Annotated in this window: 46 protein-coding genes, 2 tRNA genes and 2 rRNA genes (1 of these 50 running past the window's edge); 23 read left to right on the top strand and 27 right to left on the bottom strand. The window is 55.3% G+C overall.

What is annotated here, in order from left to right:
* The 3 genes from pip to H573_RS0103550 form a co-directional block, all read left to right on the top strand.
* Positions 1-143: the end of a prolyl aminopeptidase gene (gene pip, locus H573_RS0103560; protein WP_027873065.1), read on the top strand. 835 nt of this gene lie to the left of the window's left edge; only the last 143 of its 978 coding nucleotides appear in the window; its start codon lies beyond the left edge, outside the window; it ends in the stop codon at positions 141-143.
* A gap of 33 nt (positions 144-176) precedes the next feature.
* Positions 177-614, top strand: coding sequence for a D-aminoacyl-tRNA deacylase (dtd, locus tag H573_RS0103555; RefSeq protein WP_027873064.1), 438 nt, complete (start codon positions 177-179; stop codon positions 612-614).
* A 156-nt stretch (positions 615-770) separates the two neighbouring features.
* Positions 771-1,355 carry an outer membrane beta-barrel protein gene (locus H573_RS0103550; RefSeq protein ID WP_027873063.1) on the top strand — a complete coding sequence of 195 codons (585 nt, stop codon included), beginning with the start codon at positions 771-773 and terminating at the stop codon, positions 1,353-1,355.
* A gap of 51 nt (positions 1,356-1,406) precedes the next feature.
* On the opposite strand, the gene H573_RS0103545 is transcribed toward H573_RS0103550, so the two are convergent.
* The 7 genes from H573_RS0103545 to H573_RS0103515 all read right to left on the bottom strand — a co-directional run bounded on the left by H573_RS0103545 (position 1,407) and on the right by H573_RS0103515 (position 11,536).
* Positions 1,407-4,532, bottom strand: coding sequence for an efflux RND transporter permease subunit (locus H573_RS0103545; RefSeq protein ID WP_027873062.1), 3,126 nt, complete (start codon positions 4,530-4,532; stop codon positions 1,407-1,409).
* Positions 4,529-5,602 carry an efflux RND transporter periplasmic adaptor subunit gene (locus H573_RS0103540; RefSeq protein ID WP_027873061.1) on the bottom strand — a complete coding sequence of 358 codons (1,074 nt, stop codon included), beginning with the start codon at positions 5,600-5,602 and terminating at the stop codon, positions 4,529-4,531. The genes H573_RS0103545 and H573_RS0103540 overlap by 4 nt, the downstream gene beginning before the upstream one ends.
* Before the next feature lie 54 nt (positions 5,603-5,656).
* Positions 5,657-7,414, bottom strand: a complete 1,758-nt coding sequence (gene aceK / locus H573_RS0103535) for a bifunctional isocitrate dehydrogenase kinase/phosphatase (RefSeq protein ID WP_027873060.1) — start codon at positions 7,412-7,414, stop codon at positions 5,657-5,659.
* Between the two features lie 97 nt (positions 7,415-7,511).
* Complete coding sequence (locus H573_RS0103530) at positions 7,512-8,546, bottom strand: LLM class F420-dependent oxidoreductase (protein WP_027873059.1); 1,035 nt, start codon at positions 8,544-8,546, stop codon at positions 7,512-7,514.
* A gap of 49 nt (positions 8,547-8,595) precedes the next feature.
* Positions 8,596-9,078 (bottom strand): ribonuclease E activity regulator RraA, encoded by a 483-nt coding sequence (gene rraA, locus H573_RS0103525; RefSeq protein WP_027873058.1) that lies wholly within the window; start codon positions 9,076-9,078, stop codon positions 8,596-8,598.
* A gap of 68 nt (positions 9,079-9,146) precedes the next feature.
* Positions 9,147-9,710 (bottom strand): hypothetical protein, encoded by a 564-nt coding sequence (locus H573_RS0103520; RefSeq protein WP_027873057.1) that lies wholly within the window; start codon positions 9,708-9,710, stop codon positions 9,147-9,149.
* Positions 9,711-9,940: 230 nt separating this feature from the next.
* A complete protein-coding gene (locus H573_RS0103515) occupies positions 9,941-11,536 on the bottom strand; it encodes an isocitrate lyase (protein ID WP_027873056.1) in 1,596 nt (531 codons plus the stop codon).
* Between the two features lie 362 nt (positions 11,537-11,898).
* Here H573_RS0103515 and H573_RS0103510 point away from each other — a divergent pair, with 362 nt between their 5' ends.
* From H573_RS0103510 to H573_RS0103470, 9 genes are all read left to right on the top strand, one after another.
* Positions 11,899-14,085 (top strand): malate synthase G, encoded by a 2,187-nt coding sequence (locus H573_RS0103510; protein ID WP_027873055.1) that lies wholly within the window; start codon positions 11,899-11,901, stop codon positions 14,083-14,085.
* Positions 14,086-14,239: 154 nt separating this feature from the next.
* Complete coding sequence (locus tag H573_RS0103505; RefSeq protein ID WP_027873054.1) at positions 14,240-15,187, top strand: LysR family transcriptional regulator; 948 nt, start codon at positions 14,240-14,242, stop codon at positions 15,185-15,187.
* 68 nt (positions 15,188-15,255) lie between these two features.
* Positions 15,256-15,627 (top strand): hypothetical protein, encoded by a 372-nt coding sequence (locus H573_RS0103500; protein ID WP_027873053.1) that lies wholly within the window; start codon positions 15,256-15,258, stop codon positions 15,625-15,627.
* 102 nt (positions 15,628-15,729) lie between these two features.
* A complete protein-coding gene (locus H573_RS0103495) occupies positions 15,730-16,194 on the top strand; it encodes an FKBP-type peptidyl-prolyl cis-trans isomerase (RefSeq protein WP_027873052.1) in 465 nt (154 codons plus the stop codon).
* 184 nt (positions 16,195-16,378) lie between these two features.
* A complete protein-coding gene (locus tag H573_RS0103490) occupies positions 16,379-17,266 on the top strand; it encodes a hypothetical protein (protein WP_051170969.1) in 888 nt (295 codons plus the stop codon).
* Positions 17,263-18,090, top strand: coding sequence for an HAD-IIB family hydrolase (locus tag H573_RS0103485; protein WP_027873050.1), 828 nt, complete (start codon positions 17,263-17,265; stop codon positions 18,088-18,090). Before H573_RS0103490 ends, H573_RS0103485 begins: the two co-directional genes overlap by 4 nt.
* 95 nt (positions 18,091-18,185) lie before the next feature.
* Positions 18,186-19,409 carry a glycosyltransferase family protein gene (locus H573_RS0103480; protein WP_027873049.1) on the top strand — a complete coding sequence of 408 codons (1,224 nt, stop codon included), beginning with the start codon at positions 18,186-18,188 and terminating at the stop codon, positions 19,407-19,409.
* A complete protein-coding gene (locus tag H573_RS0103475; protein ID WP_027873048.1) occupies positions 19,406-21,157 on the top strand; it encodes an alpha-amylase family glycosyl hydrolase in 1,752 nt (583 codons plus the stop codon). Before H573_RS0103480 ends, H573_RS0103475 begins: the two co-directional genes overlap by 4 nt.
* 126 nt (positions 21,158-21,283) lie before the next feature.
* The gene (locus H573_RS0103470; RefSeq protein ID WP_027873047.1) at positions 21,284-23,077 is read left to right on the top strand and encodes an acyl-CoA dehydrogenase C-terminal domain-containing protein; all 1,794 of its coding nucleotides are present in this window, start codon (positions 21,284-21,286) and stop codon (positions 23,075-23,077) included.
* A 67-nt stretch (positions 23,078-23,144) separates the two neighbouring features.
* On the opposite strand, the gene acs is transcribed toward H573_RS0103470, so the two are convergent.
* The 13 genes from acs to dksA all read right to left on the bottom strand — a co-directional run bounded on the left by acs (position 23,145) and on the right by dksA (position 39,052).
* Complete coding sequence (gene acs, locus H573_RS0103465) at positions 23,145-25,082, bottom strand: acetate--CoA ligase (RefSeq protein ID WP_027873046.1); 1,938 nt, start codon at positions 25,080-25,082, stop codon at positions 23,145-23,147.
* Between the two features lie 191 nt (positions 25,083-25,273).
* Positions 25,274-27,433 carry an FAD-binding protein gene (locus tag H573_RS0103460; RefSeq protein ID WP_027873045.1) on the bottom strand — a complete coding sequence of 720 codons (2,160 nt, stop codon included), beginning with the start codon at positions 27,431-27,433 and terminating at the stop codon, positions 25,274-25,276.
* 256 nt (positions 27,434-27,689) lie between these two features.
* Positions 27,690-28,070: an aspartate 1-decarboxylase gene (gene panD, locus H573_RS0103455; protein ID WP_027873044.1), complete on the bottom strand. Its 381-nt coding sequence runs from the start codon at positions 28,068-28,070 to the stop codon at positions 27,690-27,692.
* Positions 28,071-28,105: 35 nt separating this feature from the next.
* The gene (panC, locus tag H573_RS0103450) at positions 28,106-28,990 is read right to left on the bottom strand and encodes a pantoate--beta-alanine ligase (RefSeq protein ID WP_027873043.1); all 885 of its coding nucleotides are present in this window, start codon (positions 28,988-28,990) and stop codon (positions 28,106-28,108) included.
* 268 nt (positions 28,991-29,258) lie between these two features.
* Positions 29,259-30,050 carry a 3-methyl-2-oxobutanoate hydroxymethyltransferase gene (panB, locus tag H573_RS0103445; protein WP_027873042.1) on the bottom strand — a complete coding sequence of 264 codons (792 nt, stop codon included), beginning with the start codon at positions 30,048-30,050 and terminating at the stop codon, positions 29,259-29,261.
* An 18-nt stretch (positions 30,051-30,068) separates the two neighbouring features.
* Positions 30,069-30,734, bottom strand: coding sequence for a deoxynucleoside kinase (locus H573_RS0103440; RefSeq protein WP_027873041.1), 666 nt, complete (start codon positions 30,732-30,734; stop codon positions 30,069-30,071).
* Entirely contained in the window at positions 30,724-31,230 is a 507-nt protein-coding gene (gene folK, locus H573_RS16880) for a 2-amino-4-hydroxy-6-hydroxymethyldihydropteridine diphosphokinase (RefSeq protein ID WP_036255716.1), read from the bottom strand. The genes H573_RS0103440 and folK overlap by 11 nt, the downstream gene beginning before the upstream one ends.
* A complete protein-coding gene (gene pcnB, locus H573_RS0103430; protein ID WP_027873040.1) occupies positions 31,227-32,615 on the bottom strand; it encodes a polynucleotide adenylyltransferase PcnB in 1,389 nt (462 codons plus the stop codon). The genes folK and pcnB overlap by 4 nt, the downstream gene beginning before the upstream one ends.
* A 359-nt stretch (positions 32,616-32,974) precedes the next feature.
* Positions 32,975-34,408: a sigma-54-dependent transcriptional regulator gene (locus H573_RS0103425; RefSeq protein ID WP_027873039.1), complete on the bottom strand. Its 1,434-nt coding sequence runs from the start codon at positions 34,406-34,408 to the stop codon at positions 32,975-32,977.
* Between the two features lie 72 nt (positions 34,409-34,480).
* Positions 34,481-37,471, bottom strand: a complete 2,991-nt coding sequence (locus H573_RS16875) for a sodium:solute symporter family transporter (RefSeq protein WP_051170968.1) — start codon at positions 37,469-37,471, stop codon at positions 34,481-34,483.
* Positions 37,464-37,637 carry a hypothetical protein gene (locus tag H573_RS16870; protein ID WP_154653827.1) on the bottom strand — a complete coding sequence of 58 codons (174 nt, stop codon included), beginning with the start codon at positions 37,635-37,637 and terminating at the stop codon, positions 37,464-37,466. Before H573_RS16870 ends, H573_RS16875 begins: the two co-directional genes overlap by 8 nt.
* Positions 37,638-37,705: 68 nt before the next feature.
* Positions 37,706-38,575 carry a tRNA glutamyl-Q(34) synthetase GluQRS gene (gene gluQRS, locus H573_RS0103410; protein ID WP_027873038.1) on the bottom strand — a complete coding sequence of 290 codons (870 nt, stop codon included), beginning with the start codon at positions 38,573-38,575 and terminating at the stop codon, positions 37,706-37,708.
* A 39-nt stretch (positions 38,576-38,614) separates the two neighbouring features.
* The gene (gene dksA, locus H573_RS0103405) at positions 38,615-39,052 is read right to left on the bottom strand and encodes an RNA polymerase-binding protein DksA (protein ID WP_027873037.1); all 438 of its coding nucleotides are present in this window, start codon (positions 39,050-39,052) and stop codon (positions 38,615-38,617) included.
* A 2-nt stretch (positions 39,053-39,054) separates the two neighbouring features.
* Between dksA and H573_RS0103400 the strand changes: the two genes are divergently transcribed.
* On the top strand, positions 39,055-40,407 hold the full coding sequence (locus H573_RS0103400) for a pyridoxal phosphate-dependent aminotransferase (RefSeq protein WP_234701834.1): 1,353 nt from the start codon (positions 39,055-39,057) through the stop codon (positions 40,405-40,407).
* Between the two features lie 42 nt (positions 40,408-40,449).
* Positions 40,450-41,043 carry an NUDIX hydrolase gene (locus H573_RS0103395; RefSeq protein ID WP_234701833.1) on the top strand — a complete coding sequence of 198 codons (594 nt, stop codon included), beginning with the start codon at positions 40,450-40,452 and terminating at the stop codon, positions 41,041-41,043.
* On the opposite strand, the gene H573_RS0103390 is transcribed toward H573_RS0103395, so the two are convergent.
* The 5 genes from H573_RS0103390 to hemJ form a co-directional block, all read right to left on the bottom strand.
* On the bottom strand, positions 41,005-41,631 hold the full coding sequence (locus H573_RS0103390) for a hypothetical protein (RefSeq protein WP_027873034.1): 627 nt from the start codon (positions 41,629-41,631) through the stop codon (positions 41,005-41,007). The genes H573_RS0103395 and H573_RS0103390 overlap by 39 nt on opposite strands.
* A gap of 106 nt (positions 41,632-41,737) precedes the next feature.
* Positions 41,738-42,475, bottom strand: a complete 738-nt coding sequence (locus tag H573_RS0103385) for a TIGR04219 family outer membrane beta-barrel protein (protein WP_036255711.1) — start codon at positions 42,473-42,475, stop codon at positions 41,738-41,740.
* Between the two features lie 85 nt (positions 42,476-42,560).
* Positions 42,561-43,571: a porphobilinogen synthase gene (gene hemB / locus H573_RS0103380; RefSeq protein WP_027873032.1), complete on the bottom strand. Its 1,011-nt coding sequence runs from the start codon at positions 43,569-43,571 to the stop codon at positions 42,561-42,563.
* 24 nt (positions 43,572-43,595) lie between these two features.
* Positions 43,596-44,879: a glutamate-1-semialdehyde 2,1-aminomutase gene (gene hemL / locus H573_RS0103375; protein WP_027873031.1), complete on the bottom strand. Its 1,284-nt coding sequence runs from the start codon at positions 44,877-44,879 to the stop codon at positions 43,596-43,598.
* Positions 44,880-44,996: 117 nt separating this feature from the next.
* Positions 44,997-45,416: a protoporphyrinogen oxidase HemJ gene (gene hemJ / locus H573_RS0103370; protein ID WP_027873030.1), complete on the bottom strand. Its 420-nt coding sequence runs from the start codon at positions 45,414-45,416 to the stop codon at positions 44,997-44,999.
* 132 nt (positions 45,417-45,548) lie between these two features.
* Between hemJ and H573_RS19490 the strand changes: the two genes are divergently transcribed.
* The 4 genes from H573_RS19490 (at position 45,549) to H573_RS0103350 (ending at position 49,289) form a co-directional block, all read left to right on the top strand.
* Positions 45,549-46,949, top strand: coding sequence for a chloride channel protein (locus H573_RS19490; RefSeq protein ID WP_234701832.1), 1,401 nt, complete (start codon positions 45,549-45,551; stop codon positions 46,947-46,949).
* A 15-nt stretch (positions 46,950-46,964) separates the two neighbouring features.
* Positions 46,965-48,005: an N-acetyl-gamma-glutamyl-phosphate reductase gene (gene argC / locus H573_RS19485; protein WP_027873029.1), complete on the top strand. Its 1,041-nt coding sequence runs from the start codon at positions 46,965-46,967 to the stop codon at positions 48,003-48,005.
* Positions 48,006-48,085: 80 nt separating this feature from the next.
* Positions 48,086-48,439 carry an iron-sulfur cluster insertion protein ErpA gene (erpA, locus tag H573_RS0103355; RefSeq protein ID WP_027873028.1) on the top strand — a complete coding sequence of 118 codons (354 nt, stop codon included), beginning with the start codon at positions 48,086-48,088 and terminating at the stop codon, positions 48,437-48,439.
* Between the two features lie 181 nt (positions 48,440-48,620).
* Positions 48,621-49,289 (top strand): OmpW/AlkL family protein, encoded by a 669-nt coding sequence (locus H573_RS0103350; RefSeq protein WP_027873027.1) that lies wholly within the window; start codon positions 48,621-48,623, stop codon positions 49,287-49,289.
* Between the two features lie 8 nt (positions 49,290-49,297).
* Here the strand turns inward: H573_RS0103350 and H573_RS0103345 are convergent, their stop codons facing one another.
* Complete coding sequence (locus H573_RS0103345; protein WP_027873026.1) at positions 49,298-50,419, bottom strand: anhydro-N-acetylmuramic acid kinase; 1,122 nt, start codon at positions 50,417-50,419, stop codon at positions 49,298-49,300.
* Complete coding sequence (locus tag H573_RS16860) at positions 50,416-51,771, bottom strand: OapA family protein (RefSeq protein ID WP_051170964.1); 1,356 nt, start codon at positions 51,769-51,771, stop codon at positions 50,416-50,418. Before H573_RS16860 ends, H573_RS0103345 begins: the two co-directional genes overlap by 4 nt.
* A gap of 248 nt (positions 51,772-52,019) precedes the next feature.
* Between H573_RS16860 and tyrS the strand changes: the two genes are divergently transcribed.
* From tyrS to H573_RS0103315, 5 genes are all read left to right on the top strand, one after another.
* Positions 52,020-53,324 (top strand): tyrosine--tRNA ligase, encoded by a 1,305-nt coding sequence (gene tyrS, locus H573_RS0103335; RefSeq protein WP_027873025.1) that lies wholly within the window; start codon positions 52,020-52,022, stop codon positions 53,322-53,324.
* Between the two features lie 655 nt (positions 53,325-53,979).
* Positions 53,980-55,513, top strand: a 16S ribosomal RNA gene (locus H573_RS0103330).
* Between the two features lie 160 nt (positions 55,514-55,673).
* Positions 55,674-55,750, top strand: a tRNA-Ile gene (locus H573_RS0103325).
* Between the two features lie 53 nt (positions 55,751-55,803).
* Positions 55,804-55,879 (top strand) — tRNA-Ala (locus H573_RS0103320).
* A gap of 252 nt (positions 55,880-56,131) precedes the next feature.
* Positions 56,132-57,671, top strand: a 23S ribosomal RNA gene (locus tag H573_RS0103315); the annotation flags it as partial.

The raw sequence follows: 57,671 nt of genomic DNA, 5'->3' as shown, positions 1-57,671 counted from the left end.
AATACTGGCCAGCCGCCGAGTTGTTCGTGGTTCGCGATGCCGGGCACTCCGCTTTTGAGCCGAGCATGAGTGATGCCCTGGTAAAAGCGACAGATGAGATTGCCGAGGTGCTGGTGCGACAATTTTCGGGCGAGGGCGCGTAATGCCGCGCCACGGATTTACGTATTGAGAATTGAATGAAAGCACTACTTCAAAGGGTTCGCCACGCAAAGGTCGAGGTCGATCAGCACTGTGTTGGTGAAATCAGTCAGGGAATATTGTTGTTTCTCGGGCTGGAAAAACACGATAGTGAAGCTGAGTTGGAAAGGTTATTGGAGAGGGTGCTGAATTACCGCATTTTTTCCGATGAGCAGGGGCGTATGAATTTGTCGCTGCGCGACATTGATGGCGGGTTGCTGGTGGTTTCCCAGTTCACCCTCGCGGCACAAACCAGTAAGGGGCGTCGTCCCGGATTTTCAACGGCCGCCGAACCCGAGCGCGCCCGCCAGCTTTACGATCATGCCCTGGCGTGGCTTTCTCCTCGCCAGGCAAAATTGGCCAGCGGAGAATTCGGCGCGGATATGCAGATATCGCTGCTCAATGACGGGCCGGTGACTTTTCTACTGGAATCGTAACGATATCCCACTCTCGACAGGTTTATGGCGACCTGGTTCCCGCGTTTTTACCGTTTTTCGCGTCTGTGTCAATTCCTTCACAAAGCCGGTTTTTTTTGGTGAACTCAGTGATATGAGCTCGTCTAAAGGGCATCTATTGGCAAAAAAGGATGTCTTATGAAGCGCATTACATCGACCCTAATGGTTCCCGCTGGCTTTCTTGCACTGGCGGTTAGCTCACCACTGATGGCAAAGGAATTTAGCTACAGTTATGCGGAATTAGGGGTGGCTGATATTGAGGTGGATGATCGCGAGGGCGACTACCTTTATGGTGGCGGTTCGCTGGCCTTGGATCGCAATGTATTTATTCGCGCGTCAGTGGGTAACCTGGATTTTGATCCCGGTGAGGCCGATGTGGTGAGCCTCGGCGTCGGTCATCCGATGCGGATTTCTGAACGTAGCGACCTAGTATTGGCGCTGGACTACAGCTATACCGACCCAGACAGAGGTGACAACGATATTGATACCTTGGCGGCGAGTGTGCAATCACGCACCTGGTTGACCAATAATATAGAGGGTAATCTGAGTGCGGGTTATGCCCACGCAGATTACGATAAGGGTGATGACAGCGGCGCTGTGCTCGGCGCGGGTGTGCGACTCTACGTGACGCCACTGGTCTCTGTGGCAGCGGAGCTGAATCGCAGCTTTGTGGGCGACCTTGATACAGACAGCTTTGGCATTAGTGGCCGCGTGCAGTTTTAAATGCAGCGGGAGCTAAAAAACGGCGCAGGGTGCGCCGTTTTTTAGCGCGGTTCAGAGCGTTTTTGGGCTCAGTCGTTTAGCAAAAAACTGGCTGATGTCATGGGCGATAAAAAACAGGATTGGCACTAAAAATAAGGTGACTGCTGTGGCAAATAATATACCGAAGCCAACGGAGGTGGCCATTGGCTTAATGAATTGTGCCTGTATCGATGTTTCCAGCTGAATGGGGAGTAGCCCCAAAAAAGTGGTTAGTGAGGTCAGTATCACCGCGCGAAAGCGCATCTGTCCGGCTTCGACCACGGCTTTGAGTTTTTCTTCCCCCTCGGAAACCTTCTGGTTGATGAAGTCCACCAGAACCAGCGAGTCATTCACCACCACCCCTGCGAGCGCAACCACACCGATAATAGACAGCATGCTCAGATCATTGCCGGTTAGCCAGTGTCCAATAATGGCGCCTGCTACTGAGAAGGGAATTGCCGACATAATATACAGCGGCTGGATATAGGACTTCAGCGGAATGGCCAGTGCGGCAAAAATCAGCAGTAATACCAGCGACCCCATTACCTGTAGTTCGCGGGTATCTTTTTGCTGCTCTTCCACCTGGCCGGTGTAGTAATAGCTAACCGCAGGGAATTGTTTTAGTAGCGTGGGCATCACGTCCCGGTCGAGCTTGGCGACCACCGCATCGGGTTCAATGGTGGCTTTGTCGATGCCCGTTTGGATGTTGACCACGCGCTTTCTGTCGACCCGTTTGATGCTGGAAATGCCAGAGGAATATTGCGCCTCGGCCACTTCACTGAATGGCACTCGCTCACCACTTGGCAGCTTGATCCACAATTGCTCTAGGGTTTCCAGCGTGTTGCGCTCGGCGAGTGGCAATCGCGCGTAGACTCGCACTTCGTGACGGCCGCGTTGGAAGCGCTGAATTTCAGCACCAAAGAAGGCTTGGCGCACTTGGCGGGCAATTTCGGCCTGGCCGAGACCCAGCAATTCGCCGGCGGGTTTAATGCGAATATCCACCTCTGGTGCGCCGGCGCCAAAGGTATCGCGGATATCGAACACGCCGCTTATTTGCTGAAGCTCCGCTTTGAGCCACTGCGCGGCGCGCTGCAGCTCACCGAGGTCGTCAGACTCTAACGCGACGTCGAGGTCGACGCCCTCGCCCGGGCCCGCTTTTGCATCGAAACTCAGCTGTTTAATACCGGGGAGCGGGCCGATCGCTTCTCGCCACCACTGGGCGAGAATAACGGAATCGATTTGCCGTTGTTCCGAGGGGACCAGGGACGCCCAAATTCTCGCCTGGTCGTCTGAGCTGCTCAGGGTTTCAATATTGCTAATGGCATCGACATCCTCACCAGTACGCTCGCGGTAGCGCTCGTTGACGGTCGTGGCCGCCGCCTCGATTTTCAGTGCGTAGTCATGAGTGAGTTGATAGGGCGCGCTGGGCGGCAGCCGCAGGCTAATTACGATCTGGTCTGAGGGAACATCGGGGAAGAACACCATGCGGACGATACCGGCGGGTACCAGGCTGAGAACAACAATAAAGCCGGCCACAAATACGGCGAGGCTCACATAGCGATACGCAAGCAAGGTTTGCAACGCTGGGCGATAAATATTGTGCACAAACGCCTTTAACTGGCGGTCAAAGCCGTTTTGCAGGGCCGCGATGGGGCCGGTAGATTTTTTATCCAGTTTGATATGGCGAAGGTGGGCGGGCAAGATCAGCTTGGTTTCTATCAGAGAAAAGATCAGGCAGAAGATCACGACCACGGCGATATTGGAGCCAAAGCGGCCGATGTGCGAGGTCATTGTCAGCATCGGGGTGAAGGCGATAATGGTCGTGAGCACGCCAAATATTGTCGCCGTCGAGACGCGTTTTACCCCGTGAATAATGCTGTCTAAGCCTTGTTGCTCTCTCTCCAGGTAGCTGTAGGCGCTCTCGCCGGTAACAATGGCATCGTCCACTACAATGCCCAGCACCAGCAAAAAACCGAATAGCGACATCAGGTTTATCGAGTAGTCGAAAAAGCCCAGGTTCATCACCATCATGGCGCCAAGAAAGCTGAATGGCACGCCGATTAACACCCAAAAGGCCATGCTCAGGCGTAAAAATAGCGCCAGTGCCAGTAAAACTAAAATGCCGCCTTGCAGCGCATTTTTAAGTAGTAAGTCGATTCGGCCTTTGAGGATACGCGAGTTATCGAACCAGACATTGAGGCTGACACCATCGGGTAATTCCAGTTGTTTCTGGGCGGCGTAGTCTTTGACTAACTGGCTGACATCGAGGGTACTTTGGCGGCCGACGGTGAAGATTGTGAGCCGCGCGCCGTTGGCGCCATTCAGGCGGCTGAGAATAGGCTGCTCGCTGAAGCCATCGCGCACATTGGCAATATCGCCGAGCAGCAAGCGGGTACCGTCCGGGCGGGTGAGTAGCGGAATGCGGCGATACTCATCGCCACTGTAGGCCTGACCTTGGGAGCGAAGAGTAATGGTGCCGCTGTCAGTGCGAACATTGCCGCCGGGTAAGTTTTCGGATCGACTGCGAATGAGTGTGACAACTTGGTCAAAGCTCAGGCCGTACTGCCGAAGTGTGCTGTCAGAGAGCTCAATGGCCACCTCGTAATCGCGCACGCCGACGAGTTCGATCTGGGTAATCTCGCCGGTCGCCAGCAGGTCGTCGCGGACTTCGTCAGCGAGGGCTTTGAGTTGATGCTCGCTAAGTTTTTCGCCAGCGATACTCAGGTTGATCGTGTGATTCTTGGCCAGTATTTCTTCAATGATAGGTTTTTCGGCATTGGCGGGAAACGAGGCGATGGCGTTAACGCGGGAGGTGACATCGTTGAGTACTGGCGCCATATCGGTCTTGGGCTGCATTTGTACTAACACCGTGGCGACATTCTCATTGGCCTCGGCAATAATGTCGTCGACGTCTTCCATGTCCTGCAGGGCTTCTTCAATTTTGATCAGAATGCCTTCCTCTACCTCGCTGGGGGAGCTGCCGGGGTAGGGAACAGTGATACGGATCATCTCCAGTGGGATAGTAGGGAAGACCTCCTTGCGCAGATCCAACAGGGAAACTAGGCCGGCGAGCATCACCACGGCCATTAACAGATTGGCGGCGACGGGATTGCGGGCCATCCAGCCAATGGCGCCACTGCGGCGATCATAGGGGGTCATAGCGACTCGACTCTAACTTTCATGCCCTCGGTCATAATGTCTAGGCGGCTTAGTACCAGCTGGTCACCGACGATTAGGTCTCCCCTTATCACGGCGTGTTGGGCATTCTTTTGCAATATTGTTACCGCCACGCGCTGTAATTGTTGCTGTGGGTCGAGGCGGTAAACGAAGCGGTTTTCAAAAACAGCGCTCGCGGGAATGCGAAAGGCGTCGTCAAATTCAACGCCGTGAATATCGGCGCGAACAAACTGACCGATGCGCAGCGCCGGCTTGGTCGCGTAGGGGGCGTCCAGCACGGCCACCGCGTATGCGACCCGAGTCGCGTCGTCCAATTGTTGGTTGAGGCGACCCAGGCGCGCTTGCCAGCGACCGGTTTGTTGGTCAATGGCATGAAGTGTAATGCTGACGGCCTCGACCGCCTCCAGCACCTCCAATTCGGCGTGGCTAATCGGCAGGGGAACCTCTACTCGGTCTACCGCTTGGAAACTGGCGAGGACGCTGCCGGGTGCCACATATTGCCCGAGGGCTACTTGTTTGATACTGACTAGCGCTTCCATCGGCAGTGAGATTTCTGTTCGCGAAAGATCGACGTTGGCCTTGCGGATTTGCGCTTTTGCGGCGGCAATCTGGGCCCGCGCCCGTCGAATTTGCGGGTGGCGTGGGTTGCGGGTTTCAAAGCGGCTGCGGGTGTCTGCCAGGGCTAATTCGGCGTCGCGCAGGGCGAGCAGCGCCTGGGCTTCTGCCAGTTTGTATTGGCTGCGGTCCACTCTGGCGATGGGGGTATCGGCAGCGATAATGGCGCCGACCTCCAGCGCAGGGTTCACCCAGGTGATTCTACCGGCGACGTCACTGGTTAATTGCAAGGTGGTTTTTGCTCTCACCGTGCCGTGCGAGCCGAGGGTCATCGCGGCCCCTTGGCGTTCGATGGTATGCACCTGCACAAGCGGTTGCTCGTCCACGCGGGGTTGGGATGCAAGCTCTGGCCGGTTGCTGATAAGCACCTTGGCCAGCAACAATGCGCCGATAACGATTAACGGGGGTAGTACGAACTTGAGGCGTTTTCTTAACACGGTAATCGCGATCCCTGAAATTGCTGCCTATGTAGGTGTTATTCCCGGCCAGAATTAATTTGAGGTGGCCGGGCTGTTGTTGCCGCCGTCGCGCTGTTGGAAGCGCTGTTTCTTTCTATACGGGAATACGTCGGCTACATAGCCGTTGCGAATCTTGTCCTGCAGCTCGCGCCAGTAATCGGGGTCGTAGAGGTCGCTGTGCAACTCGTCAAATACCTTCTTGGCGCGCTGATTCCCCGAGAAGAACAGGCGGAATTCTTCCGGGAAAACATCCTCAGGCTTCACCTCATACCAGGGTTGGGTGGCCATGGCCTGCTCCTCTGTTTTCGGCTCGGGCAGGCGGCGGAAGTTACAGTCGGTTAGCGGACAAATTTCGTCGTAGTCATAGAACACCACACGGCCGTGGCGAGTAACGCCAAAGTTTTTAAGCAGCATATCACCGGGAAAGATATTCCCCGCTGCGAGCTGTTTAATGGCACTGCCGTATTCGTCCATTACGCTGTAAAGCTGCTCTTCGTCGCAGTCTTTCAGGTAGAGGTTGAGGGGAATCATTTTCCGCTCAATATAAACGTGCTTAAGTATCAGCACATTGCCGTGTTCCTCGACCAACGAGGGAGCCTCTTTATAGAGCTCGGCCATGAGTTCGTCGGAGAAACGACGGCGGTCAAAGGCAAGGTTGTTAAACTCTTGGGTGTCGGCCATGCGGCCGCCTCGGTCCCAGCGTTTTACTAGGCTGTAGCATTTTCTGACGTGTTCTCGGCTCATCTCTTTAGGCGGCGTGAACTTGTCTTTGATCACTTTGTACACGTACCCGAAGTCTGGCCGGGTGAATACCAGCATCACCATGCCCTTGATTCCAGGGGCGATCACATAGGGATCTTCGCTGTTTATAGTGTCGTTTACCGCAAAGCGGTAAAACTCGGTTTTGCCGTGCTTTTGCATACCGATTGCGTTGTAGAGTTCAAACACCTCTTTGTGTGGCATGAGACGTCGCAAAAATGCCACGTATTCCGACGGAATCGAGGCGTCGACCATAAAGTAGCTGCGGCTGAAGCTGAAAAGAATCGATAGGTCGTCAGGCTCATGCAGCAGGGTGTCAACGAATAGTGAGCCGTCGTCGGAGTGCAGGATTGGTAGCACAAAGGGCTTGCTGAAATTACCACTGTAGGCGCGCCCTACCAAATACGCCGCTTTGTTACGAAAGAACAGTGATTCTAAGGTTTCCACCCAAATTTCGCCGGCACCTTCGGGAATGCGGGGCACCAGGTCCTGGTTGACGACATTCATAACAAATTGAATATCGCGCTGTTGGTCCTCCCAGGGAATATTGAACTCACAATCGTCGAGCATTTGTTTGACGATGGCGGCGCCATTGTCGCCATTGAATTTGTAGCGTCGCAGGATGGAGTCGCTGTCTATAGGCCCCCTATGTCCCGTTGGGGTGCTGGCAAAGGTATGTCGATCGCGGATTTTCTCGTGCTCGAAAACGTAGCAGTAAATGGAGTTAAAGAAGGATTGTGCAATTTCGTAATTGTCGTGATTCTGAATTAGCTCCGCGTATTCTTGCTTGGCAACTTCCCAGTGCTCGCGGTCCTGCACGCTGCCGCCGGTAATGGTGTGGGCGGCTTCGGCAACAATGACCCGTTTTTGCTTCCAGAGGTTGAGGCGCGCGCGCATCGCCTCTTGAGAACCGTGCCAATCAGCGGCTTCAAAGCGGGCTTGGGCGCCGAGGGTGATATTTTTAAATTCGGCGAAAAACGCATCGAAGCCATTGAGAATGGCCATCGCGAGTCGGCGGGTAACAGCGGTCATTGCTGGTAGTGTCCTGTCACGTAGGAGGGTATAGCTAAGAGTCTGCCCGACTTTCGCAGAAAAGCGAAGCCGGGCTGTAGGGCGTGGCGATATTCGCTTACAGGAAGCAGTCTGCCATCACTTCACGGGCTTCTGCCTGCTGGCAGTTGAGGATCATCGTGCCGACTTCGCCGCGTTGATTCGCCGCTTTCCAGTCTTGGGCGCGCTCGCGAATGCGGGCTTCCGGGCCAACCAGCGCGACCTCGTCGACAAGTTCGTTGGGCACGGCTTCGCGAGCTTCGTCTTTCTTGCCGGCCAGGTAGAGGTCCTGCACTTTTTCTGCGGCGTCGCCGTAGCCCATGCGGGTGGCGTAGTCAGTGTAGAAGTTCTTGCCCTTGGCGCCCATGCCGCCAATATATAGCGACAGGAAGTCTTTAATGAAGTGGCGACAGCCATCGAGGTTGTCGTCCATGATTACCCCGACAAAGGGGGCAACATCGAAGTCGGCTTTAGTGCGGCCGCTCTTCTCCAGCCCCTTGTTGATAGCGGGCTCAAGCACTGAATATTTGTCTGGACTCATCCACACCGGGAATACCCCGTCGGCGACTTCGGCCGAGGCCGCTACTCCGGCGGGAGTGATGGACGCCGTGTAAATGGGGATGCTGGGGTCTCCGTGCAAAATTGACTTAAGTGCCTTGCCCAGGCCGGTGGTGCCTTCACCTTTGTTGGGGATCTGGTACATCTTGCCGTCAAATTCCAGCGGGCCTTTGCGCTCGAAAATCTGCTTCATAATTTTGATGTACTCGCGGGTGCGGGTGACGGGCTTGCCGTAGGGCACGCCGTGCCAGCCTTCCACTACCTGTGGTCCCGATGCACCCAGGCCGACAATGAAGCGGCCATCGGAAAGGGCGTCTAGGCTCATTGCCGTCATCGCCGCCATGGCGGGGCTGCGTGCGGGCATCTGCATAATGGCAGTACCCACTTTAATTTTTTCGGTCTGCGCAAGTATCCAGGCGGCCGGGCTAACAGCATCAGAGCCGTAGGCCTCAGCGGTCCACACTGAGTCGAAGCCCAAGGCCTCGGCGTGTTTAATGTCGTCCATTGGCAGCGTTAACTTCGCGCCTGAGTAGCCCAGTAGTAGTCCCAGTTTCATTGCTGTTCCCCTTATTATTGTAGCGGGGCACCCGCGCCCCTCGAGTAATTTAGCTTACCAGTGCTTTGCTGGAGAAGATAACACCGGTTTCATCGGCATAGGCGTAGTCGCCCGGCGCGATATCGATAGCGCCAAAGTGAAGGGCGACATTGAGCTGCCCCTCGTTACGCTTCTCGGTTTTACGCGGCACGCTGCCCAGCGCCAGGACGCCTAGCTCCATCGGGGCGATCTCTTCCACATCGCGCAGGTAGCCGTAGATGATAATACCGCTCCAACCATTTTTAACCGCGGCGCCAGCGAGGTTGTCGCCAAGCAGTGAGCGTCGCACTGAGCCGCCGCCATCGACCACCAATACGCGGCCTTCGCCAGGCTGTTTTACCTGCTCGGCAACCAGGGAGTTGTCTTCAAAGCATTTGATAGTGACCACCTCGCCACTAAAGTTCCGCACTGCGCCGTAGTGGCGCAGCGGCAGTTCAAGAACGCGTACGTCGTCGCCGAATTCATCGCAGAGATCAGGTGTAGAAATGGGCATGATTTTCCTCCGGGGCTCGGCGCGGCAGTGTTGGCGCTGAGCATAAAATAAAGGGTTTGGTTTGGGGCTTAGTCTGTGACTACGCTGAGACACGATGCACTAATATCTGCATCGTAATACGCCATGCCCAATTTATTTAGGTACTCTAAGCGGTCGGCTTTCATTAGGTCTATTTCAGGCGCGTCGAGTTGGTTAGCTTGGTAAATACCTGCGAGATAAGCCATAAATTGCTCGCCCTCTTCGACTAATAATAAGCTGGCGGCACCTACATCTGGCTTCACTTTGGCGTTCAGTTCTTCAGGAAGCGTTACCGCAAGTACAGCTGGTTGCTCCTCACCCTGAAACCTTACGCGGCGATTTCTCACGGTTTGCTCGGCCCAGTAAAAAGCCAATTCTTTGCTCTGGGTTAAAAAGACGGGCTCAATGGACTCGGAATAGCTATTGCCGATAGTGGCCATGGTTTGTTTTGCCGCTTGCTTCAGTGCCTTGTCGCCGGAGCGCTTTAAACCCTGCTCCATGATGGCGTCAACCAGAGCCGAAGAGGTACCGTGATACCAAGTGTTGCTGGTGGTAAAGCCCTGTTCGCTTAATAAAGCGCTAGCATCTTTAAGAAAATCTGGTGCGTCAGTCATAGTCGAAGTTACACAGTCGGTTTGAGTTGGAAAGCATGTAGAAGTTTAGGGAAGCTTTGCACAGCTTAGCAATATCTCTGCGGGCCCTAAAAGGTCTGCGATGACCTTCTTTAGATAATTCCGCCCACAAAAAAGGCGACGCCTTTTAAAGGTGTCGCCTTTAGGTTCGCAAGTGCGCTGTGCCCCGCGTGTTGCTAGTTGCGGGGCACGTCGCCTAACACTTGTTCAGATTAGCTGAACTGGTTAGAGGTGTTTTTCGCACCGCCTGCTTTCAGCGCCATTTCACCTGCGTAGTACTCTTTGTGGTCGTCGCCCAGATCGGAGCCGGCCATGTTTTGGTGCTTAACACAAGCGATGCCCTGACGGATCTCTTGGCGCTGTACGCCTTCAACGTAACCCAGCATGGCTTTGTCACCAAAGTACTCTTTCGCCAGGTTGTCTACAGACAGTGCTGTAGTGTGGTAAGTCGGCAGAGTGATCAGGTGGTGGAATACGTTCGCTTCACGAGCAGTATCTGCCTGGAAGGTACGTACACGTGCATCAGCTGCAGCAGACAGTTCAGAGTCGTCGTACTCAGCAGACATCAGGTTGTCACGGTCGTAAGCAGAAACGTCTTTACCTTCAGCCACCCATGCATCGTAAGTCTGCTGACGGAAGTTCAGCGTCCAGTTGAACGAAGGCGAGTTGTTGTAAACCAGTTTCGCATCGGGGTGAACCTTGCGAATCTCGTCCATCATGCCTTTGATTTCGTGAACAGTCGGTACTGCAGTTTCGATCCACAGCAGGTCAGCGCCAGCGTTGATCGCTTCGATGCAGTCAAATACGCAACGCTCGTGGCCAGTGCCCTGACGGAACTGGTACAGACCTGAAGGCAGACGCTTAGGACGAACCAGCTTGCCGTTGCGGCTGATCAGTACATCGCCTTCTGCAGTGTCTTCTGGTGCAACTTCTTCGCAATCGAGGAAGGAGTTGTAGATGTCACCTTGGTCACCTGGCTCGCGAACAACAGCGATCTCTTTGGTCAGGCCAGCACCTTCAGAGTCGGTACGTGCAACGATAACACCGTCATCAACGCCCAGCTCAAGGAATGCGTAACGCAGTGCACGCAGTTTTGCGTGGAAGTCAGCGTGAGGTACGGTTACTTTGCCGTCCTGGTGACCACACTGTTTCTCATCGGCAACCTGGTTTTCGATCTGCAGGCAGCACGCGCCGGCTTCGATCATTTGCTTGGCCATCAGGTAAGTCGCTTCTGCGTTACCAAAACCGGCATCGATGTCAGCAACGATGGGTACAACGTGAGTTTCGTGGTTGTCGATTTTGCTTTGGATTTCAGCTTCTTTAGCGCTGTCGCCAGCTTCGCGTGCAGCGTCCAGCTCGCGGAACAAGCCACCCAACTCACGTGCGTCAGCTTGGCGCAGGAAGGTGTACAGCTCTCTTACCAGGTCGGCAACAACTGTTTTCTCGTGCATTGACTGGTCGGGCAGAGGACCGAAGCTAGAACGCAGTGCAGCAACCATCCAGCCAGACAGGTAAAGGTAGCGACGCTCAGTTGAGCCGAAGTGCTTTTTGATGGAGATCAGCTTCTGCTGACCAACAAAACCGTGCCAGCAGCCCAGAGACTGAGTGTACTTGGTTTTGTCTTTGTCGAACTCGGCCATGTCGCGACGCATGATGCCAGCGGTGTACTTGGCAATGTCCAGGCCGGTTTTGAATTTGTTCTGAGCACGCATGCGCGCGGCAGATTCGGGGTTGATAGCATCCCATGGGCTACCGGCTTGCTCTTTAAGTCCGGCGATGGATTGGATGTCTGCTTCTAACGATGACATATGCGGTCCCTTTTCATAGCGGTGGGTGGTTTAACGCAGGCTAGTGTACTCGCGCCCTATAAATTTTTCTAATTTATAGATTCTATATTCGGTATTTTCTCTGGAAATTTGGCTGCGGTGTTGTGCTGGTTCACTTGTGGAAGCAATTTCTATTTTAATAAATTGCTGCTGGGCTCGCTGGTCATCCGCCATTTAATAAATGAATAACAAGCATAATGTGGATATATTTGTGAAATTATTGGCGGGTAGCTAGGATGTCCTCCTAAGCCGTTATCTCTGATTTGCATGTGTTAGCTGTTAACATTCATGCTTCTTATTTAAAGGGCGGTTTACAGACTCACCGACGCTAGAAGGAGTGGCAGATGTCAGCGCAGCAAATCAACCGGGTAGAACACAGTGGTCTTCAGATTGCCGAGGTCTTGTACCGTCTGGTGAATGAGCAAGTTGCCCCGGGTACCGGCATCGAGCCCGATGCGTTCTGGTCTGCACTGGCTGAGATTGTCGCTGATCTGGCGCCAAAGAACAAAGCCCTGTTGGCCAAGCGAGACGAAATTCAGGCCAAGATTGACGATTACCACCGTGCCAACCCGGGCAAGCCCGACATGGCCGCGTATAAAGCGTTCCTTGAAGAGCTGGGTTATCTGTTGCCCGAGCCCGCTGATTTCACCATCACCACCGAAAACGTCGATCAAGAAATCGCCGAGCTGGCTGGCCCGCAGTTGGTAGTGCCAGTGATGAATGCCCGATTTGGCCTGAACGCTGCCAACGCCCGCTGGGGCAGCCTGTACGATGCCCTGTACGGCACCGATGTAATTTCTGAAGAGGGCGGTGCCGAGCGCGCTGGCGCTTACAACCCGGTTCGCGGTGACAAGGTCGTCGCTTATGCCAAGTCCTTCCTCGACAAGCATGTTGCCCTAGCTGAAGGCAGCCATGCCGATGCCACGGCTTACAAAGTAGAAAATGGCAGCCTGGTTGTTAGTCTGGCGAATGGCGCCAGCACCGGCCTGCAAGCGCCGGAAAAATTTGCTGGTTATATCGGCGATGCCGCTGCGCCCAGCAATATCCTGTTGGTTAACAACGGCCTGCACATTGATATTCAGATTGACGGCAGCCACCCGATTGGAAAAACCGATGCCGCTCAGGTAAAAGATGTTTGCCTGGAATCTGCCCTGACCACCATCCAGGATTGTGAAGACTCGGTTGCCGCGGTAGACGCTGAAGACAAGTGCGTGGCCTACAGTAACTGGCTCGGCCTGATGAAGGGCAACCTCAGCGAAACCTTTAGCAAAGGCGGCAAAGAGCAGACTCGCCGCATGGCTGAAGACCGCGTGTTCACCGCGCCCAACGGCGGTGAAAAAGTACTGCACGGCCGCAGCTTGCTGCTGGTGCGCAATGTCGGTCACCTGATGACCAATAACGCGATTATCGATGCACAGGGCAACGAAATCCCTGAAGGCATTATGGATGCCATGGTCACCGTACTGGCGGCCATGCACGACTTGAAGAAAACGGGCAGCCTGAGCAACTCACGCACCGGCAGCGTTTATATCGTTAAGCCGAAAATGCACGGCCCCGAGGAAGTGGCGTTTGCCGCTGAGCTGTTTGGCCGTGTTGAAGACGCTCTGGGTCTGGCTCGCAATACCCTGAAAATAGGTATCATGGATGAGGAGCGCCGCACCACGGTTAACCTCAAGGCCTGTATCGCCGCAGCGAAAGAGCGGGTGATCTTTATCAACACCGGCTTCCTGGATCGCACTGGCGATGAAATCCACACCAGCATGGAAGCCGGCGCCTTTGTCCGCAAGGCAGACATGAAGCAACAGGCTTGGATCAGTGCTTACGAAGACTGGAACGTCGATATCGGTCTGGCCTGTGGCCTCAGCGGCAAGGCGCAAATCGGTAAAGGCATGTGGGCCATGCCCGACGAAATGGCGCAGATGATGGAAGCTAAAATTGGCCATCCTAAAGCCGGCGCCAACTGTGCCTGGGTACCTTCGCCAACGGCGGCCACCTTGCACGTAATGCACTACCATGAAGTGAATGTGCGCAGTCAGCAAGAGCAGCTAGCGGATCGTCAGCGCGCTGCTTTGGAAGATATTCTGACCATCCCAGTCGCCGAAAACACCGACTGGAGCGCCGAAGAGATCCAGAATGAGCTGGATAACAATGCCCAGGGTATTCTCGGCTATGTTGTTCGCTGGATCGACCAGGGCGTAGGCTGCTCTAAAGTGCCAGACATTAATGATGTAGGCCTGATGGAAGACCGCGCGACACTGCGTATTTCTAGTCAGCACATCGCCAACTGGTTGCGCCACGGCATCTGCAGTGAAGAGCAGGTAATGGAAACGATGCAGCGTATGGCAGCGGTTGTTGATCGCCAGAATGCCGGCGATGCAAGCTACCGCAATATGGCGCCGAACTTTGACGATAGTGTGGCATTCCAGGCCGCTTGTGAGCTAGTTTTTGAAGGTGTCAAACAGCCCAGTGGCTACACAGAGCCCGTATTGCACCGCCGCCGTATCGAGTACAAAGCGAAGCACGGCGCTTAAGGACTCCGGTCCACAACGATTTCCTGTCAGTGAGGCTTGGCCCGGTTCTACCGGGCCTTTTTTTTGCCTGCTTTTTATGTGCTTTGCTGGCGAAGTGGCGAAAAACTGCCCATAATCACCCCGTATTATATTGAGTAGCGGAGTCATTAGTCTCATGAATTTATCGCGTATCGACCTGAACCTGCTGGTTTACCTGGACGTGCTTCTGCGCGAGAAAAATGTCACGCGAGCGGCGGAGCAGTTGGGAATTACCCAGCCAGCCTTGAGTAACGGTTTGCGGCGCTTGCGTGACCTGTTTAACGACCCGCTTCTAGTGCGCACCAGTGAGGGGATGACGCCGACAGAGCGTGCGCTGGAGCTGCAGCCGCAGGTACGGAATATTCTGTCCTCAGTGGAGCAGGCAGTGCTGCCTGTATCAGACTTTGAAGTGACTGAGAGTACCCGGGTATTTCGGATTATGGCGAGTGATTACGCCGAATCCACCCTGCTGACGCGCCTGTTGTTCAAGCTGCGCGACGAGGCGCCCAATATTACCCTGGATATCCTCACTCCCTCTGATGTGACCTTCCAGGATTTGGAACAGGGCAAGATCGATATGGCGGTCAACCGCTTCGATCGCTTGCCGCAATCCTTCCACCAGGCTACCGTCTGGCGCGACAGTTTTTCCTGCTTGATGAGCAGTGAGAACAAGGCCCTGGAGAACTTTGATATGGATGCCTTTCTTGCTGCGCCGCATATCTGGGTAAGCAAGACCGGTATGGGGGTTGGGCGCGGCATGAGCCACAGAGATAGTCAGCGCTTGGGTTGGGTTGATGAGGCGCTTGCCGAAGTCGGGCACGAGCGTCAGATTCGCGTGTTCACGCGTCATTATCAAGTGGCTGCCTTGCTGGCAAGGCACCCCGACCTGATTGCTACCCTACCTACCCAGGTCGCCAAGTTGTACGCCGAAGATCCGCGGCTGGCAGTTCGTAAACCGCCATTTATGATTATCCCCATTGAGCTGAAGTTGGCGTGGAGCCCACTTCTGCAGCATGACCCCGGCCATATATGGCTGCGACGCCGCATTGTCGATATGGGTCAGGAAATGATCGAACACGGCTAGCGAGATTTACTTATACAGCTGTGGGGCCGCGCTGCGTACACTGCGGTTTTATTTGCAGGGCGTCAGTGATGCAGCAGTTGAGTTTTGGTCGCGTTCGGCCAGTCGGCAGTATTGTCGAACTCTGTGTTGACGAGGGGCGTGAGTTGACACTGCAGTCCCTTACGGAGCTTCGCGCGTGGATAGGCGCGCATATGCCGCCGCGGTTTGCGGTGTTGGTCACGGGCTCCTTAGATTTCTCGCTGGATTTTGACGCACAGGCTGACATGGGCAATGTTACGGGATTGCAGGCTATCGCCATCGTCCGGCAATTTCAGCGCAGTGATTTGGTTTTTGATGTTATTCGTCGCCTGCCGCGTGATCATGTACTGAAACTGGAGCTATTTTCTTCGCGCGACAGCGCTTGCCAGTGGCTGAGAGAACACTTGGTCGCAGTCAGTTAATCGAACAAATATTCCCCAAAACCTTGGCCTGCAGCGCCGCTTCGCGTGACCTTGTCGGCTAAAGCTGTCATGCTTGCCGCCTCATTTTAACGGGAGGTTCCCATGAATATTGCCAACGATTGCGTGGTGGCATTTCACTACACCCTCACCGACGACAACGGTGTGGAACTCGATTCATCAAAAGGTCAGGATCCCCTGGCATATCTGCATGGCCATGGCGGCATTATCCCCGGCCTTGAGCGCGAGCTGGAAGGCAAAGCCGCGGGTGATGAATTGAAAGTGACTGTTCAGCCAGGCGACGCCTATGGCGAGCTCAACCCCGAGCTGATTCAAGCTGTGCCCCGCGACGCTTTCCAGGGTGTAGAGCAGATTGAAGTGGGTATGCAGTTCCAGGCGCAGGGCGCTGGTGGTCAAGTGCAGATGGTTGTTGTAAAAGCGGTTGATGACGAGAACGTCACCGTTGATGCCAACCATCCGCTGGCAGGCCAAACGCTTCACTTTGAAGTCAGCATTGCCGACGTGCGTCAGGCAAGCGAAGAGGAAATTGCTCACGGTCACGTGCACTGATTGAGCGGTTTGACGGGCCGGTAGTCATCGGCCTGTCCCCCTTGGCCCCCTGCGTTCTCCCTCCTTATCTTTACCTTGTGTTTCACTCTATTGCCGTTGCTGGCAAGAAACCTGCTTGTTTACCTTGAGCGGCTACTTTTATTGGTGGCTATTATGCTTATAAGAACTCAGGGAGAAGCATTGAGTGTCTCAATTAGAACTTGGTATTGCCGGGTTTTTGCAGCGTGAATCGTTGCCGGCCAGGTATTCCCAGCAAATCCATGAGTATTTTCTGCCCTTTATTCAGCGATATCTCGCAGCCCCGGCCGAGGGTGTTCGCGTGCTGGGTATTCACGGCGCGCAAGGCAGTGGTAAATCCACGTTAACGGCCTTTTATCAATGGTATTTGAGCGACTGTTGTGGCCTTCGCGTAGCGGCTATCTCTTTGGATGACTTCTACCTCTCCCCTGAGCAACGCGAACAATTGGCGCAGCAGATTCACCCCTTACTCGCTACCAGAGGCGTACCCGGCACGCATGATGTTGCCTTGGCTCGTCGCACCTTGTCCGCGCTCAGGGCAGGCCAGGTGTGCTCGTTGCCGCGATTTGATAAAGCGCGGGATCGCGCCTTTCCCTCAGTCGAATGGCCTCAGGTGAGCAGTGTCGATGTGGTGATTTTTGAAGGCTGGTGTTTGGGGGTGCCCCCTCAGCAGGATACCGAATTGCGTGACCCAATTAATGCCCTAGAGCATGGCGAGGACACGTCGGGAGAGTGGCGTCGCTGGGTGAATGGGCAGTTGCAAGCCTATCAACCGCTGTTTGCCGAGCTCGATTATTTGCTGATGCTGCAGGCGCCGAGCTTTGACTGTGTGGCACACTGGCGCAGTGAGCAGGAAAAGAAGCTAATGGCTCGGCGAGCGAATGACCCCAGCGCACAGTTTATGAGCACCGCGCAGATACATCGGTTTATCAGCCATTACGAGCGCATAACGCGGCATGCCATTGCCGTGTTGCCGGAGCAGGCCGATGCCTGCATGGTGCTTGACGCTCAACGCCGAGTGCGAGCATTACAGTACCGGGAGGCGGACTCGTGAAGCCCAGCGTTGTGTTTACCGACTTAGATGGCAGTTTACTCGACCACGACAGCTACTCGTTTGCGGCGGCCGCGCAAGCGCTGGCGTTGCTGGCGTTGCGCAACATCCCCTGGATATTGAATAGCAGCAAAACGGCTGCCGAGATGTCAGTGCTCCGCCAGCAGCTGAACAATCGTTATCCCTACATTGTTGAAAATGGCGCGGCGGTGATTTACCCGGATAATGCGCCGGACGGCTTGCGCGAGTGTCGTTGGGGGCGGGTAAAGCAGTTGGCCCGTTCCCGAGAAGATTTCCTTCCTCGCTTGCACCAGTGGCGAGCGGAGGAGGGGTTTCGCTTTCGCGGCTTTGCGGACATGAGTGCACCAGAGTTGTGCGACGAAACTGGGCTGACCCAAAATGAGGCAGTGGCAGCTTTGCAGCGGGAGTACTCTGAGCCGATTGTCTGGCAGGGCGATGATGCGAGCTGGCAGCGCTTTGAGCGACAGTTAACGGCGGAGGGGCTTCGTGCTCAGCGTGGCGGACGATTTATTCATATCAGCGACCACTGCGACAAGGGACAGGCCATGCTCTGGCTGGCGCCTCGTCTGGTCGAGGGCTGCGAGGCACCTCGCACCATTGCCTTGGGTGACGGCGGGAATGATGTGCCCATGCTCGCGCTGGCGGACGAGGCGGTGTTGATTCGCTCCCATGCCAATGCGCCACCGCCGGTTCCTGCGCCGAGGGGGCGCCTACAATTAACGGATGCTGTCGGCCCTGCGGGGTGGAATAGCGCTGTATTGGCGCTGTTGGGCGACAACGCCAAAAACGGCACGGAAAATGCCTAGTGATGTATAGGTAATCGGGCGTCTAGTCGCCGCCTCGACAATACTAGGACACTGAGGCGGCATGCGCAGACGGACAATAACGACAGGGAAACCCCATGGCAGATTTTTATCAAAACGGCATTATCACCACATTGCATAACCTGGTTGATCGTCCCATTGAAGCCCTTGAGACAGAGCTCAGCCAATTCGCGCAACATCGGCCGATGGCGTTGGTGCTGCCATCACTGTTTTCCGAGCTTGAGGGGCCGGCACTGGCGAATATCATTGATGAAATCGCCAAAGTCCCCTACATCAACGAGGTGGTGATTGGCTTAGATCAAGCCGATGAAGCGCAGTACCGCCACGCCCTGGCCTTTTTCAACCGCCTGCCCCAGCGTCACAGGGTGTTATGGAATGATGGGCCGCGCCTGCGCGCTCTGGATGCAAAGCTTCAAGGGCGCGGGCTGGCGCCGCTCGAGGCGGGCAAGGGGCGAAACGTTTGGTATTGCCTCGGTTACATCTTGGCGTCGGGCGACAGTGAGGCGATCGCGCTGCATGACTGCGATATTTTGACCTATGATCGACGCCTGCTTGCACAGCTGTTTTATCCGGTTGCCAACCCCGCTTTCAACTACGAGTTTTGTAAGGGTTTTTATGCAAGGGTTGCCGACGGCAGGATGAATGGCCGGGTCAGCCGCCTGTTGGTGACTCCCTTGATTCGCTCACTCAAGAAGATTTTTGGTGATCTCGATTACTTGGAGTATTTGGACAGCTATCGCTACCCCTTGTCCGGTGAGTTTTCCATGCGTCGAGACGTGCTCAATGATCTGCGTATTCCCAGTGACTGGGGGCTGGAGATCGGCGTACTGTCGGAGATGTACCGCAATTACTCGACGAATCGCCTCTGTCAGGCAGACATCGCCGATGCCTACGACCACAAACACCAATCACTGTCTGCCGATAACGATGCCGGCGGATTGTCGAAAATGTCTATCGATATATCCAAGGCGATCTTTCGCAAGTTGGCGACCACCGGGGTGGTGTTTAACAGCGAGACTTTCCGATCCATCAAAGCAACGTATTTTCGCGTGGCCTTGGACTTTGTTGAGAGCTATCGCAATGACGCCGTGATGAATGGCCTGGACCTGGACCTTCACCGAGAGGAAGAGGCGGTGGAGTTGTTTGCCGGCAATATAGTCAAGGCGGGCAATGATTTTCTCGACAACCCCATGGATACGCCCTTCATTCCGAGCTGGAACCGCGTGTGTAGCGCTGAGCCCCGACTTCCTGGCGAATTGCTGGCGGCGGTGGACGCTGATATGGCCGAGTACAGCCAATGACAGGTGGCGACGCCCAGCAGCACTTGAAAGACAAGCTCTATGCGCATGTCGAGCATATCTACCCCGCTGAAAATGCTGGCGAGCTCGTAGAAAAAATGATCGCGCTAATGGGTCTCAATCAGCGTTGTTTTATGCCAGAGCTACACAAGAACCTGTGGGACGAGGGCGATTGTTTAATGATTGCCTACGGCGATTCACTGCTTAAAGAGGGTGAATGGCCGCTGCATACCTTGCACGATTTCTTGCGCAGCGAATGCCGCGGGGTGATCAGTGGTGTGCATATCTTGCCGTTCTACCCCTGGAGCTCCGATGACGGCTTTTCGGTTATCAACTATGTCGAGGTGAATCCGGCGCTGGGCGAGTGGCAGGACGTGAGCGCCATTGCTCGCGACTTTGATCTAATGGCGGACTTGGTCGTCAATCATTGCTCCAGCCGCAGTCAGTGGTTTGAAAACTACAAGCAGCGCCGCCACCCGGGAAAGGATTACTTCGTGGAGGGCGACCCGCAATGGGACCTGTCTGCGGTGGTCAGGCCGCGAACCAGCGATTTGCTGGCGGAGGTGCAAACGCTCGACGGTAAGCGCCATGTCTGGTGCACCTTCAGCCACGACCAGGTCGACCTCAATTTTCGCAACCCCGATGTACTGCTGGAGTTTGTGCGCATTATTCGGCACTACCTGGATCAGGGGGTAAAGATTTTTCGTCTCGATGCGGTTGCCTTTCTGTGGAAGGAGGTCGGTGGCAGTTGCTTGAATTTGAGCCAAACCCACGAAATTGTCAGGCTGTTTCGCAGCTTGGTTGAGCACGCCGCGCCCGATGCCATCCTGATTACGGAGACGAATATCCCGCTGCGAGAAAATTTGGCCTACTTCGGCAACGCCAATGAAGCTCACCTGGTATACAACTTCTCATTGCCGCCACTGCTGCTCAATGCGCTGGTCAGCGGCGACAGCGCCGCGCTGACTAACTGGATGATGGGAATGCCAGCGGCGCAGGACGGTACCAGTTACTTTAACTTTATTGCCTCTCACGACGGCATTGGTTTGCGCCCGGCCGAAGGCTTATTAAGCGACGCCGAAATTGATGATTTAGTGGCACTGATGCAGCGCAGCGGTGGTCTGGTGTCGTGGCGCGCTTTGGGCAGTGGCGCCAGTCGTCCTTACGAAATTAATATCAGCCTGTTTGATGCGATGCGTCAGCGCCAAGGCGCGGGTGAGGATGGTTTCCAGGAGGCGCGGTTTCTCTGTGCCCACGCTTTGATGTTGGCCCTGCAGGGCATTCCCGCGTTTTATATTCACAGTCTTTTAGCGACACCTAACGATGAGCAGCGCGTTGCGCACAGCAACCACAACCGCGCGATCAATCGTCATCAGTGGCAGGCTGACGAACTCGCCAGCGCGCTGTCGGAAGGGAGCCATCACCGGCGGATATTCGAAACCCTTAAAGCGATGATTCGTCGGCGCGCGCAGCAGCCGGCGTTTCACCCCAATGCCGCCCAGTATCCGCTTCACTTGGGCAGCGCCCTGTTTGGCCTGCGCCGAGAGAGCGTTGTTGAGGGCGCAGAGCAAACCCTGCTGGCAATCTACAATCTCAGTGCGGACACGCAGCGACTGCCCCTTGCCGAGCTGAATCTCGATGCTGGCTTGCGCTGGCGGGAATTGCTCAGCGGCGCGGAGATTGGCGCCGAGCGCGGCGACCTAATGCTGCCGCCCTATGCGTACTGCTGGCTGGCGGCTGAAGCCGAGTGAGGGCGGCTGGCCGCTAGGCGCACGAACTGTTCTTGTATTGACCCCCAATGTTACTCAACCATTTGGGCGTATCTGCTATGCTTCGGCCTCGTTTTGTCCAATAGATTATGCACCACGAGGTTCGTGATGGCCGATTATAAAGCTCCCCTGCGTGATATCGATTTTGTCTTGAATGACTTTCTTAATAGTGAACAACACTATGCTGGTCTGCAGGGCTGTGAGCAGCTTAGCAGTGACCTGATGGATGCGATCATTAGCGAAGGGGCCAAGTTCGCAGAGAACGTCGTCAACCCCATTGCCGCTACTGGTGATGAGCAGGGCTGTAAATTCGTTGATGGTAAGGTCTCTACGCCAGATGGTTTCAAGGAAGCCTTTCGCCAGTGGGGCGAAGGCGGCTGGCAGGCCTTGGGTGTGCCTGCTGAGGACGGTGGTCAGGGTTTGCCCTCGTCGCTTGGCACGGTGATCGGTGAAATGGTCGGCGCCCCGAGCTGGGCATTCAGTATGTACGGCGGCCTCGCATTGGCTCCCGTTACCTGCCTGCTTAACGGCGGCACTGAGGAGCAAAAACAGCGCTACCTCCCCAAGCTGCTGAGCGGCGAATGGGCGGGCACAATGTGCCTGACCGAGGCGCACTGTGGCTCCGACGTCGGCCTGTTGCGCACAAAGGCCACCAAGAATGACGACGGCACCTACACCCTGCAGGGCACCAAGATCTTTATCTCGGGTGGCGAGCAGGATATGACCGACAACATCATTCACGCCATTTTGGCGCGTGTTGACGGGGCGCCGGAGGGCACCAAGGGTGTGTCACTGTTTATCGCGCCGAAATACTGGGTGAATGAAGACGGCTCAATGGGCGACTTCAACAACATCAATTGCGGCTCCATTGAAAAGAAAATGGGTTTGAAAGCCTCGGCGACCTGTGTAATGAACTACGACGGCGCGCGGGCGGTGTTGTTGGGTGAAGAGAATCGCGGCTTGGAAATTATGTTCAAGCTGATGAACTCCGCCCGTTTGGGAACAGCCCTGCAAGGGCTGGCCATGGGCGAGATCGCCTATCAGGGCGCGATGGATTATGCCCGCGAGCGTTTGCAGATGCGTTCCTTAACAGGGCCGAAGAACCCAGATGGCCCCGCCGATCCGATTATCGTCCACCCCGATGTGCGCCGTATGCTGCTTACTCAGAAGGCCTTTGTGGAAGGCCAGCGCGCGTTCATCTACTGGTTGGCTCAACAGGTGGATTTAACCAAGCACGGCGATGAAGAGCAGCAGGCTCACGCGGGCAAGTTGTTGGAGTTACTGACACCCATTGCCAAGGCATTCTGTACGGAAACTGCCCAAGAAGTTACCTACCTTGGCATGCAGGTATTTGGTGGTCACGGCTACATCAGTGAGCACGGTATGGAGCGCATCGCACGTGATAACCGCATCTCAACGGTGTACGAAGGAACCACTGGTATTCAGTCGCTGGACTTGATTGGTCGCAAGGTAATGGGTAGCGGTGGCGAAGTGCTGCGTCACTTTACCAAAATCATTCACAAGTACTGCGAGTCTCACAAAGACAATAGTGCGATGACTGAATTTGTTGAACCGCTGGCGGCGCTAAACAAAGAGTGGGGCGAGCTCACCATGGCCGTGGGTGAAAAAGCGATGAACAATGCTGACGAAGTCGGCGCGGCGTCGGTGGACTACCTGATGTACTCCGGTTATGTCGCATTTGCCTATGTTTGGGCGCAAATGGCAGAGGTGGCCCAGCAGAAATTGGATGCCGGTGAAGACAACGGTCTGTACCGAGGTAAGGTTAAAACGGCGCGCTTCTACTTCCAGCGCCTGCTGCCGCGCACCGCAACGCACAAGGCCGCTATGCTAGCGGGGGCTGACGCGTTAATGGATGTTAGCGAAGACGAGTTTGTCTACTGAGACATGGCTGTCTGCCAGCAATAAAAAACGGAGCCTTATGGCTCCGTTTTTGTTTCAGCTTATGGGGTTAGCGGTTGAGCCGCTGGTCGATCAACTGGTCGACAACGGAGGGGTCGGCCAGTGTTGAGGTGTCGCCGAGATTCTCCAGCTCATTGGCGGCAACCTTGCGCAGGATGCGCCGCATAATTTTGCCGGAGCGGGTCTTGGGTAGCCCCGGTGCCCACTGAACCAGGTCCGGTTTTGCGATGGGGCCGATTTCCTGCACGCACAGCGCAGTGAGTTCTTTAACCAGCTCCTCGCTGCCCTCTACATCATGCATTAGCGTTACGTAGGCATAGATGCCCTGGCCCTTCACATCGTGGGGGTAGCCGACCACTGCCGCTTCGGCGACCTTGTCGTGCAGTACCAGAGCGCTTTCAACCTCGGCGGTACCCATGCGGTGTCCGGAGATATTCAGCACATCATCGACACGGCCGGTAATCCAGTAGTCACCGTCTTCATCGCGACGCGCGCCGTCACCGGTGAAATAGTAGCCGGGATAGGCGCTAAAGTAGGTGTCGATCATCCGTTGGTGGTCGCCGTAGACGCTGCGAATTTGGCTAGGCCAGGAGCGTTTGATTACCAGCAGGCCTTCACCGGGGCCTTCAATTTCGTTGCCTTCGGTGTCCAGCAGGGCGGGCTCAACACCAAAGAAGGGCTTGGTGGCTGCTCCTGGTTTCATGTCGGTGGCGCCGGGCAGGGGGGTGAGCATATGCGCGCCGGTTTCTGTCTGCCACCACGTGTCTACGATGGGGCAGCGCTTGTCGCCAACAACGCGGTAATACCACTCCCAGGCTTCCGGGTTGATCGGCTCACCGACGGTGCCCAGCAGTCGCAGGCTGCTGCGTGAGCTACGCTCCACAAATTCATCGCCTGCCCCCATGAGCGCACGAATTGCTGTGGGTGCTGTGTAGAAAATGCTGACATTGTGCTTGTCGATGACCTGCCAGAAACGCGAGGCATCGGGGTAAGTGGGTACGCCCTCAAAGAGTAGCGTGGTCGCGCCATTAGCCAGTGGGCCGTATACGATATAGCTATGTCCGGTTACCCAGCCGACATCGGCGGTACACCAGTAGACTTCGCCGTCTTTGTAGTCAAAGACGTATTTGTGGCTCATGGCTGACTGCAACAGATAGCCTGCGCTGGTGTGTAGTACGCCTTTGGGTTTGCCGGTTGAGCCGGAGGTGTAAAGGATAAATAGAGGCGCCTCGCTCTCGACGGCCTCAGGGGCGCATTCGGCGCTTGCCGCCTGGGTGGCTTCTTCGTAGCAAACGTCGCGGCCTTCCTGCCAGCTGACATCGGCGCCGGTGCGGCGCACCACAAGACAGCTGTCGACGGTAGGGCAGTCGGCGAGTGCTTTGTCGGCATTCTCCTTCAAGGGAATTGCCTTGCCGCCGCGAACACCCTCATCAGCGGTGATCAGCATTTTGCATTCGGCGTTCTGAATGCGGTCTTTCAGTGCTTCGGGGGAGAACCCGCCAAATACCACCGAGTGCACGGCGCCGATGCGGGCACAGGCCAGCATGGCGTATGCCGCCTCGGGAATCATCGGCATGTAAATGCATACTCGATCGCCCTTCGCCACGCCGCGCGCTTTCAGCACGTTGGCGAGTTTGCACACCGCAGTGTGCAGTTCGCGATAGCTGATGTGAGCGCTGTCGCTGGGGTCGTCGCCCTCCCAGATAATCGCCGTTTGATCGCCGCGGCTTTCCAGGTGCCGGTCGATGCAGTTATAACTCACATTCAGCTTGCCACCGTCAAACCAGCTGGCTTCTCCCTTGGGGAAATCGTACTCGCAGACATTGTTCCAGGGCGTGTCCCAGCTCAGCATTTCACTGGCTTGTTTCGCCCAGAAGGTGTCTGGGTCGTCGATGGATTGCCGGTACATTTCTTCGTAGCGATCGCGATCAATGTGCGCATCACGGGCAAAGGCTTCGGGTACGGAATGGGGGGTAAAAGTCGTCATGGCGCATCCTGTTTATTGCATTTATTGTGGCTGCCGGAATCCATTGGGCAGCGACCGATGCGTTGAGCATACCTGCTGATAACACGCCGTTGAAGCCCAAATAGACTAAAGTCGAAGGGGGTTTATTAGTGATATTCCCGCTGAAATGGGCGGATGTTGGGGCAAAAGGGCCCGAAGGCCCTGTGCGCGAACTACCAGTGTTCGGGGTAGTCGAAGTTGGGGTATTCAAGCCCGATGCGCTTGGCGTATTCATTGGCGAAAACCCCATTGGGGTCCAATTTTGCCAGCACTTTATTAAAGCGGCTGAGGCGTTTGCCGTAGTCGTAAACGCCGAGTTCACGTTGCAGATCGAAGGCCCATTCACGATTCTTCGCCCAGTGGGCTCTGGCGCCGAAGTCTTCAATCAATACCGTGACATACTCCACAAAGGGCGCCATATACGCTTCCAGCTCGGCGTCGCTGAAACCGGCCGGCACGTAGATCGGCATCTCAATGTGGACGACATGGCTGTTGTCTTCAAATGGGCCGCCGGTACCCGTGTAGGCCATGAGAGTGTGGTCCTCACTTTTTGCGTAGCGGGTGAAGACACCGACAAGAGGAAGTCGAACGTCGAGGTTCTTGCGGTTCTGGCCGTGCAGGAAGCGGTTGATATATTCCATGGCGGCGGCAGCATTGGCGCGAGGAACCGCGACTTCCCAGTCCATTTGGAAGAAGCCGTCCTGGCCGTCGACCAATGTGCTGGTAATCATTCGGTGTTGGGGGCCAATAACATCGGCGCTGAATACCGTTTTTCCGTCTTGCTCTTTGTTGAAAGGCGGTTGATTCACAAACTGCAGATAACGGAATCGTTCCATTACCCCGTCGAGATACCCACCAGGGTTACACGCGGCAGTGTGCATGGCCTGTTTGAAGAAGGGGAAAATCTGCGCGGGCACGGAGGGGTTCAGTAGGCGATTCTGGGCGCCGGGCTCGGCCGCGGCGGTTGTTTCTTTGCCGCAGGTTCGCACGACCTTGCCAACACCGGGGTACCAGTTGTACTGGCCGAAATCGCACTGCTTGATGTTCTCCCAGGCTGAATCGGGGCCGTTGTTAAACAGGTAATTGTCATCGTGGTAGGTGACTTTGACGTGAAGGTTTTTAGTGTCTTGCACCTCAATTCTCAGGCGGGTGACAACGCCGAGATAGCCGAGGTTGGCGGTGAGGGCTTTCCATTTGTCTTTATTCGTTGTGCCGCGAGAGAAGTGTCGCAACTGCCCGTCTGCGGTCACGACGTCCATGCTGACCACACTGTGTGAAAGCACGGTGCGGTGTCTGGGAGAGCTGCCGTGTGAGCTGGTTGCGATATGCCCTGCTACGGTGGGAAACGCGTAACCCAGGTGGGTGTAGCCAATGGACTTGCCGCGAGGATGCAGCCATTCCGAGAGGTCCCACATCAGCGTGCCGGCGGGCACGTTGACAACGTCGACGCCCTCAAAAGTCTCCAGCTGTATGCCCATATTGGGGTTGTGCATAGTGAGCTGTGCGGTGCTGATTAACACGCCATCGGTGCACATTACATCGGTCGCGGAATGGGCTTTGCCAGTAACCTTCACGCGTTTTCCGGCCGCGGCAGCTGCACTCACCAGTTGTTGTACTTCTTCTACACTACTCGGCGTGTGCAGTGTTTGGATCTCATTGCACAGGGTTTGGTAATTATAAGAGGCGAGCTGCCAATCGCCGCAGTCGGCGGGGCAGTTGTCAGCGGTCTCGAGTGCGTCGCACATCTGGTTGCCGCAGCTGGCGGCGATCTCTAGGCTAGGGCATGTGGCAAGCCCGCCTATATCGCCAACTAGTAGAGGGAGTTCTGTCAGTAGGCCAGGCAGATCGCTATCACGGAAACGATAGACGACCTTGTCCTCAGCGCTGTCGCCACAGTACTCCCCATTTGCTCCTACCGAGCAAGCCAGCACAGAGAACGCTTGGATGGGTACAGTGGTATCTTCGTCAAATCGATAGTCGAGTGCACGACCCTCTGCTGGCAGCTCGGTAATCAGCGCGGCTGTGCCGAGCAGCGGTAGGCTGAGGATTTTGTTGCCTTGCGTATCTGCCCAGTACAATCGGTAGTGCGTAAGGGCCTCCTCGTTGACGGCGGGGGTCAACTCAATCCCCTCGGCGGTGAGTTTGTCGGGAATAAGTTGCTCACCTGCGGTATACGTAAAGCTAGCTGCTTGGGGGAGTGGCAGTGTTTCGCTGCCGCCGCCGAATAGAGCGCCTAAGTCCAGTGCGTGTGTTGACATGCTGGCAGTAACAATGCCGCAGGCTGCCACGCAGCGGCGCAGAGCAGGTAAGCGGCTGCTAAGAAAGTGCTTCATAGATTTCCTTATTTTTGTAGTGGAGGCGAGGCGCGGCCGCATACAGCGGATGGATCTCTGCGATGGCGCGAGCGCGGTACTGCCGTTGTTATTGTTGTTATGCTGCCGCAGGCGCTCGGCCCCGGCAGGTGCTGGCAAATAGTAACGAGGTAGGGGGGCAAGGCAATGTCTCAGCCTCGCGAAATGTGAGCAAGTCTATAAATTGGCAATAAAAAAGGCCCCATAAGGGGCCTTTTAAAGAAGTCTGTGAGCGAGTTTACGCAACCTGTACAGGGATGGCGTTGCTCGAGTGACTCACGGTATTGTCTTCGTTCATATAAATCAGGCGCGGCTTGAAGTTAAGCAGCTCCGCTTCGGTATAGCTCGCGTACGCGCAGATAATAATCGTGTCACCGACGCCGGCCTTGTGGGCGGCTGCACCGTTAATGGAGATGATGCCACTGTTATCTTCACCGCGAATGGCGTAGGTCGTGAAACGTTCGCCATTGGTGACGTTGTAGATTTGAATCTGTTCAAACTCACGAATGCCAGACATGTCCAGCAGTTTGCCATCTATGGCGCACGAGCCCTCGTAATTTAATACCGCATGGGTCACGCGAGCTTTATGGAGTTTGGCTTTCAGCATAACGGACTGCATAACGCTGTTCCTTTCTCTTCGGTCTCGGCCGGGGCTTAGTTAGCCGCCAGCATGCCCCAGTCGGCACTGGGATTCAGGGTCAGGGTGACGTTGTCGATAAGCCGCGTTGAGCCGAGCTTAGCGGCGGCTAGTATAACAACTTCTTCTGTGTCCGGGCGAACCTGCTCTAGGCTGCGGGCATCACAAATATTTACATAATCGGGTTCAAAGCCGCCGTCCTTGAGCGCCAGTTTGGCGTAGAGCTCAAGGTCGCTGTAGCTATCGTAGCCGCAGGCGATGGCTTCGCGCATTTCTTGCAGCACGCGGTGCAGCAAGGGTGCGGTATTGCGCTGGCTATCGTCTAGGTAGCCATTGCGCGAACTCAGTGCCAGACCGTCTTCAGCTCGGGCAGTTGCCACACCGATAATGTTGATGGGCATGCAGAGATCCTTAACCATCTTGCGGATCACGCTCAACTGCTGAAAGTCTTTTTCACCAAACACCGCAGTGTCTGGCTGAACCATATTGAACAGTTTGTTCACGATAGTCGCCACGCCGGTGAAGTGGCCGGGGCGACTGGCTCCGCAGTGCTGTTCCGACACGGCGGGAACGGAAACCTTGGTGTGTTGCTCCATGCCTTCTGGGTAGATCTCTTCCACCTGAGGTTGGAACAGGAACTGGACGCCCTCAGCGAACAGTTTCTCTTTGTCTGCCGCCAAGGTGCGCGGGTAATTGCCGAGATCCTCGCTAGCGGAAAACTGCAGCGGGTTGACAAAAATACTCACGACAACGACATCGGCCTCGCGAGCCGCGCGTCTCACCAGCGATAAGTGGCCTTCGTGCAGATTACCCATAGTGGGAACGAAGGCAACAGTTTTACCTGCGCGGCGAGCGGCGGAAAGTGCTGCCCTGAGCGCTGCGGTTGTGCTGTATGTTTTCATACCACCTAACTTCCCAATCTCGATCTTTACGCGCTTTGCGTAAAGGCAGTTTGCTGTGAAGTCAGTCCGCTGATTCTGCGGGCTGGCGACCTTTCCACCGCAGTGCGTTTACACTGCTTACATTGGTCACAAACTGACCAGTTCTACGGTGGCGGGCAAGTATGCCCCAAGAGCAATGGCCGTTCAATGCCTTGGTAACAAAAAATTCATGGCATTGTTACCGCTCAAAAGTGTTTCGCTGGGTAACAGTTTCAGGGATTTCAGCCGCTTAGTCAAAACCGTGTTCGGCGGCGGGAAAGCTGCCATCAAGCACCGCGCTGCGATAACGCTGCAGGGCGTGTTCGATGCTGGAGCTGTCCTGGGCAAAGTTGCGGACAAAACGGGCGGTTTTCTCGGTGATACCAAGCAGGTCATGCAGCACCAGTACTTGGGCGTCGGTGTCCGCGCCGGCGCCAATGCCAATAACGGGGATAGTAAGGGCCTGGCTGATTTGTTTGGCCAGCTGGCGGGGCACGCACTCCAGCACCAGCATTGCGGCGCCGGCAGCTTCCAGCGCCTTAGCATCGTTGATGATGCGCTGGGCCTGGTCATCGTCGCGTCCTTGTACGCGGTATCCGCCGAGCACATTCACGGACTGAGGCGTAAGCCCAAGGTGCCCGCAAACCGGAATGCCTGCCCGACTTAACAGGCGGATGTCGTCGCAGAGCCAGTCACCGCCCTCTAATTTGACCATCTGTGCGCCGGCGCGCATCAGTTGCGTTGCATTGTCGAGGCATTGCTGAGTGCTGTGGTAGCTGGCGAACGGCAGGTCGGCGATGATGAGTGGTGCTGAGCAGCCGCGGGCCACGCAGGCGGTATGGTAGGCCATGTCGCCGACGCTGACGGGGATGGTGGAGTCGTGGCCTTGTAGAACCATTCCCAGGGAGTCGCCAACAAGAATGACTTCAATCTCGGCTTTCTCCACCAAGCGGGCAAAACTGGCGTCGTAGCAGGTGACAACGGCAAATTTCTCGCCACGCTGTTTTTTCTGCATCAGGCTGGGGATGCTGGTTTTGCTCATAGTGGGCCTCGCGGAGACTCAGAAAAAGGTGGGGTTAAAGTAATGGCGGCCGTTGGGAATTTCCAGCAAATAGTCGAGCAATTGCTGATAATCGCGGTCGTTGTGGGCGAAGTCTATATCTTCTGCGTTCACGATCAAGAGCGGTGAAGCGCTGTAATGAAGAAAATACTCGCTGTAAGCCTCGTTTACCTGCTCCAGATAATGGCTGTCGATATTGCGCTCAAAGCGAACGCCGCGCTGCTGGATGCGATCCTTGAGTACCTTGCTCGGCGCTTGTAGGTAAATGACAAGGTCTGCCGGTGGCAGGTCGACGGCAAGTTGTTGATATACCTTTTGGTACAACTCAAGTTCGTTGGCGTCTAGGGTGAGTTGCGCAAATAGCGGGTCTTTTTGAAAGAGGAAGTCGGCGACATAGCCCTGCGCAAAGAGGTCGCTCTGTTGCAGGTCGCTGAGCTGCTGGGCGCGCTGAAACAGAAAAAACAGCTGTGTGGCGAGCGCGGCGTGCTGGCGATTGCTATAATAGCGTTCCAGAAAGGGGTTTTCTTCCGCCTTCTCTTCGAGGGTTGCGTAGCCTAAAGATTCAGCAAGGCGGCGCATCAGTGTGCTTTTACCCACACCAATCGGGCCCTCTATAGCGATATGGCGTGGTGGTGCATCGGACTTGAACAGCGGTCTATTCTGCATATTGCGACAGTTCTTCAGTGCCTATAAGCCAGAGTTCTTCGCTTCCTACCCAGTGGTCGGCAGGCGCGTTGAGTTGGCTGTGTTGCCGGGCGAGCTCTTCAGACAGGTCTGCTAGCGGAGCGAGTACAAAGGGGCGCATGGACATGCGCGGATGCGGGATCTGCAGCGTGCTATTGTCTATGTGTTGTTCACCGTACAGCAGAATGTCCAGGTCTAGCGTGCGTGCCCCCCAGCGTACATCGCGTTTGCGACCATGCTGATGCTCAATGCGTTGCAGGGCGGTAAGCAGATCTTCAGGGGAAAGCGCGGTGTCTAGTGCGGCGACGGCATTGATGTAATCGGGCTGTTCGCCAGGGCCGATAGCGCGACTGCCATAGAACCGAGAACTCTCCGCTAGGCGGCTGCCCGGCAGCCGCCGCAGTGCGTTCAGGGCGCCGTAAATTTGTGCAAGCGGAGAGGCCTGGTTGCTGCCCAGGCCGATATAACAGCGAATCATGATGGCTTGCGCGGACCTCTGCGTCGACGTCTGGGGCGGCGATTGCGCTCCCGCTCGGCGGCATCGTTGGTGTGCTTTTGCATATCGCTGCGAGTTGTTGGCTGCGCCTCGTAAAATGCTTGCCACCACTGGCTGAGCTGCTCGCTGACTTCGCCAGATTGTTCGCGCAACAGCAGGAAGTCGTAACCGGCGCGGAAATAGCGATGCTCGACTAATTGCGAGGCGCGTTTGCCTGACTGGCGTTCGAAGCGCAGCTGTAGTTCCCAAATGTCGCGCATGGGCAGCGAGAAGCGCTTGGGAATAGCGATGCGTTGCTGTTGCTTGTGGAGGCAGCGCTCGGCGGCTTGATGAAGGGCCGGAATCGGCGGGACGCCATCCCCCAGCACTTCTTTATGCAGTTTCTTCACGACCGGCCATAACAGCACCGCGTAGAGGAAGGCCGGGGTGACCGGCTTGCCTGCGGCAATGCGCGCGTCGGTATTGGCCAGGCCCTGATGGATAAGCTCTTGCGTTTCCGGACACTCTTCATCAAGCAGGCGTTGAGTGGCAGGGAATAGCGGGGCGAATAGCCCGTAGCGCTGCATCAGGGCATACGTTTGCAGGGCGCGGCCACCCATAAATAGTTTTAGCACCTCGTCAAACATACGGGCCGCGGCGATATCGCTAAGTAGTGGCGCGAGTTCCCGCAATGGCGCCTCGGTTGTAGCCTCAATGTCGAAGTCTAGCTTGGCAGCGAAGCGCACAACGCGCAGCATGCGCACAGGGTCTTCTCGATAGCGTGTTTCGGGGTCACCGATTACGCGTATGAGTCTGCGCTCCAAATCTTCGATGCCGCCGACGAAGTCGTAGATGGCGAAGTCCCGACTGGAGTAGTACAGCGCGTTAATGCTGAGGTCGCGGCGCATGGCATCTTCATCGATGCTGCCATAAACATTATCCCTCAGCAGCATGCCGGCTTCATTGCGTGCAGAATGCTTACCTTTCGGGTTGCTTTGAGAGGTGGGGGCATCGTGGCTGCCGCGAAAGGTGGTCACTTCGATAACTTCGCGCCCAAAGCGGACGTGGACTATACGAAAGCGCCGGCCAATGATGCGACTATTGCGGAATAAGCCCCGTACTTGCTCGGGGGTGGCGTCGGTGGCGACGTCAAAGTCTTTAGGGTCGCCGCCCAACAGAATGTCGCGAACGCCGCCACCCACAAGGTAGGCCTCGTGCCCCGATTGGTTGAGGCGGTGAATGACCTTTAAGGCGCTGTCGCTGATCATGCTGCGAGACACGCCATGGTCGTCGCGGGGGATAATCGTCGGGCTGTGCGAACCTTTGTTGGAACGGCTTAGCTTACCAGCGAGTTTTTTCCAAAGTCCTGAAACGGTGTTTGCGCTCATTGCTCTCAATGTCAGCCTGGACGGGCAAAGCGAGTATTCTAGCACAAGCAGAACTGAAGGCGCTTTTTGGAAAAGGAAAGGTTTTTGAGGGGCCAGAAATGAAGAAGGGGAAAACAATGTCTTCCCCACCCAGGTCTTTTTACTACGTCTATTATTTTTATTTTCCGCGTTCTTATTATTTTTATTGTATTTGTTATTCTTCTTTGCCGATTATAAATGCACTGCCTGTGCCAACTTTTTATTTTCTATATAAATCAATGGCTTGTGTTTTTTTAGTGTTGGCGGAGTCGTGGTTTTTATGGTCGGTTGTTACCTTAGTAAACGGTGTTTGTTACGCGCAGCTGGTTTGGGTAACGGTGTCAGTTGCTGCTGGAGCGCGAACTCTTCTTGCGAGGAATGCCCAAGCGCTGCCTTCTTTCCCACAGGCACTTTCGGCTAACACCGAGTTTCTGTGCGAGCTCTGTTTCGCTCATGCTGTCCTGATGTTCCAGTACAAAGCGCTGGAAGTAGTCTTCGAGTGACAGGTCTTCCGCGGGATCCGAGCTTCGCACTCTGCTGGGGCGACTGTCTTTGCGATCGCTTCCCAGATTATTGCTGCTGCGATTGCGGTCGGGTTTGCGGCCGCGAATTTGGCTGATGTCTACCAGCTCTAGATCGATATCCAATAGCTCGTTGTCGATCTCATCGCCTTCGCAGAGAATCACCGCGCGCTCCACGGCGTTTTCCAGCTCGCGAATATTGCCGGGCCAGACGTAGGTGGTAATTGCTTGGATGGCTTTGGGACTGAATTTTAGTGGCCCGCGCCCCAGAGCCTCGCAGCGTCGGCTAAGCAGTGTTTCCGCGATTTCCAGGATATCCTTGCCGCGCTCGCGAAGGGGAGGGAGCTCCAGCTTCATAACATTGATGCGGTAATATAAGTCCTCGCGGAAACGGCCATTGTGGGCCATGTCTTTGAGGTCGCGGTGTGTTGCACAAATCAGCCGCACATCGACTTTATTTGACTCCACCGAGCCGATGCGGCGGATTTCGTCTTCCTGAATGAAGCGCAGCAGACGCGCTTGCGCTTCCAGTGGCAGCTCGCCTATTTCGTCGAGGAAGAGGGTGCCGCCATCTGCGGCTTCGATAAGGCCGATACGATTGGCATTCGCCCCGGTAAAGGCGCCTTTCTCGTATCCGAAAAGTTCTGACTCAATCAAGGTTTCAGGTATTGCTGCGCAGTTCACGCAAACGATGGGTTTGCTCGCGCGCGTGCTCTGGCTGTGAATGGCTCTGGCCACCAGCTCTTTACCGGTGCCGGTTTCGCCATGTACCAGCACGGTTGTGTCGGTGGGGGCCACGCGGTTGATGTATTCATATAATCGCTGCATCGGTTTGCAGCTGCCGATCATGCCGCTGGTGTCTGCCTGCAGGGCTTTTTGCTGACCAGGCATTGGCGGCGGGTTGCTGGCGTTATCGGCAATGATGCGTGCGACGGTTTCCAGCATTTCGTCGTGGTCAAAGGGTTTGGCGATGTAATCAATTGCCCCCTGCTTCATGGAATCGACCGCAGACTTCAGGCTGGCGTAGCTGGTCATGATAAGGACCGGGCGCTCGGTTTTGCTAATCAGTTCTGTGCCCGGTGCGCCGGGCAGGCGCAGGTCGCTGATCAGTAGCTGGTAGCTATTGAGGTCGAAGCGTTCCAGGGCCTCTTGAACGGAACCAGCCTCATCCACCTGATAGTCGTTGCGTTCAAGGAGACGTCGCAGCGCAAGGCGAATGACATCTTCGTCTTCAACGATCAAAATACGAGGCATATTGAGGACTCCATCGCTACGTGTGCTTGCCTGAGTTCAGCCGAACAACATAACGCGTCCGGCTCGATATTTCTACTTTTGAGAGGGGGTTGGGGGCGCGCAGTCGCCGCTGAGGTGGCAGGCCAGAGGCAGCCGAATATGGAAGCGGGTGCCGCGCTCGGCGCCGTCGTTATAAGGACTTTCTACGCTGATTTCGCCGCCGAGGTCATCGATGATTCGATAGACTAGGGCAAGTCCGAGTCCGGTGCCCTTGCCAGGCTCCTTGGTGGTAAAGAATGGCTCGAATATCTGCTCGATCAACTCTGCATCTATACCGCTGCCCTGGTCGCTGATTCGAATATGTGCCCAGGGACGGTCGCTGTCTGCATTGGCGTCGATAGTCACCTGGCCGCCGCCAGGGCTGGCGTCTCGGGCGTTGGTGAGCAGATTAATAAATACCTGCATTAGCCGTTGCTGGTCGCCGGCGACGTCGAGGTCAGTGGGGCATTGATTCACGAAACGAACCTGCTCGGCGGCGCGATCAAGCTCGAGTAACTGAGTGGCCTCGGCGATGCAGCTGCGTATCGCAACCGCCTCCTTCGCTCGCGTTGGGTGCTCGCGGCCATTGTGTGCGAAGTTGACCAGGCTTTGCACGATGCTGCTAATGCGCTGGGTCTGCTTGACGATTTGTTCAGCGCTTTCCAATAGTAGGGGGTCGTCGGTTTCATAGCGCAGGTTCTGGGCTAGGCTGGCGATACCGGTGACCGGGTTGCCGATTTCGTGAGCAACGCCAGCGGCCAGTCGGCCGATAGAGGCTAGCCGCTCCTGGTGCCCGAGTTCTTTTTCCAGCAGCTGGGTGTCAGTAATATCTTCAACGACGATAATCAGCTCGTCCCGTCCTGGCAGCTCCGAATCCGTTTTGTGGAGGTTTAGCCAGCGGGGTGCGCCGTCGACAACAATGCCTGCCTTGCTCCAGTGTTGGTCTTTGCTCGCGCTGAAATCTCGCAGCAAAGTTTGCCACTCGGTGGGCAGCCCGCTAAGGCTGGACCCGGTGATATCGCCGCTGGCCACGCCAGTGATGGTCACCATACTTTTATTCCATAGCAGGATTTCCTGATCGGCGGCCAAGGCGCAGACGCCTGTGGGTAAATCTTCGAGGGTTTGGCGGTGGTATCTCCGCAGGGCGTCGAGGTCGGCGGCCAGCCCCGTGAGGTGGGCCTGATAATGCTCTAAGCGGTCTTCGATGTAATTGATGTCCTCGCCCTCGCCCATTAAATTGCTGGCATAGGGTAAGCTGCGATCGATGACCCTGCGGGCGATTGTCGGGCCGAGTAGCGCCGACAGGTTGACCTCTATGCGGTCGCGAATACGTCGCAGGGCGTAAGGGCGGGTCTCGTTGTCGTCGAGTTGAAGTTCTTCCAAGGCCCGGTCCAGTTCTTCCTTTGCAACGGCACTGCCGAGCGATTCCGCAAGGCGGTGGCGCATCTCGTGAGCGCTTTTGAGTGTCAGCGCTTGGCGGCCGGGGCGGTTTAAGTCGTCAATGGCGCAGGCTTCCGCGGTGCTTTGTTCTTCTTTCGAGGTTTCGCTTAACAGTGAGACAAGGATCATTACAAAGGCATTTAGCCCAAGTGAGAGTGTGGCGATCTCCATCCACTGTGGGCCTCGGCTGGGGTCGATACCTGGCAGGGCAAGGATTAGTGCCGGTGTCTCCAAGCCAAATGCTGGTATCAGCAGGCCGAGTAGCCAGACAGAGAAGCCGGTAAGCAGCCCGGTGATAAAGCCATTTCTATTTGCTGAGGGCCAGTACATTACCGCTAATAAACCGGGTAAGAACTGCGCGCAACCGGCGATGGATATGACAGCGAGTGAGCTGAGCACTTGCCGCTCGGGTATAAGGACATACAGCAAGTAGCCCAACATGATAGTTGCGAATATCAGTAGCTGTCTCGACCACAACAATTGGCGATAGATATCGCCTGGGCGTCGCCGGGGGCTGTGCAGCGGCAGGACAATGTGGTTGAGGTTCATAGAGGCAGTTGCCAGCGTGGCTACAATAATTGCACCGCTGGCCGCGGAGATCCCGCCAATGAATACGAGCAATGTGAGCAACGGGCTATCAAGCGCGCTCAGCACGTGCAGCGCGGCATAGTCGCCGCTACTTTCCCCGCCGCCAATTGCCGTGCTTGCCCACAAGAGTGGCAGTACGGGCAGGCTGATGAGCAATAAATAGAGGGGGAGGCCCCAGCCCGCTCTGTAGAGTTTTTTGCCGCTGGGGTTTTCCGCGAAGAGCATGTGGAAGACATGTGGCATGCACAGCGATGCCGAGAAGAACAGCACCAACATCATGCGGGCATTATCTCGCTGACTGGCATCTCGTAATTTTTCAATTAATTCGGGCTGGGTTTGCAACCAATTCTGCATGTCGCTGAAGCCGCCGAATATGCCGAATATCGCCGCAGCGCCCAGGCAAATAAAAGCGACAAGTTTAACCAGTGACTCGAATGCCAGTGCGACGACTAATCCCTGGTGGCTATCGCGCGAGGATAAATTGCGAGAACCAAACAGGATGGTAAACAGGCTAATGATCAGGCAGAACATAAATGCAGACAGGTGCCGGAATGTGCTGCTGTCAGTCTCAGATGCTGAGTGCGTAAGTAGCAGTGTGGCATCGGAGACCGTTTGAATTTGCATCGCCAGCAGCGGCCACATGGCGATGCTGCAGAAAACAGTCGTTAGGGAGCCTACCCACTGGCTGCGATAGCGGAAGCTCAATAAGTCGGCCAGCGAATGCAGCTGGTAGTTTTTGCAGATGTGATACAGGGGGGTAATAACAACCGGTAACAAAAACAGTGCAGCTGAAATGCCCAGGTAATAGTTCAAGTAACCCAGGCCATAGGCCTTGGCCATGCCGGTTACGCCGTAAAAAGCGAAAGCGCTGGCGTAGACACCGAGCGACAAAACATAGACCGCCGGGTGATCAATTAACTTGCTCGGCAGCCAGCGATGCTCACTGGCATAAGCGATGGCAAACAAGGTGAGAAGATAGGCGAGCGCGCAGAGCAGCAGAACATTGGCTTCAAACATCGTGCTTGCGCCGATAGTTGGCCAGGAAGACAAAAACAATAACGGCCAACCATAGTAAATGTAGTCGGTACCAGGCCTGCCCACCGCTGTATATCCAGTGATTCAGCGTGGGTGTGAACACCACCATGAAGCAGAGCAGCAGTAGTAGGGGAGCTTGTAAGCGCATGAGTGAGCCGTGTGCAGAGGTAATGGTGCGAATTATTACTGCCGCATCGGCAAACTGCAAAGCCTGTGTTAGCGCACGACGATATCGCTGTGGGGAATTGCACCGGCATGCCAATGCTGAGCCGCCCACGTTAGCACCGCATCAAGGCTCCCTAGTGGTGGTGGCGATGGCTGACCCAGGTAGCGCAACGCCGTGCGAATATTGTCCTCGGCGCAGCTGTTGTCCAGCGCTGGGGCGTGGCTGCGTTTGCTGAGTTTGTCCCCTTTGTCGTCAGTGAGCAGAGGGAGGTGGAGGTACCTTGGGTGTGAGTAGTTCAGGCACTCTTGCAGTAACCATTGCCAGGCCGTGGAGCTGAGCAGGTCGCTGCCGCGAACGACATCGGTAATGCCACTGTAGGCATCGTCGACGACGACGGCAAGTTGGTAGGCGAACAGGCCATCTCGGCGCTTTAGCACGACATCGCCGCCATCCTCGACGCGATGTTGCTGCGGGCCGAGCAGTCGATCGTCAATGGTATAGGTTTGGTGATTTGTGCGCAGCCTGACGGCAGCGTCGTTGCGGTTCAGGGGCGCGATGCAGCTGCCGCGATGAATGCCGTTGCGGCTTGCCAGTTGCGCGCGCGAGCAACTGCAATGGAAAGCGTGTTCGGCTGATAGGAGTTGGTCCAGTGCATCTTGGTAGGCAGTCAGGCGATCGCTTTGCCAAAGCACCTCGCCATCCCAGATCAATCGATGGGCTTTTAATGACTCGATGATAGCCTGGTCAGCACCGACTTGTTCGCGAGGAGGATCTAGGTTCTCGATGCGTAGCAGCCAGTGACCGTTGTGAGCGCGGGCATCTAAATAACTTGCCAGCGCACTACACAGTGAACCGAAATGCAGTGGGCCGGTGGGCGAGGGTGCAAAGCGGCCGACATAGCCAGCTTGGGAGTGGGCCATACACAGAAACTTATGGGGCGGCGGTGGCCGCCCTGTCGTTTAACCGCGCTCCTGGCGCTCTTTAATTTCGTCCAGGGTTTTGCAATCAATGCACAGTGTCGCCGTTGGGCGTGCCTCTAGGCGTTTAATGCCGATTTCAATACCGCAGGTGTCACAGAAGCCGTAATCGTCTTCATCGATAAGGTCGAGCGTGGCATCGATCTTTTTGATCAGTTTACGCTCGCGATCACGGGTGCGAAGTTCAAGGCTGAACTCTTCTTCTTGAGTGGCGCGATCGGCGGGGTCTGGGAAATTCGCCGCCTCGTCTTTCATGTGAGTAACCGTGCGATCAACTTCCTCCATCAGTTCGGCCTTCCAGCTGAACAGGATTTTACGGAAATGATCTTTTTGCGCCTCGTTCATGTATTCCTCGCCCTTTTTCGGAACGTAGGGAACAAATGACTTAAGGCTTTCTTGTGCTGTGTCCTTTGCAGGCATGCTTGGCCCTCTTTATTAACAAGCCGTTAACCGCAGACCGCGGATGTGCGCGCGACGCTGTGCCGCCAAACCGGCAAAACTACCAGATAAGTGTAGTTGGCGCTACAGAAAAACGCGCGGAAAGCGATGTAGCGCTGCCGGTGGGTGAGGGGCGCTGTTACACTAGGGGGCTGAAAAACGGACTGGAGGTCGTTGTGGTAATGCGTTTCGCGGATCGTCTCGCTGATATTGAACCGTTTCGTGTCGTAGAGGTTCTCACTCGCGCCAAGGCCTTGCAGCAGGCCGGTGAGGATATTGTTCACATGGCGGCCGGTGAGCCTGACTTCACAACGGCAGAGCCCATCGTTGTCGCTGCGCAGCAGGCATTGGCGCGGGGCGAGACTCAGTACAGTCCCGCAGCGGGCATTCCTCAGCTGCGCCAGGCACTGTCAGACTATTACCGCAGTGACTACGGGTTGGATATCGATCCGCAGCGCATCATGATCACGCCGGGCGCGAGCGGAGCGCTGATGTTGCTGGCGGGCCTGTTGGTCAACCCCGGTGAGGGAATGTTGATGACCGACCCAGGTTACCCTTGCAATCGGCACTTCCTGCGCTTGGTCGAGGGCGAGGGGCAGCTAGTGCCGGTTGGTCCCGAGCAGCGTTACCAACTCGATGCGAAACTTGCCGAGCAGCACTGGCGTCCTAACACCTGCGGGGTGATGGTGGCCTCGCCCGCCAACCCGAGTGGTGAGATATTGAGCGCCAGCCAATTGCGCGATCTGCATACGCTCTGCAAACAGCGCAACGGCCACCTCGTGGTTGATGAAATTTATCATGGCCTGAGTTTTGGCGAGGCGGCACCGAGTGTCTTGTCGATTACCGACGAAGCCTTTGTGATCAACAGTTTCTCAAAATACTTTGGTATGACTGGTTGGCGACTGGGCTGGCTGGTGGCCCCGGAGTGGGCGGTGCCCCATTTAGAGAAGCTCGCGCAGAATTTATTTATTTCCATGTCGACGATGGGGCAGTACGGCGCTTTGGCGGCGTTTGCCCCTGAAAGCAGAGTGATTCTGGATGCGCGTCGCGACGAGTTTGCCCGTCGCCGCGATTTCTTGTATCCAGCGCTGCGCGACCTCGGTTTTTCGATTCCACATTGCCCGGCTGGGGCATTCTATCTCTACGCGGGCATTGACCGGTTTGCCAAGGATAGTCAGCAATTTTGCCTGGAGTTACTCGAGGAGCACGGCATTGCAATAACGCCGGGGGCAGACTTCGGCCGTTACGGTGCAGAGAAGCATGTCAGGTTTGCCTATACCACCAGTATGGCGCAACTGGAAAAAGCGGTAGATCGCTTGCAACGCCTTTATGGCTAAGTTCTGGGAAACGCGAGGCTGAAAACGGTGAAAGGCAGTAAATTGACTTTGAAGCATCTCATGTCGGCGCTCAGTGCATCGCGCCCGCGCCGCCGCTGGTGGCGTCGCTGGGTTAAGCGCTCGGCGGTGGCGCTTGTGCTTCGCGAGCATGCCGATCAGTTAGAGGTTCTGATGATAAAGCGGGCTGAGAGGGAGGGCGACCCCTGGTCCGGTCACATGGGCTTTCCCGGTGGGCGCATGGATCCAGATGACATAACGGGCATTCGCACTGCAGAGCGCGAAACCTTGGAAGAGCTGGGTGTCGATTTGGAAAAAGCGGGTCATTGCATTGGCCGGTTGTCGGACTTGGTCAGCAGGCCTCATTCCGGGCGCCGGCCCATGGTGGTTTCGCCCTATGTTTACCGCTTGCATACGCCGGTGGGCATTACCCCCAATCACGAAGTGGCCGAAGCGGTATGGGTGCCACTGGTATTTTTGATGGATCACAGTAACCGCGAGCGAATGGAGTGGCGCAGGGGAAAGCTGGCGTTGAATTTACCCTGCTACTTTTATGGTGGCCGGCGGATATGGGGAATGTCCCTGGCGATGCTGGACGAGTTACTCGGTCTCGCGCCGCTCCCGCTCAAGCTGCCATAGGAATATCTTTGTATCGTTAAGCAGTTGGCGAGAGGCTGGCTGCGGGCGAACGGCTTCGCTTAGCGTGGCGTCGCTGACTTCGCCGTTTAGCCACTGGTAAAACAACGGCATGATGACAGGCGTTTTTTTTGGGTCGAGGTACTGCCAGCGGGTTGCCGTTAATATGTTACCGCTGACGCGTCCGCCTTTGACCGGCAGCCAATACACGCCGCAGCTGGACAAAAAGTAATCGCCTCGGCGGCCAAAACTGATATTGGGCTTGAAGGGGTTAAAGCTATCCTCGGGCGGGGTGTCGATGCGCTGCGCCGCGATTACCCACTCGCTGCCCTCGCTGAACTGTTCGATTTCCGGGCGGCAGAGTTCACCAGTGTCTGCCCACAAGCGAATGTTCTCACGGTACTCTTTTCCGGATAGAGTCTCTAATAGTGTGAGGTCGGCGCTATTGCCCTTGGTGGCTTCAACGCGCACATGCGCGAGCAGGTCTGCGTTGTCGTACACCGCTGTAAAGGGGCCCTGCCACAGGCAGTCGCAGGCAAGCACTGATGGGCTTAGCAATGAGAGTAGCAGTGGGCCGAATAATCGGAGCATGTTGTCGTACTCGGGTTATCGCGGGGCTATGTGGACATCAGACAAATAAAAACGCGCAGCGGTTCCCCGGACTGCGCGTTTGTGAACCCTCTACTTACCGCGGGGCTTAGATGTCGATGTTAACGCCGAAGTAAATGCCGTCGACGGTAACGTTGGCTTCTTCGTCGTCATCTTCCAGAGAGACGTCAAAGTTGCGGTAGCCGACTTCCAGAGACACGATCGCGACTTCGTAGCCCAGTCCTACTGCCATGTCGGTCACACTGTTGTCGCCAAAGCTAATTACATTACCCACTGCCTGTGCATACAAGCCAGTTAAGGGTAGGTTGAAACGTGCGTTACCGTAGAGCATCGGTACCGGCGCATCCAGCTCGATCGAACCTTCGCGGCCGGTGGTGGCCAGGCGAACCTCACCGTCGAACATGCGAACCGTCAGGCCGACATCCAGGTTTACCCAGTTGTCCAAAACTTCGTAGTAGAGCGTGGCATCGGTATGCGTGAGATCGGTCGTTGAGTCGACGGTATCAGCCGCGGTGTAGACGTCTCCTTCGAACGTGAAGCTACGCGACAGGTTGTTGCGCTCAGAAATATCCAGGTCGGTGCGCTGCAGGCGGATATTAGGGAGCACCGGAATGGGGTGTTCCAAGGCGACGTAAATGCTGGTGCCGGTTTCGTCGTCGTAGCCCAGGTCGTCGTTCATGTCGATGGCGTCCGTGCCTGATTGAACGTCACCTTCCCAGCTTTGCTTCCACTGGTAGGCACCTGCTGTGGCACCGAGAATGTCGGCCTGTGTGCCGGCCGCAAATGTCGCCAGCATTGCGGCGGTCATCAATTTTTTGTTGATCATGCTCTTCCCCTGTTGTGGTCGTTATTTCTTGTTGTGCGTAACTATTGTTGTAGAACCATAAGTCCTCCCTGTTACAGGGTAAAGACTAGCGGTTCAGTAATATTGCCGCTTCTTTGGCAAAGTAGCTTAAAACACCGTCGGCGCCAGCGCGCTTGAATGACAGTAGCGATTCCAAAACTACTGCTTCGCGATTCAGCCAGCCATTGTCGAATGCTGCGCAGTGCATGGCGTATTCCCCGCTCACTTGGTAGGCGTAGGTGGGGACACGCAGTTCATCTTTCACTCGGCGAACAATGTCCAGGTAGGGCATGCCGGGCTTCACCATGATCATGTCGGCACCCTCGGCAAGGTCGAGAGCGCATTCATGAAGTGCTTCGTTGCTGTTGGCGGGGTCCATTTGATAGCTGTACTTGTTGCCTCTACCCAGGTTGCCCGCTGAGCCGACGGCGTCGCGGAACGGGCCGTAGTAACTCGATGCATATTTGGCGGCGTAGCTGAGTATGCAGGTATTGATGTGCCCCGCGGCTTCGAGGTTCTGGCGAATGGCGCCGATACGGCCGTCCATCATGTCAGAGGGGGCCACGACGTCGGCGCCAGCATCCGCTTGTGCGAGAGCCTGCTTACACAGCACTTCGGTGGTGATGTCGTTGAGTACATAGCCGTGCTTATCAATGATGCCGTCTTGGCCGTGCGTGGTGTAAGGGTCGAGGGCGACATCGGTAATCACGCCCAGTTCGGGCGCGGCATCTTTGACGGCTTTGATCGCCCGCTGCGCCAAACCGTCGGGGTTGTAAGCCTCTTCGGCGTGAAGAGATTTGCCGCCGTCGCCGACAACAGGGAATAGGGCAATCGCTGGTATGCCGAGCTCGACCAGGACTTTCGCTTCTTTGGCAAGCAGATCGATGCTCAACCGCTCGACACCGGGCATGGAGGCCACGGCCTCGCGCCGATTCTCGCCCTCGTGGACGAACATCGGGTATATCAGGTCGTCCGGCGTGAGTGAGCTTTCGCGCGCCAAGCGGCGACTGAAATCAGCTGCGCGCAGGCGACGCATCCGCGTGGCAGGAAAAGCACCGCGTTGCAGGGAGGTCGTCATGATTTGCATCCTTGTAATGTGGGATCAGCGAAGGTTGGCGAACACGCGCTCAGCAACATCCAGCGTTTCCTGAATATCGGCCTCAGTGTGGGCCGCCGACATAAAGCCTGCTTCATAGGACGCTGGGGCGAGGTATACGCCGCCCTCCAGCATGCCGTGGAAGAAGCGGTTAAAGCGGTCGGTGTCACAGGCCATCACCTGCTGGTAGTTGCTGATGCGTTTCTCTTCGGTGAAGAACACACCGAACATGGTGCCAACATGGTTGCTGCTCAGGGGAATGCCAGCCGCTTCAGCGCGTGCATGTAAGCCATTAATAAGCATGTCAGTGCGAGCGAAGGGTATGTTGTAGAAGTCCGGCTGAGAAATGGCGTCAATCATCGCCAGACCGGCGGCCATGGCCGCGGGGTTGCCGGACAGGGTTCCCGCTTGATAGACGGGGCCGCTGGGTGCCAGCTGTTCCATAATGTCGCGTCGACCGCCGAAGGCAGCCACCGGCATGCCGCCGCCGATCACTTTGCCCAGGCAGGTGATGTCTGCTGTTACGCCGTAATAGCCTTGAGCGCCTTGCAGGCCAAGGCGGAAACCGGTCATGACTTCATCGATAATCAGCAGGCTTTGGTGAGCGTCGCAACACTCGCGCAGGCACTCTAAGAAGCCGGACAGCGGGGGAACGCAGTTCATGTTGCCCGCGACGGGCTCAACGATCACACAGGCAACTTGGTCGCCAATCTCAGCAAACGCCTTTTGTACGCCCTCAATATCGTTGTAACTGAGGGTGACGGTATGCTCGGCGAGTGCGGCCGGTACCCCTGGTGAGCTGGGTACGCCAAAGGTCAGTGCTCCAGAGCCGGCTTTGATTAGCAGGGAGTCGGAATGACCGTGGTAGCAGCCTTCGAATTTGATAATTTTATCTCGCCCCGTGGCACCTCGCGCCAGGCGTATCGCGCTCATCGTTGCCTCGGTGCCAGAGTTCACCATGCGCACCATGTCCATGCCGGGAACGATGTCGCAAAGACGGTCTGCCAGTCGTGTTTCTATTTCGGTGGGTGCGCCGAAGCTGAGGCCCTTTTGAATTTGTTCCGTTACCGCAGCAATCACTGAGGGGTTGGCGTGACCGAGCAGCATAGGCCCCCACGAGAGAACGTAGTCGATATAGCGTTTGCCATCGACATCAAAGACATAGGCCCCTTCTGCGCGCTCAATAAAACGCGGGGTGCCGCCAACGGCTTTGAAGGCTCTGACGGGGCTGTTTACACCGCCGGGGATGTGTTGGCGGGCTTGCTGGAATAGCTGCTCTGAACGACTCATGGTGGATGCGAGAACCTCAATATTGGGCAGATAAGCGCCGGGTATTATCCCGACTTGGGGCGATTTTTCCTAGGGAAGCGCGACATCTTGTCGTCGGCTTCACTGGGTATACGGGTTTTAAAAGGGTTTGAGTACAACAAGAAATACAATAGCGAACAGCGCAATAACGGGCGCTTCGTTGAACCAGCGGTAAAACACGTGGCCACGTTGGTTCTCGTTATTCGCAAAGCGTTTTACGAGTTTGCCGCAGTATAGGTGGTACACGATTAAGAAGGCGACAAAGGCCAGCTTAAGCCACAGCCAGCCAGCGTGCAGGTAGTAATTGGGGTTGTACGCCATCATGGCGATGCCAAAGATGACGGTCAACATCGCAAACGGGCTAACGAAGCGGTAGAGCTTTTGCTCCATGGTCGAGAGATGACGCTGGGTGGCGGCGTCTTCAGCCATGGCGTGATAAACAAACAGGCGGGGGAGGTAAAATATGCCGGCAAACCAGCAAACAACGGCAATAATATGCAGGGCTTTAAACCAGAGCATGGGGTGGGGCTCGCTTATGTTACTCAGCAGTTGGGCGGTAGGTGGCTTTAGCATACAATAGTTGCGCGCTTATTGGGCAGTCTGGCTAGGCTGCTATCTCACTTCTCGCAATTACCCGCAGGCTTTATTGGCATGGAATACAGCATCATTGCTCGCGCTCGTCGTCGCTTGCGTTTGTGGTGGATATTGAACCGTCGTCACACTCGGCGTCAGCTCGGTACGCTGGAAGATTGGAAAATGCGTGCGGTGTTTTGGCTTGGCGCCTTAACTGTGGGGTTGGTGATACAGGGGTTCGCCTGGCTCTCTGAGGAGAGTTTTTCTCTTTTTGAGCACGCGCACTCAAAGTATCCATATGCGTTTCTGGTGATAACGCCACTCGGCCTGATGGCGATTGTGTGGTTGATGAACCGTTTGGCCAAGGCGTCGCGAGGCAGTGGGATACCGCAGGTGCTGTTGGTGCACAAGCAGAGCTATCACTGGCTTCGAGGCCCCTTTCTTTCGCTGCCGGTCGCGATATTAAAAGTTCTGCTAACCTGTGCCGCGTTGCTGTTGGGGGCAACAGTGGGGCGTGAGGGTCCCAGCGTACATGTTGGCGCCGCGCTAATGTATCAATTTGGCCATTGGGCAAAGTTGAAGCAAAAACAAATTGAAAGCAGCCTGATTGTGGCCGGGGGTGCCGCTGGAGTGTCTGCTGCATTTAATGCACCGTTGGCCGGTATCGTTTTTGCCATCGAAGAGCTGCAGCAGTCGATGGAGGCGCGCACAACGGGGACGTTGATTATGGCAATCATCCTCTCGGGTGTTGTCGTGCTCATGTTTGCTGGTCACTACAGTTACTTCGGCGTGCCAGATGTCACCGCGATGCCGTTTGAAGACTATCCCTTCATTATTGCTGCCAGTGTCGTCTGCGGATTACTCGGTGGTCTGTTCAGTTTCTTTTTGGTCGAAGGAAGTCGTGCGGTGGCGCCTTTGGTGCGAGCGCGACCAATGCGAGTGGCAATGGTGATTGGCGTGGTGTTAGCGCTGATGGGGTTGGTATCCGGCGGCGCGACCATGGGTAGTGGCTACGTGGAGGCAAAAGCGCTGCTGGCTCAGCAAGCCGAGGGCAGTTGGTGGACAGCGTTTGGCCGGATTCTGGCGACGATGCTTACCTATTTCAGTGGTATTCCCGGCGGGATCTTTTCGCCCAGCTTGGCGGCGGGGGCGGAGTTGGGTGCATCGATGACGAGCCTCTTCCCCAATGTGCAGGCGACAGCATTGATACTCGTCGGCATGGCGAGCTATTTCGCTGGTGTGGTGCAGCGGCCAATCACCGCCTTCGTGATTGTTTTAGAGTTAACGGGGAATAATCACGATATACTACCGGCCTTAATGGTGAGTGCATTAGCGGCAACGGTCGTTTCAAAGCTGGTAATGCCGCAGCCGGTATACCACGTGCTCGCACAGGATTTAGTTCGCAGTTGGGAGCATTTGCTCAAAAGCAAGCAAGATGATGAGGTCGCTAGCAATACTTCATCGACGACAGATAAGTGAATAGGAGATAGGCCCGTGTTAAAGGTTGGGATTGTTGGTGGAACGGGGTATACCGGTGCGGAGCTGCTGCGCCTTATTGCCGCCCACCCCAATGCTGAAGTGGCAATGATTACCTCAAGGGCCGAAGACGGCGTGCCGGTTGATCAGCTCTTTCCAAGTTTGCGCGGCGTCTGTGATCTCGCTTTCTCCGTGCCCGATGTTGGTGCCTTGTCATCCTGCGACGTTGTTTTCTTTGCCACCCCCCACAACGTTGCTATGCAGTTGGTGCCGGAATTGCTTGCTGCGGGCACCCGAGTAATTGATCTCTCAGCGGACTTTCGGATACGTGATGCGGCGCTGTGGTCTGACTGGTACAACGAGGAGCATGCTTGCCCTGAGTTGCTAGCCGAGGCGGTATATGGGTTGCCGGAAAGTAACAGCGCGGCAATTAAAGATGCGCGCTTAATCGCTTGCCCTGGGTGTTACCCAACAGCGGTGGAGTTAGGATTTTTACCGCTGCTTGAACAGCAGCTAATTGACGATCAGCGACTCATTGCCAGTGCGGCGTCTGGCGTGAGTGGTGCAGGCCGGCAGGCGAAGGTGGATACCCTGTTTGCCGAGTTGGATGGTAGCTTTAAAGCCTATGGTGTGGCGGGGCACCGCCATTTGCCTGAGATTGAGCAAGAATTATCGGTGGCATCGGGCAAGCCAGTGCAGTTGACCTTTACACCGCATTTGTTGCCCCAAGTGCGCGGTATTCACGCTACTTTGTATTCAGAGCTGCTAGATCCCGCCGTGGGCCTGGATGAGCTGCAGTTTATGTTTGAAAAGCGCTACGCCGATGCGCCCTTTGTTGACGTGATGCCGTTGGGAAGTCTGCCGCAAACACGGACAGTGCGCGGTGTTAATACCTGCCGGATTGCGCTGCATCGCCCGCAAAACCGCAACACGCTGGTGGTGCTGTCGGTGATCGATAACCTCGTAAAAGGTGCTTCGGGCCAGGCCATTCAAAATATGAACCTGATGTTCGGCTTGGAAGAGTCCGCGGGCCTGGATGGTGTCGCGCTATTGCCCTAGTGCTTGGCATTCTTGACTGTTTTACTCGGATAAGAGGATAATTGCGTCCTGCCCTTTGGGTAAAAGCAGTGAGGTAAGGTATGTCAGTAGTAGAAGAGTATACGCCGTCAGTATTGCAGTTAACGGAGCGTGCTGTGGCGAAGGTTAAACACCTGATGGAGGAAGAGGCGAATGACGACCTCAAGCTTCGGGTGTTTGTTACCGGTGGTGGATGCTCTGGTTTCCAATACGGTTTTACCTTCGACGAGTTGGCTGAGGAAGACGATACGCTGGTTGAGAAAGAGGGTGTCGTCGTATTGGTCGATCCGCTCAGCTATCAGTATATTGAAGGTGCTGAGCTCGACTACACCGAAGGCTTGGAAGGCTCACGTTTTGTTGTTAGCAACCCAAATGCCAGTACCACTTGTGGTTGTGGTTCGTCTTTTTCCATTTAATTCCCATCTGAATAGATCTGCGCTTACGCGCACTTAAGATACTGGCGCAAGCCAGTATTTTTTTGTGCAATCGCTAAACTCCCCTATTTTTAGTAAGGCTTAATCTAGATCAAGAGTCGCCCTTAGGAAGTTCGTTCTAATGGAACCCAGAACGAAGATAACTCCTCATGAGGACGACGATATGAAACAGATGAAAGCATGGCTTCCCCTTCTTCTTGGTAGCCTGGTAGCGCCAATTGCCGCACACAGTTTCGAAACAGGTGATTGGGTTGTGCGTGGCGGTGTTACCACGACTGACCCGCGGGAAAGTAGCGATAATATTGTTGCAAATGGTAGCCCGATGGCCGCGAAGGTGGGCTTGGACAGCGACACCCAGCTGGGTATTACCGCCGAGTATATGCTGGATGCGAACTGGGGGGTCGAGTTGTTAGCGGCAACACCGTTCGAGCATACGGCTACGGGTCGTGGTGCTTTAGCTGGTGTTGATATCGCTACCTTTAAGCACTTGCCGCCCACCTTGAGTATGGTTTATCACTTTGCGTCGGTGAATGGTTTCCAGCCATACGCCGGTGTGGGCTTGAACTATACAGTACTGTTTGACGAGGACCTGACGTCTGAGTTCGAAAGTGCGGTAGACAAGGGCAGTATCGACCTTGAGGACTCATTTGGTATCGCCTTGCAAGTGGGGGCTGACTACCACGTGAACGAGCGTTGGTTGGTGAATGCGTCAGCGCGCTGGCTCGACCTGGAAACTGAGGCCGAAATTCGCACTGACGGTGGTAGTAAGTTCACCGCAGATATTGATGTGGATCCGATGGTTTACACTATTAGCGTGGGCTACAAGTTTTAAGCGCTCACTTAGCCGGGGTAGATAGCCCCTAGTATGCGGGCGCCTTTGGCGCCCGTTACGCTTGGCATATTGCCGGGCTTGCCGTTGAGCGCGGCATAGGCCAGCCAAGCAAATGCGGCGGACTCTACTGCGTTGGCTGGAATGCCGAGAACATCCGTCTTTTCAACGACCATCTCTGATAGTTTCTCTTCAAGCCGCTGCCGCAATGCGCCGTTATATGCCCCTCCGCCACAAAGAAATAGCGATACCTCGCCCTCTAGATTTTCAGCTTTAATCGCATCGCTCAATGTTACCGCTGTTGCTTCAAGTAGCGTTGCCTGAACATCGTTGTCGGGTATTGGCGGGAGTGAAGTTAACAGTGTCTTCAGGGTGGCAAGGTTGTAATGTTCCCGGCCGGTGCTTTTGGGGCCGGTTTGCCGGTAATAGGGGTTGTCGAGCAGCTTCTCAAGTAGGTTGGTGTGCACGGTTCCACTGCGGGCCCAGCTGCCATCGCGGTCGTACTCGCTACTCCTGCGATGTTGAATCCAGCTGTCCATAAGGACATTGCCAGGGCCGGTGTCATAGCCGTTAACGCTGCCGTTTTTGTGCAGCACAGTAATGTTGGCCATGCCGCCGATATTTGCTATTACCCGGTTGCTGCCCGCGCGGGAGAAGACGGCTGCGTGGAAGGCGGGAACGAGTGGTGCGCCCTGGCCGCCGGCGGCAATATCGCGGCGACGGAAGTCGGCAATGGTAGTTATGCCGGTCTCTTCCGCAAGTGTGTTTGGGTCGCCAATCTGCAGTGTATATGCCTGCTCGACGGGTCTTTGCGGGCTTGTGGGGCGGTGGCGTATTGTTTGGCCGTGTGAGCCGATGGCGGCGATCTGTTGAGACTTTAAGTTTTGGGAGCGAAGAAACTGATTAACCGCTTCCGCCAGGGCGAGGGCAAGCTCGCGATCGGCTTGGCCCATTCGCTCGATTTCATTGTTGCCGGCACTGCACAGTGCGAGCAGTGCTTTGCGAAGCGCGCTAGGCAGTGGTGTCTCGGCGGCGGCAAGTAGTTTGCACCCGTTCGCGGTATCAATCAGGGCAATGTCTATTGCATCGAGGCTGGTGCCACACATCAGCCCAATATATAGCGAGCTGCTCACCCTTCGGAGCCGGGGCTGTTGCCGAGGCTGTTGTAGTTGCGCTGTGCGGCATAAGTGCGCAGCTGCAATTGTAGTCCACTAATCTGCTGCAAGAAGTCGGGCATGTCGTTACGCCCTACGCGAGTGGGGGGCGGCAGCTTATCGACGATCGTGGCGGGGTTGCGGTGCACGCCATTCATCAGGAATTCGTAGTGCAAGTGTGGCCCCGTGGCATAGCCCGTTGAGCCCACCCAGCCAATAGTCTCGCGCTGTCGAACTCGCTCTCCGCGAGACACGGCGCGTTTGTGCAGGTGGAGGTATTTGGTCACGTACGCTTCGCCATGTTTGATAAAAACGTAGTTGCCGTTTGCTCTTGAGTAACCAGCCTCCATGACTCTGCCATCGCCTGCCGCATATACCGGCGTGCCGCGGGGGGCTGCGTAGTCAACGCCTCGGTGCGGGCGTACCGTTTTAAAGACCGGGTGAAGGCGTTTGGGGTCGAATCGGGAGCTGATGCGGGTAAAGTCGAGCGGGGCGCGCAGAAACGCCTTGCGCATGCTCTCCCCGCTTTCGGAGAAGTAGTCGATCTCGCCCTGCTTGTTTACATAGCGGTACGCTTGGAAGGAGTCGCCGCGGTTAAAGTACTGTGCTGCCAGGATTTGACCGCTGCCAAGACGTTCGCCGTTAAGATAGAGCTCCTCATAGATCACGATGAAATAATCGTTTTTTCGTACGTCGTAGACGAAGTCCAGAACCCCGCCAAAAATATTGGCAAGCTCCATGATAATGCTTTGGCTGACGCCGGCTTCCTGCGCAGCTTTATATAGGGAGCTGGTAATGGTGGCGCTCGCGACGCGTTGTCGAACCTCTGGGGTCTCGCTGACTTCTGTTGTAGAGAAGCCGGTTACGCCGCGTTCATATATCAGGCTGTTGAGCTTATCAACCTGCAGGCTCATCGCGTCTAGCTTGCCTTGCTCGCTAATTTGAAAGCCCAGCTTCTGGCCGGGACGAATGCGATTCAGTGCCTTGGTTTTCTTCGCGGTGCTTATCAGTTCATGGAGGTCTTGCGGGCTTAGCTCGGCGCGACTGAAAATACTTGAGAGCGAGTCACCCGGCCGAACTTCGATCTCCAGCCACTCGCGCTGCGGTTCAATGGGTGAGAGGGGCTCCGATTCCTGTTCGCTCGGGCTGATCGGCGTGAGTTCCAGATTAAGAGGAATCGCTGTGCGTTTGGCCTCGGCATTTTCTCCGGGCAGCATCAGCAGGGAGATCCCCAAGGCGATCAGCGTTGACGCGGCAATAGCTAAATGCCGCCGTGGGAAGCGAGGGCCTTCCCGGAAGGCTGCGTGTCGTTTTTTTTGGCGGTCAAGCATCGTGGTTCCGGGTAAATGTCATTTGGCGTTTTTTTGACCATTATAACAAAGACTTGTGGTGCTATAAGGCGTATTTACCGAATGTTAACGTAATTTCTAGCTTTTGTGTCGCCTGCGGTCTGGGGGCTGCGTTCCATTTTTACAGGGCTTGTTGTATCGTGCTCGGCCCTAGGCAGTCCCTGCCTTTCGCGTCGACGCAGTACCCTGCGTTTGGTATGACAGAAATAGTGAATTAAGGTTCTTTAAACATGACAAGGCTCGATACTCGGTTACTGGCCGATTTGGAGGCGCGTGGGCTCATCGCGCAAATGACCGGCGAAAACGGTCTTTCGGAGTACCTCTCTGAAGCTCCTCGGACCTTGTATTGTGGCTTTGACCCCACTGCAGACAGTTTGCATATCGGCCATTTGGTGCCGCTGTTGGCGCTAAAACGTTTTCAAGATGCCGGCCATAAGCCTATAGCGTTGGTAGGTGGTGCGACCGGCTTGATTGGTGACCCCAGCTTTAAAGCGCAGGAAAGGCAGCTGAATACGCCTGATGTGGTGGCGGGGTGGGTTGAGCGTTTGCGCTCCCAAATATCGCGCTTCGTGAGTTTTGACTGCGGCGATAATTCCGCAGAGATGGCTAATAACCTGGACTGGTTTGGGCCCATGACGGCGCTTGAGTTCTTGCGTGATGTTGGCAAGCACTTCTCGGTGAATAGCATGATTGCCAAGGAGTCAGTGAAGCAGCGTATCGACCGCGAGGGCTCGGGGATTTCATTTACAGAATTTAGCTACTCGCTGCTCCAGGCTTTGGACTTTGCAGAGTTGCACAAGCGGCATGGTTGCAGCTTGCAGTTGGGTGGCTCAGATCAGTGGGGGAACATCACGGCGGGTATCGACCTGACTCGCCGAATGCATGGCGGGGCTGTGCACGGTTTGACAATGCCGCTGGTCACCAAGGCTGATGGCACGAAGTTCGGTAAAACGGAGTCCGGCACGATTTGGCTGGATCCGGAAAAGACATCGCCTTACGCCTTTTATCAATTCTGGTTGGGGACCGCCGATGCCGATGTATACAAATTCCTGCGTTACTTCACCTTCCTTAGCGTTGATCGGATTGCCGAAATAGAGGCTGAAGACGCGCAGGCGGGAGGTCGCCCCCAGGCGCAGCGCGTATTAGCAGAGCAGATGACGGCGCTGATTCACGGCGAAGAAGGGCTCGCGGCAGCGCAGCGTATTACTGAGGCGTTGTTCTCCGGTGAGCTGGCTGACCTTTCAGTGGCGGATCTGGAGCAGCTGCGGCTGGATGGCTTGCCCTCGGCTGAGTTGTCGCGAGGTGAATTGGTGGAGCGACCGCTCACACAGCTGCTTGCTGATGTCGGTATGGCGGCGGGTAAACAGGTGAAGGATGCTCTGGGGCGAAATGCGGTGTGGGTGAACACTGTTGCTGCGGGTATGGATGACAATATGAAGGCTGCAGAGGTCTTTGCGGCGCAAAAGGCGCTGGGCGATGGCTACTATGTGGTGCGCCTCGGGAAGAAGAAGTACCAGCTGTTGGTGATTCGCTGATCAAACTGCTGTTGTTTTGACCGTTAATTGCTGTTGTTTTGATCGATTGTCATTTTTTTGTAATTAGTTTGTTGCGGCGTGTTGACTCTGAGGTTTGGGTCTCTATAATGCGCCTCCTCGCTTACGGAGACGGGCCTTTCGAGAAGTTTGAAAGGGGTTGTTGTTGAGGTTGGCGAGGGTGGTTTCAAGGTGCTTTTGAAGCGGTTTAAAAACTTTTTCAAAAAGCGGTTGACTCTACCAGGGGCGGCTCTATAATGCGCTCCCTCGCTTGCGGAGACGGGCTTTCAGCTGAGGTTGAAATTGCTGGTTGAAGAGGTAGGTGAGACGGCAAAACGGCTTTTGAAAACGCTTTAAAAACTTTTCAAAAAACGCTTGCCAAACAGGACGAAGTATTTATAATACGCGTCCTCGCTTCGGGGATAACTTGAAGCGGATATCAAAGCCCTGGCGGTTTTGAGTTATTTAAAAAGATGAGATCAAGTAATTCGTGTGGGTACTTGTTGATGGATATTGCGACATAAATATTCAGAGATAAGTAACTCGACAATTCAAGTATTTGAAGAATCGATTAACACATCTCTGAGCCGAGATTTTGGATGGTAAAGCAGGTTTTGCGTAACTGTCCCATCATGTCGAAAGGCTGATGTAAAAGATTAAACTGAAGAGTTTGATCATGGCTCAGATTGAACGCTGGCGGCAGGCCTAACACATGCAAGTCGAACGCGAAAGCACTTCGGTGTGAGTAGAGTGGCGGACGGGTGAGTAACGCGTGGGAATCTACCTAGTAGTGGAGGATAACTCGGGGAAACTCGAGCTAATACTGCATACGCCCTACGGGGGAAAGCGGGGGATCTTCGGACCTCGTGCTATTGGATGAGCCCGCGTTAGATTAGCTTGTTGGTGAGGTAATGGCTCACCAAGGCGACGATCTATAGCTGGTCTGAGAGGATGATCAGCCACATTGGGACTGAGACACGGCCCAAACTCCTACGGGAGGCAGCAGTGGGGAATATTGCGCAATGGGCGAAAGCCTGACGCAGCCATGCCGCGTGTGTGAAGAAGGCCTTCGGGTTGTAAAGCACTTTCAATAGGGAGGAAAGGTTGTAGTTTAATACGCTGCAACTGTGACGTTACCTATAGAAGAAGGACCGGCTAACTCCGTGCCAGCAGCCGCGGTAATACGGAGGGTCCGAGCGTTAATCGGAATTACTGGGCGTAAAGCGCGCGTAGGCGGCTTTGTTAGTCAGATGTGAAAGCCCTGGGCTCAACCTAGGAACTGCATTTGATACTGCGAAGCTAGAGTATGGTAGAGGATAGTGGAATTCCAGGTGTAGCGGTGAAATGCGTAGATATCTGGAGGAACATCAGTGGCGAAGGCGACTGTCTGGACCAATACTGACGCTGAGGTGCGAAAGCGTGGGGAGCAAACAGGATTAGATACCCTGGTAGTCCACGCCGTAAACGATGTCTACTAGCCGTTGGGGAACTTGATTCTTTAGTGGCGCAGCTAACGCACTAAGTAGACCGCCTGGGGAGTACGGCCGCAAGGTTAAAACTCAAATGAATTGACGGGGGCCCGCACAAGCGGTGGAGCATGTGGTTTAATTCGATGCAACGCGAAGAACCTTACCAGGTCTTGACATCCTGCGAATTTTCTAGAGATAGATTAGTGCCTTCGGGAACGCAGTGACAGGTGCTGCATGGCTGTCGTCAGCTCGTGTCGTGAGATGTTGGGTTAAGTCCCGTAACGAGCGCAACCCTTGTCCTTAGTTGCCATCAGGTAATGCTGGGAACTCTAAGGAGACTGCCGGTGACAAACCGGAGGAAGGTGGGGACGACGTCAAGTCATCATGGCCCTTACGACCTGGGCTACACACGTGCTACAATGGGCGGTACAGAGGGCTGCAAACTCGCGAGAGCAAGCCAATCCCTTAAAACCGTTCGTAGTCCGGATTGGAGTCTGCAACTCGACTCCATGAAGTCGGAATCGCTAGTAATCGCGAATCAGAATGTCGCGGTGAATACGTTCCCGGGCCTTGTACACACCGCCCGTCACACCATGGGAGTGGATTGCACCAGAAGTGGATAGTCTAACCTTCGGGGGGACGTTCACCACGGTGTGGTTCATGACTGGGGTGAAGTCGTAACAAGGTAGCCCTAGGGGAACCTGGGGCTGGATCACCTCCTTAACTTGAGCGCAAGAAGTTGGCAAGTGCTCACACGAATTACTTAGATCTCAATTGATTGAAAGCGATAATTTCACGGGCCACTGGGTTACGTGATAAAGCCCTCTGCATGAGAATGCAGAATTGCTTGGTTCAGCTGTTGATTAGCTGGATATGCAAGATTGGGTCTGTAGCTCAGGTGGTTAGAGCGCACCCCTGATAAGGGTGAGGTCGGAGGTTCAAGTCCTCCCAGACCCACCACTATCTCGCGGCATTTACTGAAAAGTAAGCGGGGTAGAGTTGGGCATTGACATGGGGCTATAGCTCAGCTGGGAGAGCGCCTGCCTTGCACGCAGGAGGTCTGCGGTTCGATCCCGCATAGCTCCACCACTTCCCACTTTGGGAAGGGTGACCAGATTATCGCCAAGAAGTCAGAAAGAAAAGCTTTTGCATGGTATGTGAAGAGTTTTTGTTTCTGGTTTTTACAATCAGATGTTCTTTAACAAGGTAAATAAGCTGAAATAAACACTGTTTTCTCAAGTGTTGTAATAATCCGGCGAAAACTGATTACGCAGCAAGTCGCGTGTAATCAGATAGCAGTTTCTTGATTGATATAACGATGGCTAGTCTATTTGCTTATATGGTCAAGCGACTAAGCGCATACGGTGGATGCCTTGGCAATTGGAGGCGATGAAGGACGTTGGAGCCTGCGAAAAGCTCTGGGGAGGTGGCAACCAACCTTTGATCCAGAGATGTCCGAATGGGGAAACCCACCTAACATAAGTTAGGTATCTCTTGACTGAATACATAGGTCTTGAGAGGCGAACCAGGGGAACTGAAACATCTAAGTACCCTGAGGAAAAGAAATCAAACGAGATTCTCTTAGTAGCGGCGAGCGAACGGGGATCAGCCAGCAAGTGATAGCTTTTGTGTTAGTGGAACGGTCTGGAAAGTCCGGCGATACAGGGTGATAGCCCCGTACACGAAAACACAATTGTGGTACTAAGCTTGCGATAAGTAGGTCGGGACACGTGTTATCTTGACTGAAGATAGGGGGACCATCCTCTAAGGCTAAATACTACCAATTGACCGATAGTGAACCAGTACCGTGAGGGAAAGGCGAAAAGAACCCCGGAGAGGGGAGTGAAATAGATCCTGAAACCGTATGCGTACAAGCAGTAGGAGCAGACTTGTTCTGTGACTGCGTACCTTTTGTATAATGGGTCAGCGACTTAATGTCAGTAGCGAGCTTAACCGTATAGGGGAGGCGTAGGGAAACCGAGTCTTAATAGGGCGAATTAGTTGCTGGCATTAGACCCGAAACCCGGTGATCTATCCATGGCCAGGTTGAAGATGCCGTAACAGGCATTGGAGGACCGAACCCACAAATGTTGAAAAATTTGGGGATGAGCTGTGGATCGGAGTGAAAGGCTAATCAAACCGGGAGATAGCTGGTTCTCCTCGAAATCTATTTAGGTAGAGCGTCGTGTCTTACCCTGGGGGGTAGAGCACTGTTTGGGCTAGGGGGTCATCCCGACTTACCAACCCCATGCAAACTCCGAATACCCAGGAGTACAATCACGGCAGACAGACAGCGGGTGCTAACGTCCGTTGTCAAGAGGGAAACAACCCAGACCGCCAGCTAAGGTCCCAAATCTACGTTAAGTGGGAAACGATGTGGGAAGGCTCAGACAGCTAGGAGGTTGGCTTAGAAGCAGCCATCCTTTAAAGAAAGCGTAATAGCTCACTAGTCGAGTCGGCCTGCGCGGAAGATTTAACGGGGCTAAACGTAGAACCGAAGCTGCGGATGCACCTAGTGCATGGTAGAGGAGCGTTCTGTACGCCTGCGAAGGTGAGTCGAGAGGCTTGCTGGAGGTATCAGAAGTGCGAATGCTGACATGAGTAACGACAAAGGGGGTGAAAACCCCCCTCGCCGGAAGACCAAGGTTTCCTGCCCCATGCTAATCAGGGCAGGGTTAGTCGGCCCCTAAGGTGAGGCTGAAAAGCGTAATCGATGGGAAACGGGTTAATATTCCCGTACTTGTTATAACTGCGATGGAGGGACGGAGTAGGCTAGGCGATCGCGGCGTTGGTTGTCCGCGTTTAAGCTAGTAGGCTGAGGACTTAGGCAAATCCGGGTCCTTAAGGCTGAGAGGTGATGACGAGCTCTCTTTTGAGCGAA

The organism is Neomelitea salexigens DSM 19753, from assembly GCF_000422345.1.
Lineage (GTDB): Bacteria > Pseudomonadota > Gammaproteobacteria > Pseudomonadales > Spongiibacteraceae > Spongiibacter > Spongiibacter marinus_A.
Note: the sequence above shows the minus strand (reverse complement) of the source record. Positions and strands in the feature narration are given on the sequence as shown.

Bases quoted from the DNA above. Each gene is read 5' to 3' on its own strand.
- dtd (WP_027873064.1), top strand. From the start codon at position 177: ATGAAAGCACTACTTCAAAGGGTTCGCCACGCAAAGGTCGAGGTCGAT.
- H573_RS0103550 (WP_027873063.1), top strand. From the start codon at position 771: ATGAAGCGCATTACATCGACCCTAATGGTTCCCGCTGGCTTTCTTGCA.
- H573_RS0103545 (WP_027873062.1), bottom strand. From the start codon at position 4,532: ATGACCCCCTATGATCGCCGCAGTGGCGCCATTGGCTGGATGGCCCGC.
- aceK (WP_027873060.1), bottom strand. From the start codon at position 7,414: ATGACCGCTGTTACCCGCCGACTCGCGATGGCCATTCTCAATGGCTTC.
- H573_RS0103530 (WP_027873059.1), bottom strand. From the start codon at position 8,546: ATGAAACTGGGACTACTACTGGGCTACTCAGGCGCGAAGTTAACGCTG.
- rraA (WP_027873058.1), bottom strand. From the start codon at position 9,078: ATGCCCATTTCTACACCTGATCTCTGCGATGAATTCGGCGACGACGTA.
- H573_RS0103520 (WP_027873057.1), bottom strand. From the start codon at position 9,710: ATGACTGACGCACCAGATTTTCTTAAAGATGCTAGCGCTTTATTAAGC.
- H573_RS0103515 (WP_027873056.1), bottom strand. From the start codon at position 11,536: ATGTCATCGTTAGAAGCAGACATCCAATCCATCGCCGGACTTAAAGAG.
- H573_RS0103510 (WP_027873055.1), top strand. From the start codon at position 11,899: ATGTCAGCGCAGCAAATCAACCGGGTAGAACACAGTGGTCTTCAGATT.
- H573_RS0103505 (WP_027873054.1), top strand. From the start codon at position 14,240: ATGAATTTATCGCGTATCGACCTGAACCTGCTGGTTTACCTGGACGTG.
- H573_RS0103500 (WP_027873053.1), top strand. From the start codon at position 15,256: ATGCAGCAGTTGAGTTTTGGTCGCGTTCGGCCAGTCGGCAGTATTGTC.
- H573_RS0103495 (WP_027873052.1), top strand. From the start codon at position 15,730: ATGAATATTGCCAACGATTGCGTGGTGGCATTTCACTACACCCTCACC.
- H573_RS0103480 (WP_027873049.1), top strand. From the start codon at position 18,186: ATGGCAGATTTTTATCAAAACGGCATTATCACCACATTGCATAACCTG.
- H573_RS0103475 (WP_027873048.1), top strand. From the start codon at position 19,406: ATGACAGGTGGCGACGCCCAGCAGCACTTGAAAGACAAGCTCTATGCG.
- H573_RS0103470 (WP_027873047.1), top strand. From the start codon at position 21,284: ATGGCCGATTATAAAGCTCCCCTGCGTGATATCGATTTTGTCTTGAAT.
- acs (WP_027873046.1), bottom strand. From the start codon at position 25,082: ATGACGACTTTTACCCCCCATTCCGTACCCGAAGCCTTTGCCCGTGAT.
- H573_RS0103460 (WP_027873045.1), bottom strand. From the start codon at position 27,433: ATGAAGCACTTTCTTAGCAGCCGCTTACCTGCTCTGCGCCGCTGCGTG.
- panD (WP_027873044.1), bottom strand. From the start codon at position 28,070: ATGCAGTCCGTTATGCTGAAAGCCAAACTCCATAAAGCTCGCGTGACC.
- panC (WP_027873043.1), bottom strand. From the start codon at position 28,990: ATGAAAACATACAGCACAACCGCAGCGCTCAGGGCAGCACTTTCCGCC.
- panB (WP_027873042.1), bottom strand. From the start codon at position 30,050: ATGAGCAAAACCAGCATCCCCAGCCTGATGCAGAAAAAACAGCGTGGC.
- H573_RS0103440 (WP_027873041.1), bottom strand. From the start codon at position 30,734: ATGCAGAATAGACCGCTGTTCAAGTCCGATGCACCACCACGCCATATC.
- folK (WP_036255716.1), bottom strand. From the start codon at position 31,230: ATGATTCGCTGTTATATCGGCCTGGGCAGCAACCAGGCCTCTCCGCTT.
- pcnB (WP_027873040.1), bottom strand. From the start codon at position 32,615: ATGAGCGCAAACACCGTTTCAGGACTTTGGAAAAAACTCGCTGGTAAG.
- H573_RS0103425 (WP_027873039.1), bottom strand. From the start codon at position 34,408: ATGCCTCGTATTTTGATCGTTGAAGACGAAGATGTCATTCGCCTTGCG.
- H573_RS16875 (WP_051170968.1), bottom strand. From the start codon at position 37,471: ATGTTTGAAGCCAATGTTCTGCTGCTCTGCGCGCTCGCCTATCTTCTC.
- H573_RS16870 (WP_154653827.1), bottom strand. From the start codon at position 37,637: ATGCGCTTACAAGCTCCCCTACTACTGCTGCTCTGCTTCATGGTGGTG.
- gluQRS (WP_027873038.1), bottom strand. From the start codon at position 38,575: ATGGCCCACTCCCAAGCTGGCTATGTCGGCCGCTTTGCACCCTCGCCC.
- dksA (WP_027873037.1), bottom strand. From the start codon at position 39,052: ATGCCTGCAAAGGACACAGCACAAGAAAGCCTTAAGTCATTTGTTCCC.
- H573_RS0103390 (WP_027873034.1), bottom strand. From the start codon at position 41,631: ATGCTCCGATTATTCGGCCCACTGCTACTCTCATTGCTAAGCCCATCA.
- H573_RS0103385 (WP_036255711.1), bottom strand. From the start codon at position 42,475: ATGATCAACAAAAAATTGATGACCGCCGCAATGCTGGCGACATTTGCG.
- hemB (WP_027873032.1), bottom strand. From the start codon at position 43,571: ATGACGACCTCCCTGCAACGCGGTGCTTTTCCTGCCACGCGGATGCGT.
- hemL (WP_027873031.1), bottom strand. From the start codon at position 44,879: ATGAGTCGTTCAGAGCAGCTATTCCAGCAAGCCCGCCAACACATCCCC.
- hemJ (WP_027873030.1), bottom strand. From the start codon at position 45,416: ATGCTCTGGTTTAAAGCCCTGCATATTATTGCCGTTGTTTGCTGGTTT.
- H573_RS19490 (WP_234701832.1), top strand. From the start codon at position 45,549: ATGGAATACAGCATCATTGCTCGCGCTCGTCGTCGCTTGCGTTTGTGG.
- erpA (WP_027873028.1), top strand. From the start codon at position 48,086: ATGTCAGTAGTAGAAGAGTATACGCCGTCAGTATTGCAGTTAACGGAG.
- H573_RS0103350 (WP_027873027.1), top strand. From the start codon at position 48,621: ATGAAACAGATGAAAGCATGGCTTCCCCTTCTTCTTGGTAGCCTGGTA.
- H573_RS16860 (WP_051170964.1), bottom strand. From the start codon at position 51,771: ATGCTTGACCGCCAAAAAAAACGACACGCAGCCTTCCGGGAAGGCCCT.
- tyrS (WP_027873025.1), top strand. From the start codon at position 52,020: ATGACAAGGCTCGATACTCGGTTACTGGCCGATTTGGAGGCGCGTGGG.